The sequence below is a fragment of the Adhaeribacter radiodurans genome (assembly GCF_014075995.1).
Lineage (GTDB): Bacteria > Bacteroidota > Bacteroidia > Cytophagales > Hymenobacteraceae > Adhaeribacter > Adhaeribacter radiodurans.
Genome location: NZ_CP055153.1, coordinates 5,882,489 through 5,940,159, shown reverse-complemented (window position 1 = coordinate 5,940,159; position 57,671 = coordinate 5,882,489). Strand labels below are relative to the sequence as shown.

The window sequence follows — 57,671 nt, the reverse complement described above, 5'->3', positions numbered from 1 at the left end:
GAAATGCGCGCCCGCGATTTGTTCTACGCTCTCTGGATTCCGGATTTGTTTATGAAGCGCGTAGAAAGCAACGGCGACTGGAGCTTGTTCTGCCCGAACGAAGCCCCTGGCCTGCCTGATTGCTACGGCAAAGACTTTGAGCGTTTGTACGAAAAATACGAGAAAGAAGGCCGTGCCCGCAAAACCATTAAAGCACAGGAACTGTGGTTTGCTATTCTGGAAAGCCAAACCGAAACCGGTACGCCGTACATGTTGTTTAAAGACCACGCGAACAGCAAATCGAACCAGCAGAACTTAGGTACTATTAAGTCAAGTAACTTATGTACCGAGATTATTGAGTATACTGCGCCCGACGAAATTGCCGTGTGTAACCTGGCATCTTTAGCCTTGCCGCGCTACGTAAAAGACGAGAACGGCCACAAGGTATTTGACCACCAGAAATTATACGAGGTAACCTACCACGTTACTAAAAACCTGAACAAGGTAATTGATATTAACTATTACCCGGTTCCGGAAGCGGAAAAATCGAACATGCGCCACCGGCCAATTGGCTTGGGTATTCAGGGCTTAGCCGATACGTTTATTGCCTTGCGCATGCCGTTTGAAAGCGAAGAAGCCGCCCAGTTGAACAAAGACATTTTTGAAACCATTTACTTTGCAGCCATGACGGCTTCGAAAGATTTGGCGAAAAAAGATGGTCCGTACTCTACTTTTGAAGGTTCGCCTATTTCCCGCGGTATCTTCCAGTTTGATATGTGGGGCGTTACGCCGGAGTCGAAGCGTTGGGATTGGGAATCTTTACGTAACGAAGTAGTAGAACACGGTGTGCGTAACTCGTTACTGGTAGCGCCAATGCCAACTGCCTCTACCGCGCAGATATTAGGTAATAACGAAAGCTTTGAGCCGTATACTTCTAATATTTACGTACGCCGCGTACTCAGCGGCGAGTTTATGGTGGTGAACAAGCACTTACTGAAAGATTTAATTGGCTTGGGTATCTGGAACGACAGCATGAAGAACCAAATTATCTCGGCCAACGGTTCTATTCAAAATATCCCGAACATTCCGCAGAACATTAAAGACCTGTACAAAACCGTTTGGGAAATTAAGCAGAAAACCATTATTGATTTGAGCGCCGACCGTGGAGCATACATCTGCCAAAGCCAGAGCTTGAACCTGCACGTACAAAACCCGAACTTCGGTAAACTGACTTCGATGCACTTTCACGCCTGGAAACGCGGCCTGAAAACCGGTATGTATTACCTGCGCACCAAAGCCGCCGCCGACGCGATTAAGTTCACGGTAGAAAAACAAGCCGCCGAAACCCTGGAACCGATGAACGTCGCCAACCAGAATCAAAGCGACATGGCCTGCTCCCTGGATAATCCAGACGCATGCGAGGCATGTGGTAGCTAAATAGTAAAATTTAAAATTGATTCTAATTTTAAGAGGTCACTAATTTATAGTGACCTCTTTTTTTAACCTATTGCTATGTATTTAGATATTCCAATAAACAGCCAATCTGTACTATTTAAACAGCATTTAGATAATTTTAGAAATGAGAGAATCATCTTTTCTGGAATTTTTGGTATAGGAAAAAGTTATTTTTTAGAAAAATATTTTGATGCTGAGAGAGAAGATTATGTAGCTATTAATTTAAAACCTATCAATTATTCTATTTCAAATAATGAAGATATTTTCAGATTGATAAAATACGACATTTTATATGAGTTAATATTTACTCACGATTTACAGTTAGTTGTTGAAAGTGTTGATAGAAGTACTGCTTATGGAGTTTTACTTGAAGATAAAGCCCCAGATTTGCTGGAATCTTTTCTTCCATTGATTCCTCTTTTAAATAAAGAAGCACCAGATTTATCCCCACTTTCAGTATTTATCAAGAAACTGTTGCCAAATTTTAGTGAAATCGAAAAAATACGGAAAGACGTAAACTTAAATTTTAGATTAGAAGAATTTGTAAAAGAAATTGATAAGAATTTCTTATTTGAATCAGATTTTATCACTTCATTTATTGAGAAAAGCTTAGATACCCTATCTAATAAAGATAATAAAAAATCTAAACTTAAGGTTTTAATAATTGATGATTTAGATAGGATTGACCCAGAGCATACATTTAGACTATTTAATATATTTAGTGCTCATTTAGATTATCATAAGTCTACGGTAAATAAGTTTGGATTTGATAAGGTAATTTTTGTTTGTGATATTGACAATATTAGAAACTTATTTACTACTCGTTATGGTGCTAATGTTGACTTTACAGGTTATATAGATAAGTTTTTTAGTACAGAAATTTACTATTTTAATAATGATGAAGAAATTGCTACAGCTACAAATAGAATTTTAGAGAGCATAGATTTCGGGAAGTATAAAGAGTTTTTTAAAGAGCACTTATTTAAATATGATGACGATGATAGTCTGCTATTTTTTTTATTAAAAGAGTGTATACTAAGTGGTTCGCTTAATATTCGAAGAATAAAGTCAGCTTATGGTAATAAGTTTAATTTTTCTGAAAAAGAGTTGAAATTAAGAAATCCTAAACATATATATAACATCCATGTGCCAGTCACTATTGCTTTCGAAATTTTAGTTTGGCTATTTGGAAGTATTGAATCATTAGATAAGGCATTACAAAGATTAATTCGTTTTGGTAAAAGTAGAAATGTAAATTATTCAGGCTCAGAAGTTTCTGAAGAAACCTTAGCAGGTCATTTTATAACTTTATTAGATCATCAAAATCATAAATTCATAATACATACTAATATAAATGTTGAATCACCAACTTTACAATATAAATTAGCATTTAATGCTCATGAAGTTATAAAATATAACCTTATAAAGTATGGCGATAGAAGGAATCAATACTATGCAACGATAATTTCAGATAATGAAGAAAGTAGAATAGATCCTAATATTTATTTGTATGAAATTATCTATCAATCTTTTCAATTATTAAGAGAAATTAATTATTTAAAATGATATCACCATGGCGCGAGCGTCCTCGCTCGTGTCTAACTATTTGGTAGGCCTCTGGCCGGGCTAACCGATCGACCTTTCCTAAAAGCAAATCAGCAACAAATTTCTACCGGCCAGAGGCCGGACGATGGGCATCACGAGCGTAGACGCTCGCGATATTTTTAAAATTTAAAATTTTTTGTTTTTAGCTATCTAATACTTGCCAGTAAAATATACCATCAGGTGTGTTAAGCCCGTATAAGTCGGGATATGTCGCGGGCTTATAAAACGTACGAAGGCGGGTTGTTTTTTGTAACGCTTACCGTAGTGGGCTGGATAGATGTGTTTACCCGAAGCGAGTACTGCGATACGTTGGTGCAGAATTTAAAATACTGTCAGGAAAAGAAAGGCTTGCAGCTCTATGCTTATTGCATCATGAGCAGCCATGTGCATTTAATCGCTGCTGCCGAAACGGGTACGCTTAGTGATATTCTGCAGGATTTTAAAAGTTATACCGCTAAACAATTGCTCCAGCAAATCCAAGATAATCCGCAGGAAAGCCGCAAAGATTGGCTGCTCTTTTTATTCCGGCATTTTGCCCGCAAAAACAACCACAACATCGAGTTTCAGTTTTGGCAACACCACAACCACCCAATAGATTTAGTAAATAATAAGCTGGTCGAGCAAAAAGTAAATTATATTCACCAGAATCCAGTAATAGCAGGATTGGTGAATGAACCACAAGCTTTTACTTTCAGCAGCGCTAATCCCTTAAGTCCATTAACAGTGCTTCCGGTGTAAAAAGCAATTAATAATAAAATAGTTTTACTCTATAATAGTAACTACAAGTTGCTGGTAATAGCATAATTGGTAGCTTATTTAACTTCTAAAGCAATAGACAAACTGTTATACTTTCCTGAATTGTAATCCAATCAGCACTTGCACTTGCTCAAGTAAAAGGTTTACGAAGATTTCTTATATTTAGAGTAAGCTTTTAACTGGGCTTCGAAATTGGTTTTAGCCGTTTTAAACAAATCCTGCTTTTCTTTTCTCGTTAAATCTTCTTCTAACAAAGGCCGGATCTGCCTTTCTATTACCAGCTTTAGTTTGTCTAAGTATGCTTGTTTTCCGTCAATTCCCTGCGTATAAATCAGCAGATAAGCTTTATTGGCTAAACTAAAGAACTCATAAATACTGTCGTCGGAGTAAGTGAGCTGTTGCATCTTATCCAAAACGGGGTTAACTAAAGTATTAGAACTCATAACGGAATAGTTTAAGCTAGAAGAAAATAAAACTTTTCTACGTACAATATACCACGCGCAGTGACTGGTTAAATATCGCTTAAATAAATATTTACTACTACTATATACGCTTATTTTTTAAGAATTATACAATATTTTACTCAGATAGCATCTAATTTAAACCAATTAGGAAATTATTTACTAAAAAGTAGAGATAATTGCCTTAAATGGTATAGTTTATTTACTTGCCTTGTAAATATAATTTAACAGAATTTTATCCGGAAAAAGTAGCAAAATTTACTCTGTCAGATATTAAATGAAAATTAAGCGGAAGGATTGAGCTTGGTACATAAAGCAAAAAGAAAAACGGTTTAGCAAAAGTATTTAGTTTTACTCTCACGAAACCGTTTTGTATACTAATGTCTTACGTGAATTTACCGGACTTTCTGCTTAAAAGGTAAACTCCATTTAGTACGGATTTTAGCCCCTAAATCTTTAACGAACCCCTTACTTTTTGCCATTTATTTCGGACCGGTTCAGTTGTACCATTTACCGGAATAATCTTTTTAGTGCTTTTACTTTTTACTTTAGGAATAGTAATTTTTAATAATCCGCTCGTGCATTTTGCCCAAATGCTGTCGGTATCTGCATCATCGGGTAGTACATAGGTCTTATAAAAGTGAGTGCTTCGGTAAGTAGTTTTTTTAGTAAACCACCCGCTATTTGTTTTATGTTTTTTCTTGCCCCGAATGGTAAGTACCTGGTTCTCTACTTCTAATTTAAGTTGTTTTCGACTCATGCCCGGAACCGCAACTTCCAGAATATAGCTATCTGGGGTTTGCCGAAAATTATTATCGGGTAAATAAGGGCTACTTCCCGGTAAGTTTTCTATTGGTCGGTCAATTAAATAATCCAGCGGATCGGAAATCCAGGGCAGCGTTATTTGATTATTAAACAAAGTCGGCTTCATGGCAATACCTTTATTTATTTTGTTACCAATTAAAACTTAAGCATTTTATAAAACAAAAAAAGGCGGAAAGCCCGCCTTCTTAATTAGTGAATTTCAATTTGTTTAGCCGGTTTCACCTTGGCTTCATCTGTTTTAGGAACAGAAATATGCAAGATACCATCCTGATATCTGGCTGAAATTTCTTCGCCTTTCACTAGTCTTTCGGGCAAGTTGAAAGAGCGGGAGAAAGATTGATAATTAAATTCGCGACGAGCAAAGTTGCCTTTTTCGTCTTGTTCTTCGTAGTTATTTCCTTTCTGCGCCGAAACCACCAGCAAGTTGTTATCTAACTCTACTTTAAAATCTTGCTTGTTCATGCCAGGGGCAGCTACTTCCAGCTCAAAAGAATCGTTGGTTTCTTTTACGTTAACAGCCGGAACAGACCAGTTATTAGAATGTTGGCTTACCGGCCAGTTAAACCAATCCCTTGTTAGCATGTCATCAAAAAAAGAAGGGATGGCTGGAAATAAACTTCGATCATTTTTCATTAAAGCTCCCATTTTTAATTCCTCCTTTAATCTTATAATTAAACCTGATTTTTAATGTTAACATATTAAAAGCAAGCTACTTGCCAAGTAAAAATTCTGAAAAGTTGACAGGTTTTCTGACCAATTTTCCAGCAGAATTCCTGAAAAAATTTCAGCCTTACACCTGTTCCGGAAAATAACCGAAGGCAGATTTGTCAGGTTTATTTACGTAAAAGCATTGTCTTTTAAAATAAGTTAGATTAGTAAGTATAATTATTTTTGAATATTTGAACTATAGAATATATATGCTGGTTGAGGCTTTTATATAAAGACTTAAAGCCATTCATGAAAAAAGAATTACTGTTTTTATTTTGCTTCTTTCTATTTCAAATTACCGGCTTTTCTCAAAAGTTATACATAAAAGCGGGTGCCGGCTATAACTTTAACCCTGGAAAAAATATTGTTAGTACCAATGTAACGGTTCAAGGTACCAATACTCTATCCGAAAATGTAGAAGGTTCTTACGGTGCTGGTGTTACCAAAGCCATAAGCGTGGGTTACATGTTTACCCCTAATTTTGGAATTGAAGTGGGTGGCTCGCATGGGGTAAGCAATAAGTATGATTTCTTTTATGCTGAAAATAATTACCAGAAAGTTCGGGAAGACTCAAAAACGTATGCGCGTTCTACCACCTTTAACGCTGCTTTGGTATTAACAACAAATCTTGCTCCTATTAAGCCCTATTTAAAAGCCGGAATAGTAGCTGGTAAGCCTAAAATGTTTGTGGATAGCAAATTAATGACGAATGATCATAAGTTTGAATTTGCCTACGAATCAAGTGGTAAGACTACGTATGGCTTTGGGAGTGGAGTAGGGTTTACTTATCCCTTTTCTTCTAAATGGATGCTCTTCACCGAAGGTACTTTTACCTCGCTTTCTTTTTCTCCTGATAAAAGCGAAATGACCAAATATTACCAGGACGGAATTAACTTTTTAGGGCGGGTGCCCTTATATAACAGAGAAACAGTTTATAAAAACGCTGTTGCAATTGATACCGACCCCTATGCCGATAAACAAAGTAAACCAAGAGAGCAATTAAGAAGCTATTCTCCTTTCAACGCTATTGGGGTGCAATTGGGCTTACAGTTTAATCTGTATTAAGTAAGGTTAACCAAGGTAATTTTACTTTTTCACAATTTGGCTGCAAGGACCCTCGTAGCGGATAAATATATTAATCCATACCGCGCGAGATAACCGGAACATGATGGGCAACAAACCTATCACAATAACGCCAATCGTAACCATTACCATTCCTAAGGTTACTTCTTTTACCAGTAAGCTTAACACAAACAAAACAACTAAAAATATGCCGGTGCTAAAGCCGAAACTCACGTACATGGCACCGTAGTAATAGCCGGGTTCTGGCTCAAAGCTTTGGCCGCAACACGGGCATTGCGGGTACATATCTGCAAAGCGCTTACTATACAAAGTACCCGGCGGAAACATACTGGCTTCCCGGCAGCGGGGGCATTTAGCTGTAATGACACTGTATAACCACGATGGCTTCTGATTCTTCATGTTGGTAACCTCCAAAAAACGTATACTTACTTTTTGCGCAAAAGTGTTCGGCAATAATCGCGTTTTAACCGGACAAAAGTAAAGTATTTAAATAAGTAACTCACCTACATAAAACAGTTTTAATAGGTCAATACCGGTCAGCAAATAGGCGGTTTATTCTTCTGTTATTTCTACTACCCGCCCAATCTGTCCATCTTCGAGCCTAACTTTTATGCCCCGCGAGTGGAAAGCAGAACTGGTAAGAATATCTTTTACAATACCTTGGGTGCGTTTGCCACTACGTTGATCTTTCTTGAGAATTATAGCTACTTCCAGACCTGGGTAAATATCGGCTCGATTGGTTCCGTTCATAATTAAAATACAGGTAAAAGAAAAAGTAAACTGCTAAATTAAGTAATTATACTGGTTGTACTAGCGCAAAGTAAATAGAAGAAGAGATACTATGTTGGACGCAGACTTTTAATTAAGCGTATGTATTTAATGGACTAAAAGCTGACTGCTTTATAATGCCTTGAGTGTTACCCGCTTTTTTGTCGCATTAGCAAACCTCCGTGGCCATCGATTTGTATCCTGATATAATTACTTAAAGATTAGATATAAATTTATTATACAATTATTTTATAACTAATGCCTTATTTATCAAATAATTGTAATTTTACAGCTAATAATTAAAAAATATTATATAGATTAAAGTTAATGTTTTGCAAATTCGGCCGGATTTTTGGTAAGTTGCAGAATGTTGGGAAGAATTTGGATATAGTATATAGATCTAAACTCAGAGTCAATAAAACTATTTCAACAGTAGAATGCTCCTTTAAGGCGCTTTTTAGTAATATTTTAAAATAAATACTTTATAATATCCTACTTCATTAATCATTTAAGCTAAGTACACGTATATAGATTTTATTTATCTGATAGCTGGTATTAGTTAATAATTTGGTGAGATATTAAAGAATTTAGGAATATAATTAGAGAGAATGATAAAAATCAGTTTTAAGTGGAAGAGAAATTCCTAATTTCGTACATATAAATTATAATATATTAGTCTATGGCATATAATTGCTTGACCGATCTGAAGTTTGCATTGTAATGAAAATTAAATTATACCAGCCATATCTTATTTATGCTTTTGGAATATTAGCAGGATTTCTTACTTCCTGTTCTAAGCCAAAGCAGGAATTAAGAGAAATTAAATTAGCGATAAAGCACCTGATTGAAGATGTAGAAGATCTATCGCAAGTGCATTTAGCAAGTGCCGTAACCGAGGAAGTTCGATTTGATAGAATAGAATTACCTAATACAAAAGATCATCATACCAGTGTTACAGTAGGTCCGGACGGGAAATTATACGCGAGTACTATAGACGGACGCATTAAACGATTTACTATAAAGCCAGATGGTACACTAAGTAATCCTCAAATTATTTATTCTTTACAGGATGTAAGTGGTAAACGCACTCCCCGCATAACCATAGGTTTAACCTTCGATCCAACTTCTACTTCTACTAATTTAATTGCTTGGGTAACGCACAGTACTTTTATGTTTATGGATGGCCCGGACTGGGACGGTAAATTAACCCGTTTATCTGGTCCTAACCTGGAGAAAGTGCAGGATGTATTAGTAAACCTACCGCGGTCGGCGAAAGACCATTTAACTAACAGCATTGCTTTTGGTCCGGATAAAGCCCTTTATTTCTGTCAGGGTAGCAATACGGCTATGGGCGGGCCCGATAGTACCTGGGCAAATCGCCGGGAACATTTACTTTCTGCTGCTATTTTACGACTGGATTTAAATAAAATACAAGAAGCAGTACTGCCTATAGATGTAAAAACCGATGATGGTGGCAGTTATAACCCCTATGCTCCTGATGCTCCCTTAACTCTGTATGCCACGGGTATTCGTAACGCATACGATTTGTTATGGCACAGCAACGGAGAATTATACGTAACTACCAATGGATCGGGGGCGGGTGGTAATACTCCTGCTTCTGTTCCGGGTGCTCGTCGGCCAGATGGTAGTTTTTACTCGGGACCTAAAGTGCCTGCCATTACCAACGTAACAGACGATCAGAAAGATTACTTATTACGTGTAGAAAAAGGAGGATATTATGGGCATCCTAATCCGAGCCGTGGTGAGTATATTATGAATGGAGGTAATCCTACCGCTGAAATAGATCCAGCCCAATTTAACCAATACCCGGTGGGTATTCAGCCTGATCCTAATTACCGCGGGTTTGCCTATGAGTTTCCGGTGCATAACTCACCTAATGGTATAATAGAATACAAGGGCAGCGCTTTCAAAGAACAATTAAAAGGAAAAATTTTGATAGTAAGATTAATGGGCAACCGCGATATTATAGTGTTAGCACCTAACGGTCGTCATAAGAATATTAGCCGTGAAACTCCTGGTAGAGCTATTCCTGGATTTGCCGATTTTATGTTGCCCCTTGACTTAACCGAAGATATTAATACGGGAAACATTTACGTGTCGGAGTACGGCGGAGATGGCCAGATTACCCTTCTGAAACCTATACTTAAAGAACCGACCTCTATGATCACCTTTAGCAGCTTCTTTAATTAGCTGACTACTGTTTTCCCCTATTTAATTTTGTTTGCAGTTGTTCTTACCTTTATAGCTAAAGTTTTTCGCTAAGAAAGTAAGATTTATGAGTAGCAAAATAAAAAGTAAATATGGTAGAGTCTAAAGGATCATTAGCTTTCTGGATATAATAAGAGATTGGCCCGGGCAAACTGTTTTAGAAGATAAACAGTTTGCCCGGGCCAATCTCTTATTAGTCAAATTCTATAACTCATATTTCGTTATTTTCACGGGCTGCTCGCTGGCCTCTTTCCCGCAAGTGATCCGGAACTAAATCTGATTCGTTTTCAAAACCACGCGTGTTGGTTTCATTACCATTTTCGTCGGGCAATATTTTATTCGTTAAACTTAATGCATCTGAAGTTAACTCAGGCAGTACCTGGTTGGCTAATGCCAGGATTTTAGCGGGTACATTGGTTAATACTTCGGCTTCGCCGTAGCGACAGGCATCTATAATTTTACGCGCCGTTTTTTCTACACTCGACGAAATTAACAAACTGGCTCCAGCGCTGGTAAACCAAGCATATTCTTTTTCAGATTGCCCTTTCACCTTGATGTTTAAGTTGCTGCCCGTACGAGTTAATCCTGGATTTACCGTTGTTACTAAAATTCCATCTTTTTTTAATTCTTGGCGAAATCCATTCGATAATCCAACCAAGGCAAACTTGCTGGCGCTGTAAGGTACTAAGTGCGGAATACTTACCTTGCCACCCACCGAAGCAATGTTTACAATGCGGCCTTGGCTACGTTCTTTCATATGCGGCACAGTAGTCCACATGGTATAAAGCGGTGCCCAGAAGTGGGTATTTAGAGCTTCTTCAAAATCAGTTAAGGTCATATCCGTCAGCGGACCAGCCTGAATAACACCTGCATTATTTATGAGCACATCAATGCGCCCGTAGTATTTTATTACTTTCTGGATAAATTGCTCTACCTGCACACGGTTGGTTACATCGCAGGGCAAAGCCAGCACTTCGGCTCCTTTTTGCGTTAACTCTTGCTCTGCTCTTTTTAGTTGATCTTCGGTGCGGGAGCAAATGGCTAAGCGGGCACCTTCGGCCGCTAACTGCCGGGCCAGCACCAAACCAAGTCCGCGTGATCCGCCGGTAATAACTACTACCTTACCTTGAAAAGAATATTTGTTTTGTTCCCGGGCCAAAGCCCGGATGGCCACAATTGCGCCAATGCCCGCAGTAGCCCAAAGCCATGATTTATTACTTGTTGTCATATATTTAGAATTAATAGCTATTCCCTATTTATCTAGTTAAACAAGGTTTCCGTTCTACGCGAACTACAATTAGAAAGATGACTTTTTCGCCAACTATTCTCTTTACATCAGGTAGTCCTTTCGTGTTAATAATTTAAAATTTCACTTGTGCTATGCTTTACCTGGTTAAAGAATGCTGGATGTAATTGTACCATTCTATTTTAAAAGCACATTACTGCTTGCTTTAAACCATTAGACTGGAATAAAAGTAAATTTTTAAAATTTTTTAAAATTTAACGCTCAAACTTGCTCATTACTGAACCATTTGTATTTATTATCGAATCTGGCGACTTAATCTAAATTTTACCTTTCAACTTTTAAGTTTTTGCATACCTTTGCGCAATTTATACTTACAGCACATGCCCCGAGATACCAGCATTAAATCCGTTTTGATTATTGGTAGCGGCCCCATAATAATTGGCCAGGCCGCCGAATTTGATTACTCCGGTACCCAGGCCGCCCGCTCCTTACGCGAAGAAGGCATTGAAGTAACACTCATTAATTCTAATCCGGCTACGATTATGACGGATAGTGTTACCGCCGACAATATTTACCTGAAGCCACTGGAAAAAAAGTACATTATCGAAATCCTGCAAAAGCACAAGATAGACGCCGTGCTACCTACCATGGGTGGTCAAACGGCTCTAAACTTAGCGATTGACTGCGAAAATGCCGGTATTTGGAAAAAATACGGTGTACGTATAATCGGGGTGGATATTAAAGCCATTGAAACTACCGAAGACCGGGAAAAATTTCGGTTAAAGATGTTAGAACTGGGCGTAAACGTTTGCAAAGGCAATACTGCTACCTCCTTCTTGGAAGGTAAAGAAATTGCCCAGGAAATTGGCTTCCCGTTGGTTATCCGGCCTTCGTTTACCTTAGGCGGTACCGGGGGTGGCTTTGTGAATACTCCGGCTGATTTCGATAAAGCTTTGAACCGCGGGTTGCACGCCTCGCCCATCCACGAAGTGTTGGTAGAGCAAAGTATTTTGGGCTGGAAAGAATATGAATTGGAGTTGCTCCGCGATAATAACCAGAACATTATTATTATCTGCTCCATCGAAAACTTCGACCCGATGGGTATTCATACCGGCGACTCGATTACCGTAGCGCCCGCCATGACTTTACCCGACACCGTTTATCAGCGAATGCGCAATTTAGCCATTAAAATGATGAATGGGATTGGTCAGTTTGCCGGAGGTTGTAACGTGCAGTTTGCCGTAAACCCCGAGAACGACGATATTATTGCTATTGAAATTAACCCGCGCGTAAGCCGCTCTTCGGCGCTGGCTTCTAAAGCCACTGGTTACCCAATCGCCAAAATTGCCGCCAAACTAGCCATTGGCTACAACCTCGACGAGTTAAAGAACGCCATCACCAAAACCACTTCGGCTTTCTTTGAGCCGGCTCTGGATTACGTAATTGTAAAGATACCGCGCTGGAATTTTGATAAATTTAAAGGCGCCAACAAGCAATTAGGCTTGCAAATGAAATCGGTGGGTGAAGTAATGGGCATTGGCCGTACTTTCCAGGAAGCTTTACAGAAAGCGTGTCAGAGTTTAGAAATTAAGCGGAACGGTATTGGCGCCGATGGCAAAGAATTAACCAACTACGACCAGCTGATTGAAAGTTTAACTTACCCAAGCTGGAACCGCTTGTTCAGCGTGAAAGACGCCATGCGGTTTGGTATTCCAACTTCTACTATCCAAAAAATAACCAAAATAGATCCGTGGTTTTTGCACCAGATAGAAGAGCTGGATTACGTAGAAAAACAACTCCGTAAATACACCCTGGATACTTTGCCGGTGGACTTATTCCGGAAAGCGAAACAACAAGGCTACGCCGACCGCCAGATTGCGTATCTGCTTAACTGCCTGGAAAGCGAAGTGCACGCGAAACGGACGGAGTTAGGCATTAACCGCGTATTTAAATTAGTAGATACCTGCGCCGCTGAATTTGAAGCAAAAACCCCATATTACTATTCTACTTTCGAAGGCGAAAACGAAAGCGTAGTAAGCGATAAAAAGAAAATAGTTGTACTGGGTTCCGGACCTAACCGCATCGGGCAAGGTATCGAGTTTGATTATTCGTGCGTGCATGGCGTATTAGCGGCTAAAGAATGTGGTTACGAAACCATCATGATTAACTGCAACCCCGAAACGGTTTCCACAGATTTTGATATTTCGGATAAACTCTACTTTGAGCCGGTTTTCTGGGAACACATTTACGATATTATCCTGCACGAAAAGCCCGTTGGCGTGATTGTGCAGTTAGGTGGCCAGACTGCCTTAAAGCTGGCCGAAAAGTTAGACCGCTACGGCATTAAAATTTTAGGTACTTCCTTCGAAGCCTTGGATTTAGCCGAGGACCGTGGCGCTTTCTCTACCTTACTAAAAGAAAATAACATTCCGTATCCGCCGTTTGCTTCGGTACAAAGTGCGGATGAGGCCTTAGTAGTTTGCAAAGATTTAAAATTCCCGCTGTTGGTTCGGCCAAGTTACGTGTTGGGTGGCCAAAGCATGAAAATTGTAATTAACGAGAAAGAACTCGAAGCCCAGGTAGTAGATATTGTAAAAGATAATCCGGGTAATAAAGTTCTGCTCGACCACTTCCTCGATCGGGCTATCGAAGCCGAAGCGGATGCCATTTGCGACGGCGAAGACGTGTATATCATCGGGATAATGGAGCACATAGAACCGGCGGGTATTCACTCCGGCGATTCTTACGCGGTGTTGCCACCCTTCGATTTAAGCGAAAACGTTATTCGCCAGATAGAAGAGCATACTAAGAAAATTGCTTTAGCTTTACGTACGGTTGGTTTGATTAATATTCAATTTGCGATTAAAAACGAAACGGTTTATATAATTGAAGCGAACCCCCGGGCTAGCCGCACCGTGCCGTTTATTGCGAAAGCTTACCAAGAACCTTACGTAAATTACGCTACCAAAGTAATGCTGGGCGAAAAGAAAGTAAAAGACTTTGACTTTAAGCCGGTAAAAAAAGGTTATGCCATTAAAGTACCCGTATTCTCGCACAGTAAATTCCCGGAAGTAAACAAAGAACTCGGCCCCGAAATGAAATCTACCGGCGAAGCCATCTACTTTATTGATGATTTGCAGGATGATTATTTTATTAACGTCTACTCCGAGCGCAATTTGTATCTGAGTAAATAAAATTTAAGGATTAGGTAATTTAAAAGCAGGGCTTACGATCCGTAAGTTCTGCTTTTTTTATTATCTTTTGGTGTGAAACAGGTGCGTAAAAGTACGGGCAAAGCAGACTTGAATTGTTTTTTCTAAAATGAAAAAATCCTTTACTTCTTTTCTTTGGTTAAAAATATGCGCCAGTTTACTACTGGGTTTATTTATTGCCACGCTGGGCCGCGACGAAAACTTATTTTATCTTTTATCGCAGTTGTGGTACATGCAAGATTTACTTTTTGCTTCTTTCGCTACCTTCCTTCTCATTCAATACCTCGCGGTTATTACTAATTATAGTTTCCGGCACCAGGAATTAAAGGCATCGGCGGTGTTACAGCAAACAGTGTTAGGATTGTTGGTTCCGGTAATTCTGATTAGCGGTATGGTGCAGTTGTACTATAAACTGGCTTATTCGCCGGAGGAGTTTAACCAAAATTATTACCGGTATGAATTTCCGGTTATTGTGTTTATTCTGGTGTTGCTCAATTTAGTTTTTTCTTACTTAAAGCTGCAACCGCGCGTTCAGGTAATCACTACCCCCGGATCGCCTACTACTCCCAATACTAATATAACCGTACCCGAACCTAAACCTGCCCCACCGGCCATACCTTCTTCCACGGCCAATCTGGAACCGGTAAAAACCGTAATAGTAGAGCACGGTTTTAAAAACATTCCCATCCCTGTTCAGGATATTGCTTTTATTTATAAAGAAGAAGAATTCCTAGGTTTGAAAACTTTTGCCGGTAATACCTACCGGGTATCTCAAAGCTTAGACGGATTTTACCAGCAATTACCGCCGTATTTATTTTTCCGGGTTAATCGCCAATTTATTATTAACCGCAGGGCCTGCAAAGCCTTTGTCCCGGAGCAATTTGGGAAGCTGTCGGTAGAGCTTTTACCCGCTTACAAAGCACCCGTAACTATTTCCCAGAAAAAAGCGGCAATTTTTAAAAACTGGATAGCCGAACATCAAAATTAATTCTTTCTACTTCGGATGTAAGTTCACCTACTTCGCAGGCAGCTTTTCATACTTCGCGTATTTCTTAAAAATTTAGCCTGGCTTGGCGCTATACCTTTGCATAAAAAAACAAAAAAGCCATGCGCTATTTATTTATTGGATTACTGGTGTTATGCAGCTACCGGGGCGTTTGCCAGGATAAAGCTCCTGAACTTACCCCGAAAAAAGTATTAGGCGTTTCGTACGGGTATTGGCACCAAAGCCGGCAAGACCAACTGTTTTCTAACCGTATTTACAAGGGTTCGGCTATACCTAATCTTGGGGTACATTATCAAGTCAGAAAAAAGAAACATAAGCATCAGGTAGAATTTGGCGGTCAGGTTTACGCTTTAAGTAATAACCAACCTCCTTATAGTTTCACGGATGGTTCCGACTCGCAGGTGTACCAGACCGAACCGAGCACAGCTTTTACGGTGAACTTAAATTACCAGTATGCTACCCGTATTGTCGCGTTTAAGAAGAACCAATTGTGGTTGGGGTTATCGGCGGAAAACCGGATAAACGCCGCTTTTATGAACTACGGCCTTTCTACCGCTTTTCTGTATACTACTTTGTCGTCGCTGGGGCCCAATATTCAGGTTGAGCGACTGCTATCAAATAAAAATTTACTAAATTTTCAAGTGCAGATTCCCTTGGTGTATTGGGCCAGCCGCTCGCCTTACGCCCTTAACGACGATGAGTTTATTCAAAATCAGCAATCGCATCAAACTTTAGCTACTTTGGTAAATTTACTGGGAGATGGTAAGGTGCAAACCATTAGCGCCATTCAAAAAGTAAATTTCAGAGCTAATCTGCAACACCAACTTACGCCAAAATACGCGGTAACCGGTGCTTACCAAATAGAACTTTTAAGGTTAGACCAGCCGAGCAGCCTACGATCCGTAACCAATGCCTTTCTTATCGGACTAAATATCACTTTATAAATCATGCGAAAAATTTGTTTTATTTTTGGACTGCTGGTAGCGTTCGGAATAACATCTTGTGAAAAAGAATACTTTGAACCCCAAGGAAATGACTCGGCCGAAGCCGTACTGGAGCAGGTAAACACCATCTTTCTGGAGTATTATCCTTCGTTTACTATTCGTAATGTAAACTGGTCGGCTCAATATAACCAAGCCAAGCAAAACCTGAATAGTAGCAACGATAAAGAAGTACTGCACCAAACCTTACTACAATTACTAACGCCTTTAAAAGACGGCCACGTAGCGTTACTGTCCGAAAACCGGCCAGCCTTTCACGGCAACGACAAACCCGATGATGGGAAATTTCAGCCGGAATTAATTCAAAACCAATACATTCAGCAAGAACTCTTTGTATCAAAAGATAAGGATACAGAATATTTTTACGGTTTATTAGCCAATGATATTGCTTACATTCATTTTAAAACGGTTTACGGCGAATGGTCGGTGTTAAAAGATTTACTAACCCAAAAACTACCCCAGAACAAAGGTTTAATTATTGATTTACGGCGCAACGAAGGTGGTGATTTTACCTATGGTTTATCGGGGTTAGAATATTTAACCGACCAGAAAACCTATGTTTTCCGGTCTAAGACGAAAAATGGTGCTGGTCCGGAAGCGTTTACTCCCTGGTTTAAGTGGTACGTACAAGGCAAAAGAGCCTATACCAACAAAATAGTGTTAATAACCGACTCATATACCTTTAGTGCCGGCGAACGCCTAACCATGGCTATCCGATCTTTACCAAATGTGGTCCATATTGGCGAAGCAACCAGTGGCTCCACGGCTTCGATTATGTTTAAAGAGTTAAACAACGGCTGGTTTATCGGGCTGCCCACCCAAATAGTAGAAGATAACCTTGGCATAAACCACGAAGGCAAAGGCATTCCGCCCACCATTAAAGTTATTAACTCCGACGCCGGTAAAGATTTAGTACTGGAAACCGCTCTTAATCAATTCTAAATTCTTTATTTTAATTTTTTAAATTTTCTCTAACCCCTTACTGGTTACTTCTTCCGGAATTTGGAAGAAGTAACCAGTAAGGGGTTAAATTTTCTTTTTACCTTTGCCCGCGTGAAAGCAATTCGCAAGTTATTAGTAAAACTGCTCGGTTTTGAGAGCTATATCCGGCTGGTAAGTAAAATTTACCTGCAGTTAGTAGGTGCAGGATGGTTGGCTAAAAAGTACCCGGAATTATTTTTTTTAAAAAAAATAATTCGTCCGGGCTTTTATTGCCTCGATATTGGCGCTAACCTGGGCTACTACTCTACTTTTTTATCGAAAATGGCGGGACCGCAGGGCAAAGTATTGGCCGTTGAACCAGTACCTATGTTCCAGCAAATTTGGCGCGACAACGTAAAAGCGAGTGGCGTGCCAAATTTAGAATTATTACCCTACGCTTTGGGCGGCGAAAATACCCGCATTCAGATGGGAACGCCCGAGCGCGACGGCTTGCTGCACCACGGCATGACCAAAGTTACTTCTTCGGCTGACGAAAAATACGCCCGCCTTTACGAGGTAGAAATGAAAGTGCCCGACGAGTTGTTCCGCAACTTAAACCGGCTCGATTTTGTTAAATGCGACGTAGAAGGATTTGAATATCAGGTTTTCAGCCACCTGCAAGAAACTTTGCAAAAGTTTAAGCCATTAATACAAACAGAGTTAAATGGTACCGAAAACCGCACCGGAGTAATAACTTTATTGCAGAATTTAGGCTATCAACCGTATATTTTATCTGCCACGCAAACGTTAGTCCACTGTGGTGATGCGCAAAAGCTGGCGCACCATCCAGGTGATTTTTATTTTAAACATTCTTTAGCACCATGAAATTTTTCATAATCTTAATTATAACATTTTTTTTAATGCGGCTTTTAATGCCCTACATTATCCGATGGGTATTACAAGTTTTTGTGAAGCGCACCATCCGCAAAGGTGGTTTTACCGGTACTTTCGGCCAACCTCCTTTTCAACAGGGGCCATTTCAACAGCAAAATCAAGCTCAGGAAGGTAAAATAAATATTGACTACGTACCCAACGAAAACAAAGCCAAACCAAGTGGGGGAGAATTTAAAGGGGGCGAATACGTAGACTATGAAGAAGTAAAATAATTGCCTACCTTTCTTTTTGAATAAAACTTTAGTTGGGTGTTGAGCCTGCAAACCAGTAATCTTAATGAAAAATCCAGCCGTTTCGAGTAACGCCAAGCAACCCCTAGTTACAAGCCCCATTAATCCGCGGCAGCCATTTAATTTTAAAAAAAATGTATTGCCGCATGTGCTGGCGGTGCTATTATTCCTGGCTTTAACGGCTGCTTATGTGGCGCCTATTTTATTCGAAAATAAAAGTTTGGTGCAGAACGATATTCTGCAATCTAAAGGCGGCTCTAAAGAAATTCAGGATTACCGCGACAAACACAACGGCCAGGAACCGCTCTGGACAAATTCCATGTTCAGCGGCATGCCGGCTTACCTGATTACCGCCCGTTTCCCCGGCGATCTTTCTTATATTTTTCATAATGCCTTTACCCTGGGCATGCCAGCGGTGGCGGCTAATATTTTTTTAACGCTGGTTTGCGCCTACATTTTATTTGTGGTAATGGGTATGAGTACATGGCTCGCCATTGCCGGGTCGTTTGCCATGACTTTTACTTCGTATAACCTGGTTATTCTGGCGGCAGGGCACAATACCAAATCGTTGGCCATTGCTTACATTCCGCTGGCGCTGGCCGGTTTGCTTTACGCTTTCCGGAAAGGTAACCGGCGTTTGTGGTTGGGTGCAGCTTTGTTCACTTTTGGTTTAGCCATGCACATCCGCTCGAACCACATGCAGATAACCTATTATTTGCTGTTGCTGGTACTGATTTTTGGAATTGTTTATTTAATTGATGCGGTAAAAAATGGTTGGCTGCCCGATTTTCTGAAGCGAGTAGTAGTTCTGGGAATATGTGCAATTATTGCGGCCGGAGTTAGTTTTGGTCGCTTGTACACCACCGCCGAGTACACCAAATATTCCATCCGCGGTAAATCTGAACTAAAAGCACCAAACAGCGGCACTGGACAATCAACGGGTCTGGACCGGGATTACGCTTTTAACTGGAGCTACGGAGTTGGCGAAACCATGACTTTACTGGTACCTAATTTCTACGGCGGGGCCAGTGTAGGATCGTTAAGTAAAAACTCCGAAACTGCTAAGGCCATGATTCAGAATGGTATTCCGGAAGTACAAGTAGAAGAATATTTAAAAAGTTTTCCGTTGTATTGGGGCGACCAGCCGGGCACGAGTGGTCCGGTTTACGTGGGTGCCATTGTGTGCTTTCTATTTGTGTTAGGATTATTTGTCGTAGAAAAACGCATGCGTTACTGGTTATTAGCAGGTACTATTTTATCTATTCTGCTATCCTGGGGCAAAAACTTTCCGGCGTTTAATTATTTTATGTTCGATTACTTCCCAGCTTATAATAAGTTCCGGGCGGTATCCATGACCTTGGTAATTGCCCAGATTACCATGCCGCTATTGGGCATTTTTGCGCTGTATCGCTTTTTATACAAAGGCGATGTTAAAGAACCCCAGAAAAAGTTATTGTACGCAGCGGCTATTACAGGTGGTATTTGCTTGCTGGTGTTTTTGTTTGCCGGAATGGGCAGTTTTTCAAACCCCAATGACGAACGCTCCTTGCAACAAGCCTGGCTCATTAACGCCGTACGCGCTGACCGGGCGGGTATGATGCGCGGCGATGCAATTCGGTCGCTAATTTTTATTGCCTTAGCTGCAGGAGCCTTGTACTTTTATTTACGGAATAAATTAGCTGTCACCTCAGCGGTTATACTAATCGCATTTTTAATTTTAATCGACCTCTGGACCGTAGATAAACGTTATTTAAATAACGATAACTTTCAAACGAATTTAACGGAAACGCATTTTGAACCAACTCCGGCCGATCAATCAATTTTGCAGGATAAAGATTTAAGTTATCGGGTGCTTAACCTCGGCGATCCGTTTAACGAAGCGCGTACCTCATACTTCCATAAATCCATTGGGGGTTACCACGGGGCTAAAATGCGCCGCTACGCCGATATTATCGAGCAGCATATTGCCCAAAACAACATCAAGGTTTTAAATATGCTCAATACCCGGTACTTTATTACCGGCGACCAGCAGCAACCTGTGCAGCGAAATCCACAAGCCTTAGGCAATGCCTGGTTTGTGCAGAAAATTACCAAAGTAAACAGCCCCGACGAAGAATTAGCGGCCTTAAAAGCTTTTGATCCGGCCACGGAAGCAGTGGTAGATGTTTCTAAGTTCCCTGTAAAACAAACGCAGTATAGTGCAACTGGTTCTACGGTAAAACTCACCAGCTACGAACCCAACGATTTAAAATATGACGTTTCGGCCGCACAAGAAGGTTTAATCGTTTTCTCAGAGATTTATTACCCCGAAGGATGGCAAGCGTACCTCGACGGCAAACCAGTAGAACACATCCGGGCCAATTACGTGTTGCGGGCCATGCCGGTACCAGCCGGTAAGCACACCATAGAATTTAAGTTTGAACCTGCCTCGTACAGTTTGGGCAATACCGGTTCGCTTATTTCTTCTATTTTAATGATTTTAATTATAATTGGCGGTATTGTTTACGCCGTAAAATCAGAGAAAGAAGAATTAAAAGAATCCGCCAGATAGTTTTATAAAAATCTTTTTGTTTGTCCTTCAGCGAGAAGCTATTTAGCCAGATAGTTTCTCGCTGAAGGACATTATTTTTAAATTTTTTCTTTTTTGTATTTAGAAAAGTAGGTTTGAAACTGCCCGCCGCTGCCCCCCTCCAACTTATTTCGGAAACGCTCTTGCAGGAGAAGCAGATTACCTTGTACCTGAAGCGGGAAGATTTGCTGCATTCAGCTATTTCGGGAAATAAGTGGCGGAAACTCAAGTACAACTTAATTGAGGCCAAAAAACAACAGAAAAACACATTACTTACTTTTGGCGGCGCTTACTCTAACCACATTGCGGCCGTAGCTGCTGCCGGACAGGAATACAATTTTAAAACCATCGGCTTTATTCGCGGCGAACCGCACGAACCGCTTAATCCAACCTTACAGCTTGCCCAAAATTGTGGCATGCAATTGCATTACCTCGACCGAACCACGTACCGTCAAAAACAAGATCCAGCTTTTCAGGAAAATTTAGAAATTCAGTACCCAGACGCTTATTTTTTACCCGAAGGAGGCACCAACTTGCTAGCGGTAAAAGGCTGTACCGAAGTTATAGCGGATATTCCTATTCAGTTTAATTACATCTGTTGCGCGGCGGGTACCGGGGGCACATTGGCAGGAATTATTGCTAGCTTGAACGGGCACGCGCAAGTTTTAGGTTTTCCGGCGCTAAAAGGAGGAGAATTTTTGACAAACGATGTAGCTGCATTCATTAAACAATACAACGGCCAAGAGTACCACAACTGGCAATTACAAACCAATTATCATTTTGGTGGGTATGCCAAAGTAAAACCCGGGTTAATTGCTTTCATGCAAGCTTTTAAAGCAACGCACCACATCTCATTAGAACCTGTTTATACCGGTAAAATGCTGTACGGTATTTACGATTTAATACAACAAGATTTTTTTAAACCCGGCTCTACCATCGTTGCCATTCACACCGGCGGCTTGCAAGGCTTAGCTGGCTTTGCGCAGCGTTTAGGGATAGTTTTTTAGAAGTAAGCATAGCATAAGAAGCTTATTGAAGTTGGCAAGTAAAATTGCTTTAAACAATTATGGCTTTATTGCATTAGTAATTTTAAGAAAGTAAATTCTGGAGCGTATTAAAAATACTGCCGGATTTAAAATGCTGTTATTCTTGTTTTGTTCGTTTAAATCAAAAACTTTAGTTAATAAATATAATTCTTAATGCTCCGTTACATTATTAGACGGTTAATTCCGTGGATATTAATAGCAATAATCGGCTTTTTCGTCTGGCGAAAATTGGGATCGTCTTTTTCTACAGATAAAGCAACCGTAAAAATAACCCACAATACCATTCTGGAAAAGATTGATGATTTGGGTAATCTGGAACTGGTGCGCTATAATTTTAAAGATGTAGTGGAGTACGAGAAAGAAGTTTCGCAGTGGCTGCCAAATTCTAAAAGCGTGTTAATTGTAGCCGGCGAAGCTGTGGGTTGTATCGATTTGCGGCAGGTTACCGCTCAGGATATTACATTCACTAACGATTCGGTGATTACCGTAAAATTACCCGAGCCCCAAATCTGCTATTTTAAAGTAGATCATAATAAATCTAAAGTTTTTGCGATGCAGAATACCTACTTTCAGGATGCTGAATTAGTTGACGAAGGTTATAAATTTGCTGAAAAACACATCCGTCAATCAGCTTTAAACTCAGGTATTTTACAGCAAACCGCCGTAAATGCCGATAAAATTCTGAAGCCTTTACTGGAAAGCTTAACCGGTAAACAAATTATTTTAGAGCACAAACATACTACCAAAGCACCGCCCGTTTTACCAAAACGCTAAGACAAAGGTTGAATTAAACTAATACAAATAGATGGGGATTGCTGATGTAAATCTTTCTGAATGTTTAATAATCTTCTGAATTACCTCTTCAAGGGTTATTACAGATACTAAACCTACAAAAAGTAAAATGTCAAATATTTTAGTAACCGGCGGGACCGGAACTCTGGGAAAAAGGGTAGTAGAGTATCTTTTAAACAATGAAGATTTGCAAATTTATGTTTTAACATCTAAGGAAAATCCAGGTTTACCGGCGCAATGCCAAACAATTACTGGTAATTTAGCAGCTAATACTAATCTAAAGACGGCGTTAAATGATATTGAAATTGTAATTCATTGTGCGAGCAATCCCAGAAATCCGCAGAAAGTAGATGTGGAAGGTACTAATAACCTTCTGAATGCCCTTAATAGAAGTAAGATAAATCACTTTATTTTTATCTCTATTGTTGGAGTAGATAAAACCGATTACTCCTATTATCAGGCAAAATTTAAAGTAGAAAAAATGATTAAAGAAAGCGGCGTTCCGTTTTCAATTCTCCGGACTACTCAATTCCATAACTTGGTTTTAAATATTATTCACTCGCTGGAGCAAAGCCAAAGCCACATTGTTGTTCCTTCGGGTTTGCAGTTTCAATCGGTAGCTGTTCAGGAAGTTGCCGATCGTTTAGGAGCTTTGGTTAAAGAAAATCCAGCTGGTTTGTTGCCAGATATGGTTGGTCCGGAAGTGCTGACTTTTGAAGAGATGGTTAAAATTTACTTAAACAATCAAGGACAAAATAAGGAAGTAAAGCTTCTTCCTTTAGAAGGGGAGCGAATTAATTTATTTCGCTCTGAGGTAAATATATCTTCTTCCGAAATTAAAGGAACTATCAGGTGGAAGCAATTTCTTCAAGAAATTAAAATAAAAGCTTAAAATAGTAAACTAAGCTAGATATATGAATTAAAATCTAGCGCAAAATTTCCTGCAACGCATCCCGAATCAAATCGTTTTCGTAGCCTTTACCAAGTAAAAACTGCGTGAGTTTGTGTTTGCGAAGGGCAGCATTCCCTTCTTTCTCCGTACGATTTTTCTTCTCGGTCAGGTATAATAAATTCTGCCAATAAGTATCTGGGTCAATTTCTTTCATGCCCTGGCGAATGCAGTAATCAGAAATGTGGTGTGCTTTTAGACCGAGCATAATTTTACGACGGCCCCAACGCTTTAAACTATATTTCCCGCGCACATACGCTTTAGCAAAACGCTCCTCGTCGATGAGTTTTTCGGCGCACAACCGGATAATGGTTTCTTCTACCTCTTCAAACTCCAGACCATATGAGTATAGTTTATTGCGGACTTCCTGCTGGGTGCGTTCCTGATAAGCGCAATAAGCGGCCGCTTTTAGTAAGGCTTCTTTTACCGTATAAGTTTTCTTTTTCCGGGGTTCCTGCAAGGTAATTTGTGTTAGTTTTAAATTTTAAAGCTTCGTACAATCAGAAAAAATAGTGCTAAGCTTCTATCGAAATAAAGCCAAAATTAAAGCAATTTGGCTCTCCCCTTTAACAGATTTTATTAATAAACAGTTTAGCAGAAGAACTTTAAAACTGGACGGTATAGGAACTATTAAAAAATAAGTTAAATTTTAAAAATATAATTAGTTAGATATAATAAAATAGCAGTAACTAAACGCAATAGACATCAGTTTAGCTAGTGAGGACCTTTTAGCGTTCCGGTGCTGCGCAGCAGCATGGCGCAGCGGAGCGAGCCAAGGTTCGCTAAACCGTCCGAACTGGCTAAACGAGGCCCGCCGGCCATGGGCAAACTCAGCCAGTTCAAGTTAGGTAGCACTGCAGTCTGGAGACGGGAACCGGCTTCAAGTAAAATAGTGGCAAGTCAACCACCCCCAACCCTTCCTTATCCAAGGTGGGGAGCCAAAAACTAAAAAAAACTATTTTAAGTTTAACTGCTAATTGTTATTTCTCCGGAATATTGGTTTCGTTAATAATGTACAACGGGCGGTTACGCACATTCTCACTCAAGCGACTGATGTATTCCCCAATGATGCCAATGGCAATGAGCTGCACACCCCCCAGAAATAAAATACTAATCATCAACGACGACCAGCCTGGTACGTAATCGCGAATGATAAAGCGGGAATACAGCGTGTATAACATCACCAGAAAAGCAATACCCGATACCACAAAGCCACTAACCGTAGCCATTTTTAAAGGCAAATTAGAGTACGAGGTTATGCCATCCAGCGCCAACCGGATCATTTTGGAATACGAGTAACCACTCTGACCTTGGTGGCGCTCCGGGCGATCGTATTCCAGAAAGGTTTGCGGAAAACCAATCCAGGCAATCTGGCCACGGATAAATTTTTGCTGCTCCGGCATTTGCTTGAGTGTATCTACCACTTTGCGGCTAATAATCCGGAAATCGCCTACATCTACGGGCAGGGGGGTACGGGTAAGGCGGGTTAGCAAACGGTAAAAAAAGCGCGCAGTCGATTTTTTTAAAAAACTTTCGCCGGCCCTGGTTTTGCGGCGGGCATAAACCACATCGTGGCCTTTCTGCCATTGCGCGTACAAAGCCGATATCAATTCCGGGGGATCCTGTAAATCGCCGTCCAGAATAACCACAGCCTGACCCCGTACTTTATCCAAACCAGCGCTAATGGCAATTTGCTGCCCGAAGTTGCGACTAAAATCCAGGTAGCGTACCTGCGCGTCTTGTTGCGCCAGTTGTTTAATTAAGGCTAAAGATTGGTCGGTGCTGCCATCGTTTACAAACACCAACTCGTAGGCAATCGCCATAGGCCGAATGGCCTGCTGTAAGCGTTGGTAAAGCACTAATATATTAGCGGCTTCGTTGTAAACTGGTATAACAACCGATAACTCCACAGCGATTTTTAAGTTTAAGCTAAAGATACAGTAAATGCGACCAGGCTCTTGGGCGGGGTAAAGGTAATTGGTATTGCCTACGAAACAAAAACAGAGCGAGGCAACGCTATTCTTTTAAAATCCATCTACGGTATACATTTACCGGTTTCCAGTTTTTAAGGCATGCCACTACGACTATTACTTTTTTTAAATTTTTTCTTTTTTATAAGCCCGTTAGTAGAAGCTGGTTTATTTAAAGGTCGGGTTACCGATGCGCAAGGGGACGGGCTGGCATACGCAAACGTGTACGTTAAAAATTCGACCATTGGCACCGCTACCAACGAACAAGGCTATTACCAGTTAACGCTGGCGCCGGGTACCTACCAGATGGTTTACCAATACGTGGGCTACAAAGCGCAAGTAGATACCATAGAAATTACCACGGAACCAGTGGAACATAATGTTACCTTACAACCTGATGTATACAACTTAAACGAAGTAGTGGTGCGGGCCAGTGACAAAGACCCGGCATACGCCATTATGCAGGCTGCCATTGCCCGCCGCAAATACCACCAAAACGAAGTGGCCGCTTATAGTTGCCGGGTGTATACCAAGGGCCTGGGCCGCTTATTAAAAGTACCGAACCGGGTGATGGGGTTTAAGGTAGACGATGTAAAACCTGGCATTGTGTATTTATCCGAAACCGTATCGGAAGTAAATTTCCGGCAACCCAACAAAACCCACGAACGCATGCTATCGAGTAAGGTAAGCGGCGATACCAAAGGCTTTTCGTTTAATCGGGCCTCACGGGTAAATTTTAATTTTTACGACAACTTGCTGCGGATTCCGGGGCTGAGCGAACGGGCTTTTGTTTCACCGTTGGCCAATAATGCTTTTTTGTTTTACCGGTACAAACTGATCGGTACATCCGTCGAAAACGGCCAAACCATTAACAAAATTAAAGTAACGCCTATTCGAGGCAACGATCCGGCATTTAACGGTTTTATTTACATCCTGGAAGATAGTTACCGCCTGTACAGCACCAGTTTAAAACTCACCCAAAAATCGCAGATAGAATACGCCGACACGTTACGCATCGATCAAGTTTTTGGGCCGGTAAAAGATGGTATCTGGATGTTGTTTTCGCAAAAACTAACCGTGCAGTTTGACTCGTTCGGGTTTAAAGGCAACGGCTTTTTTACCACCGTCTATTCTAAATACAACGTAGTACCGGCTTACAGCAAACCCGTAGCGATAGCTCCCCCCGCCACCACGGCAAATGCTCCGGCTCCGGTTGAACCGGAACCGCCCATCATCAAAAAAAGTAAATTAAAAAAATTAGCGAAGCAAAAGTTGGCCAATTTAGATTCTACCACCACCTTTATTCAGCCTAAAAATGAATTAATGCGCGTGGAGCCCAACGCCAACAAACGCGACACTGCTTATTGGGACGATATCCGGCCCATTCCGCTCACTTTAGAAGAACAAAAAGATTACGTGAGCAAAGACAGTTTGCAACAAATTCAGGAATCTAAGCCGTACCGCGATTCAGTGGATAAGCGAGGCAATCAGTTTGAGGTAGGCAACATTTTTCTGTCGGGTTACCGCTACCGCAATTCTTTTAAGCATTATAGCATTTCCGTTGATCCGTTACTGGCTGTACTCAATACCAACTCTATTTTGCAATACAATACCGTAGAAGGCACGGTTTTAAACCTGGGCGTGCGTTACCGGAAAGGCGAAGAAGAAACCAACAAAGGCTTAACCATTGCCCCTACCCTGCGTTACGGTTTCGCGAGTAAAAAACTGTACGGCAGGTTGCTGACCAACTATTACTACAATCCGCACCGCTTTGCCCAGATTACTGCCGAAGCAGGGCACTTTGTCGCGCAATACAACAGCAACGATGCCATTTCGCCGTTCTGGAATGCTTTGTACACTTTACTCTACGAACAGAATTTTTTAAAAATTTACCAGAAAACCAACCTGCTCCTTAGACACAACCTCGAAATACGGAATGGAATTTACTTAACTACCAGCCTGGAGTACGCCGACCGGCAACAATTGCAGAATGCTTCTGATTTTACTTTCAAGGATTACACTAATAAGCAGTTTACCTCCAACATACCCGTAAATGCGGAATTACCGGATGCTTCTTTTGCCCGCAACCAAGCTTTGGTGGGTAGCGTTACCTTGCAACTGCGCCCTGGCCAAAAATACATTAACCGCCCCGATGAAAAATGGATTCTGGGTTCGAAGTACCCTACCTTCCGGATAAATTATACCAAAGGATTTTCCAGAATTCTGGGCAGTGATGTAGATTTCGACCGGGTATCGCTGAACGTGAGCGACGAATTAAATTTAGGTTTGGTGGGTGCTACCAGTTATTCTTTTCAGGCAGGTACTTTTTTAAATAACAAGCGCTTGTATTTTACGGATTATAAACATTTTGCCGGTAACCGCATTCTTTACGCCGGCGCTTTCGGAGGATTTCAGCTATTAGATTATTACCGCTACAGCACCCGCAACCGCTACCTCGAAGGCCACTTTACCCACGATTTTAATGGTTTTATTTTCAACAAAATTCCTTTATTCCGGAAATTGAAGTGGCAGGAAGTATTTAGCGCGAATTACTTACACACTCAAAGAGCCGGTCATTATATAGAATTAGGCGTGGGCGTAGAGCATATTTTTAAGATTCTGCGCGTCGACTTCTTTACCGGTTTCCAAAGCCGCGAAAAGGTAGGGTCTGGTATCCGGTTAGGTTTTGGTATTTAGTAGTAGATCGATTTTTTAAATTTTTACCACTACCAAATTGGGTTGTTCATTTGTAAAAGCAACTTAGAATACACCAGCAATCATTACATTTATTAATCCCTAGTTCGCGCTCGTACTCTCGTACTTTTACTTTACGTTTTTTCAGGATTGTCCTGGCAGAAAAATTTAAACAAGCAGATTGATTAGAAAGGCCTGAGTAAACTAAAATAATGGCAAAAAAATCGAGCTCAACTTTTTAGTAGTTTACCTCGTTTACTCAGTGCAAACCATTGGTCAGAATAAAACTATGAAAATGTCTTTTTTATCTAATACCCGGAAAAGTTTGTTAGTAGCCAGCGCTTTTGCCTTTTTGGTAAGCTGCTCTTCCGATAAAAAAAATCCCCGGGAAGATTATCCGGCAGGTGAAGATGGAACTGCCGAAGCTATTGTGGGCGATTCGTCGAATTTGAATGAACCACGGCCGGCTCCCATTGGCGATACCGCCGAGAATGCCAGCCAGGCTAATCAACTCGGTGAACCTAACGTCGAAAACGTAGATTCTGCTGCGCGGGGCCTGAAGTAATTCAGGCTTTTTTATTTTATTTGGCTGTTACTATAATATTGGCGTGTTGCTCTCCTTGAGCGGGGCAACTGGTGCAAGGGTAGGGTAAAACACTTGTTAAAATTACCTGGTATTGGGTATTGGCTACCGTTACCAAAGTAGTATCTGCTGAGCGAAGGCGTAGTTTACGGGTATCAGTAGGTAAAGCTTCGCCAATTACTAATGCTGCTGTGTCGGAACGCTCTTGGTCTTTTTCTAACCATAAACGAATAATTGCATTGCCGTAACGAATACAATTTACATTCTTAGGACAGCGGCTTTCGTTTATTTCAGCTAAGTGTACCCGTACTTTATCAGTGTCTGTGTTGTTATCGCTGGTTGTCGTTAATTCCAGAGTTTCGTTCAGAGCAATTTCTACTTCCTGGTTTAGTTTTCCGCTTTTTGCGGCAGGTAGTTCTTCTTTATCGCAACGGGTAAATATAAAAATTGCCAGTAAAGGTGCCAGAAAGGTTCTCATAGTATTTCAGGTTAAAGAAGGTACTTTTCTTACTTAAAAGAGTCTGATTCGCCCGAAAAGGTTGCAGGATAAAGGTTGTTTTTAATAATCGGTTATCTGTTTTAAATAATTTTCTAAATGCCTAAGGTAATCTTCTGTTAAAAAGCTTATCGTAACTGTGGTACCGTCCTTACCCAGGCTTTCTTTTTCTAAATTTTTGTTAGTAATCTGATTAAATACATGCGGCGCCATGTGCCGGTTATAGCTTTTCTAAAATACAATCAGAATACCTCTGTTCTCTTTTTGGTATGCCTGAATGTTCACCCATTCGTCTTGGTGGTAAAAAATGGAGGGTGTGTCTTCTATTGGTGCACGAACAAAACGCTGGTGATTATTTGCCGCTAATTCAATTAAATGTCCTAGAATTTCTTGCCGCGACCATTTATCGGGCTGTGGCCGGGTTTGAAAATCTGCTACCGAAATCTGCCTAAACTTACCTGGTAGTAAATCGCATAAATAATAGATTCTATCAGCTATTTGTTTCTGCAAATTTACTTTTTTACTACCTGTTATTTAGCCTGATAGAGTTATTTTCCTGCATGAGTGGCTAATTTTGTAGTCGGTATTTTTTTTCGGACGGGCAGGTTATAGATTATTATCGATAAAAATATTAATCCGTAAGCAATAGCTTTTTCGGAACTGGTTTTTTCCTGAAAGTACAAGAAAGCAATCAGAAAGTTAATAATCGGGTTAATGTACATTAAAATGCCTATCGTACCTGATTTTAATTCTTTCAGAGCGTACATGTTCAGGAACAAAGGCAAAATGGTAAACAAAAAACTTAACACGAATATTGCCCCGTAAAACGAAAGGTTAAGTTCAGGGCTAGCTTCTGTTCCTTTAAAAAACGAGTAAAACGGACCCATGCAGGCAAATACAATAATCAGTTGCAAGGTGAGCAATACCAGTTTATCGTACTGCTTTAAAACTCGTTGGGTAATTAAAAAGAATGCGTAACTCAGGGCTACGAGTAAAGAATAAAATAAATTGGTGAGCTCTCCTGTACCAATCAGAGAGCAACTAATAATACTGATGCCAATGGCCAGCCATTGGTTGGAGCGTAGTTCTTCTTTTAAAAGCAGATAGCCCAAAAGCGCGGTTAAAATAGGACAAAGCAGGTACGAAAAAGAACCCGTCTGAATATCGATATGGTTGATAACGTAGATAAAAACCAGCCAGTTTACCATTAGCAGCAAGCCACCCAGCACCGTAAAAAGTATTAGCCGGCGTTTATTGCGCAAGGTTTCGGACTGGTAAGCGAGCCACGTTTGCTTTAAGCTGTCGCGCCGGAATAAAAAGGTAATGGTTGCTAAACCCAGCATGGCAAATAACACCCGGAAATACAAAATCTGCCCACTCGGAAAATTTGCTACCGCTCGAAGCGGGAAAACAATAAACCCCCATATGGTAAAAGCAAGTATGGCAGCAGAATAGTACTTGTTTGGTTTCACTACAACATCATGTAAATCCAAGGCAAAAGTAGCGGTTTTTGATGGTACCTGAACAAAAAAAGTAAAAATGATTTGCATGTTTTGTAATAATAAAGCTAAATAGCTTAATTATTTTCAAAGAAGTTGTTCTTGTGTTTCTAATTTTTTATAAAATACTGGGTGTTGATCAACCGATTCAGCTAATTTTACTTTGGGATAATGCTATCTGGGTGCATTTATAAATAAAAAAGTAACCATGCACTTTGATTTTTAGTTAGCCTGTATTCTACCAGCTAAAGTCTATTTGGTAATAGCCTGGTAAAAGTAAAATAAGTTAGTTGTAATGGAAAAAAGTGCCGTTAAACACGATCCGTATGCGGTTTTAAGAATACCAGAGTTTCGGTTGTTTGTTTTGGGTCGGTTATGTTTAACCTTGGCTTTGCAAATTCAGGCCGTTGTAGTTGGTTGGCAAATTTATGATCTCACGCAAGATCCGTTGGCTTTAGGATTAATTGGTTTAGCCGAGGCTATTCCGTCTATTATAGTGGCGCTATACGCGGGACACGTAGCCGATAGCACCAGCCGGAAAAAAATAATTATAAGTTGTATTTTGGTGCTGCTCTTCTGTTCTACGGGTTTGCTGCTATACTCCTTTAACATTCACAAGAGCATGGCCGTTTTCGGAACGGTTCCTATTTATTCGATTATCTTTTTAAGCGGAATTGCCCGAGGTTTTTTCGGGCCGGCTACTTTCTCGTTTATGCCACAATTGCTACCCGATAAAAATTTTTACATAAATGCGGTTAGCTGGTCGAGCACTACCTGGCAGGGAGCTTCGGTAGCAGGACCGGCCATTGGCGGCTTACTTTACGGCTTCTTTGGAGTTCAGGCTTCGTACGCGGCCGACGTGAGTTTAACGTTGCTGGGTTTTTTATTTTTCTTTTTAATTGGTTCCAAGCCTTTGCCCGCAACTACCGAACGTTTGCCTATTAAAGAAAGCCTGCTTTCCGGAATCCGGTTTGTATTTAATAACCAGATAATTCTAAGTGCTATTTCCTTGGATTTATTCGCGGTTTTATTTGGCGGTGCAGTAGCTTTGTTACCAATTTTTGCTTCCGAGATTCTACACACGGGGCCACAAGGTTTAGGATTTTTGCGGGCGGCTCCGGCTTTGGGTTCCGTTGCCATGGCCGTTTACATTACTCATAATCCCATAAAGATAGATGCCGGCAAGAAAATGTTGTTTTGTGTAGCAGGTTTCGGCGTGTGTATGATTTTGTTCGGTTTATCTACTAATTTTTACTTTTCGCTGCTTTTGCTGGGGCTAAGCGGAGCATTTGATTCGGTTAGTGTTATTATCCGATCTACGCTCATGCAAACCTTAACTCCCGAACACATGAAAGGCCGGGTATCGTCGGTAAATAATATATTCGTAGGTTCATCCAACGAAATTGGTTCTTTCGAATCTGGTTCGGTGGCTAAGCTGGTGGGGGTAGTTCCTTCGGTAGTTTTTGGCGGCTTTATGACCTTGCTGGTAGTAGCCATTACAACTTTTAAAGCGCATAAACTTCGAAAACTGAATCTCTGAATCGCGGATTAAACGGATACCACGGATTATGCGGATTCTTTTCTTAACGTAATTTTAACTATTAAGAAGAAAAGTAAATTTGAAGATAAAGAGTGTTTAAGGGTTCAGAACAATGAAGTTCCCAAACCTCCCCTCCTAAATTTAGGAGGGGTAGGGGAAGAGTTTTTTTAGTGCGAAATCACTTTAAGTAGCATAAATCTACACTGCATACATCTACGCTGCGCATAAATAATCCGCGAAATCCGGGTAATCAGCGAAAATCTGTGATTCTATTTAATAATATCCTTTACTTTTTCTACTATTTTGCCTACAATGCCCGTTTCTTTCTTAGACGCGTTGTCCTTTTTTGCTTTATGCGGGCGGCTGTTGCCGTAACTTCCTTTAGTAATTTTTCCTTTTTTTGATTTTATATCACCTTTTCCCATAATGGTAGTTTATTTTAGATTGTGAACGAAATAAAACTTACGATAAAAGTAAAGGGTAGTTGCAAAACCACTTGAACCAAAAATAATAAAATAGGTACTTCTTACCAAGACATATTGCCTGAAACCACTTGTAAGAATAATCAGGTGATACTTCTTATTCCGGTTGCGTATTAGTAATTTTGCGGATTAAAGCCAGGCAATTTTTTGTGGCTTTCTTTTGTTTCTTCTATAGCTGTACGTACAAGTACCGGCTTTAACTATTCTATGACAACAGAAACTATCAATCAAATAGATATAGATACCCTCGACCCTAAAGAATTTATTATAATTAAAGGAGCACGGGTGCATAATCTAAAAAACTTAAGCGTAGCCCTGCCTCGTAACCAGTTTATCGTAGTAACTGGGTTATCCGGTTCGGGTAAATCTTCGCTCGCCTTCGATACGCTGTACGCCGAAGGGCAGCGGATGTACGTGGAAAGTTTGAGTTCTTACGCCCGGCAGTTCTTGGGCCGCATGGATAAACCCGACGTAGACTACATTCGGGGTATTAGTCCGGCCATTGCCATTGAGCAAAAAGTAAGTATTAAAAATAACCGGTCTACGGTAGGTACCAGCACCGAAATTTACGACTACCTCAAATTATTATATGCCCGCATCGGAAAAACGTTTTCGCCTGTTTCCGGAAATCAGGTCCGGAAAGACAACGTGGCCGATGTGGTAGATTTTATTTTTAATTTAGAAGACGGAAGCCGGATAGTAATTATGGCGCCTTTGCAGGTGCAAGCCGATAGAAAACTGACCAAAGAGCTAGATTTGCTTCTGCAAAAGGGCTATTCCCGAATTTACAATAACGACCAGGTGTTATTTATTGAAGACGTTATCAGCGCCGATGCTGCTGATATTACCGGCGACGTGTATATTTTGGTAGACCGGGCCGTGCTGCGCAAAGACGACGAAGATTTACAATTCCGGATTTCCGATTCCGTTCAAACCGCTTTTTTTGAAGGCCACGGCGCATGCCACGTTTTATTCGGCGACCAGAAACGCGTTTTTTCCGATAAATTCGAACTTGATGGAATGACCTTCGAAGAGCCATCGGTTAACTTTTTCTCTTTTAATAACCCTTACGGGGCCTGTCAGCGCTGCGAAGGTTTTGGTAATGTATTAGGTATCGACGAAGATTTAGTAATTCCAGATAAATCTTTGAGCGTATACGAAGGCGCCATTGCGCCTTGGCGCACCGAGAAAATGAGTGAATGGCAGCATCCTCTTATTAAAAATGGCATCCGCTTCGATTTTCCGATTCACCGGCCTTTTAACGAACTTACCGAGGAACAACAACGGCTTCTCTGGACGGGCAATCAATACTTTGATGGATTGGATGCTTTTTTTGCGCACATCCAGGCGCAAACGCATAAAATACAATACCGGGTAATGCTAAGCCGCTACCGGGGCCGCACTACCTGCCCCGATTGCCGGGGCACGCGTCTGCGAAAAGATGCCAGCTACGTAAAAATAAACGGTACCAGCATAACCGATTTACTTTTAAAACCCGTTACTGGCGTACTGGAGTTTTTCCAAAACATCCAGTTAACTGAACATGACTTGCAGGTAGCCGACCGCTTAGTAATTGAAATTACAAACCGGTTAAGCTATTTGGTGCGGGTAGGTTTAGGTTATCTTACTTTAAATCGTTTATCTTCTACTTTATCGGGGGGCGAATCGCAGCGTATTAATCTGGCTACGTCATTAGGTAGTGCTCTGGTAGGTTCAATGTATATTCTGGATGAGCCTAGTATTGGCTTGCACCCACGCGATGCTGAGCAGTTAATCGGGGTTTTGCGCTCGTTGCAGAAAATAGGCAATACCGTAATTGTGGTAGAGCACGAAGAAAAAATGATGGAAATAGCCGACCAGATTATTGATATTGGTCCGGAGGCCGGTTCAGGGGGTGGTAATCTAATGTTTCAGGGTACATATCCCGAAATTCTAAAATCCACTGAAACGTATACGGCTCAGTATTTAAGTGGTAAGCGCCAGGTAGAGGTGCCGGTAAAACGTCGCCAGTGGCGTAATGCTATTGAAATTGTGGGTGCCCGCGAGAATAATCTTAAAAATATTACCGTCAAATTTCCATTAGATGTAATGACGGTAATAACCGGGGTGAGTGGTTCGGGCAAGTCTACGCTTATTAAACGTATTCTGCATCCGGCCCTGGCTAAAGTACTGGGAGGCCATTCCGATGCAACGGGTAAGTTCGATAAAATTCAGGGGAGCTATAGTAAAATATCCCACGTAGAATTTGTAGACCAGAACCCGATTGGTAAATCTTCGCGTTCTAACCCGGTAACTTACGTTAAAGCTTACGACGCGATCCGTACTTTATTTGCCGACCAGCAGTTAGCTAAAGCGCGAGGTTTAAAGCCATCGCATTTCTCGTTTAATATTGAGGGTGGCCGCTGCGAAGTGTGCCAGGGCGAAGGTCAGGTAAAAATTGAAATGCAATTTATGGCTGATATTTACCTTACCTGCGAAGCTTGTCACGGTCAAAAATTTAAGCAAGACATTCTCGAAATTAAGTACCACGATAAAAATATAGCCGAGGTACTCGACATGACGATTGCCGACAGCATCGAGTTTTTTAAGGAGCAGCCGAAAATTATCGAAAAATTAAAACCACTCGACGATGTAGGTCTGGGATATATCCGGTTGGGTCAATCTTCTAATACGCTTTCCGGGGGCGAAGCGCAGCGGGTAAAACTGGCTTCGTTTCTAACCAAAGGTGCTACTACTCATTCCGAAGGTATTTTGTTTATTTTCGACGAACCCTCTACCGGGCTGCACTTTCACGATATTAACAAGCTGCTTACCGCCATTAACGCGCTTATTGACAAAGGTAATTCGGTAGTAATTATTGAGCACAACATGGATATTATTAAATGCGCCGATTGGATTATCGATATGGGTCCGGAAGGTGGCACTAATGGTGGGCATTTACTATTTGAAGGTACCCCGGAAGAAATGATAAAATTAGAAGGCAACGCCACCGCCGATTACCTGCGAGAGAAGCTGGTTTAAACCTTAATAATTTAAATTTCAGGAGAGTTGGGGAAGCAATTTAGTTTTCTCAACTCTTTTGCATTTTAAGTGAGTCTAAATGTACAAGTTAAGTGTTTTCTCTTTTAACTTATTTCATAAATTAAGTGGCACAATTAGTAACTCTAAATACTCTGTAACTTACCCTTATGAAAAAAATATTTTACCTAATCTGTCTTACTCTTCTTTTGATTTCTCAATTAGTATCAGCTCAGGAAAAGAAGAATATTGGTCTGCAATTCCGGGTTTCCCCTTTAAGCTTACTGGACCCGCGAGCAGCAACAGTACAATTAGGAATACAGGCAAATGTTAAAAACCGGTTTGGGTTTTCTGTAGATTATGGCTTACCTTTCAAAAAGCTTACTGAACAAATTTATACGAACCCTGACCTGCAATTCGAGCAACATAAGTATCATAGAATTAGGGCCGAAATAAAATATTTTATGCCGCCTTCCTGGATTAAAGCCGGCGAAAAATCCAGGCCTTATTTTAGCGGCGAAGGTTTCTTTGGTCCCGAAAAATACCGCAAAAAAGACGACTGGCTCTTAAGAGACAACGAAGCGTATCATTACGAATATTCGGATATTACCCGTAAAATGCGGGGAGCTTGCTTAAAAGTTGGATTAGAGTATGCAATCGGGCGAAGAGTATTGTTGGATGTTTTTATAGGTCCGGGATTACGCCAGATTAAAATTGACCACCATACCTTCGGCGAAGAATTGCGCGAGTACGACGCACCCGTTGATTTTTACATTGAGCCGGTAGATAAACGGGAAGGAACCTTTACCCGCATTCACCTGGGTTTAGGTTTTAAAATCGGGTTTGTAATAATCTGATTTTACTTAAATACGTGATTTTAATAGTCTTTTAGATAATCGCGCGACAAGTTTTAGGCATTTCCCCGCAAAATCCGTAATCTTACGCGTTAATCGAACAAGGAATAACGAGCAACGAATAACAAAAATAAGCCATGAGAAAAAAAATAGTAGCCGGTAACTGGAAAATGAACAAAACCTACGACGAAGGTCTGGCGCTGGTCTCCGAAATCACCAACATGGTGCAGGACGAAGTAAACAACGAGGCAATAGTAATAGTTTGCCCTCCGTTTCCGTTTCTGGCTGGTATTGGTAAAGCTTTAACCGGGAACGAAAAAGTAAAATTAGGTGCTCAAAACTGTCACCAAAACGAAAGTGGTGCTTATACCGGCGAAGTTTCGGCGGTAATGCTGAAATCAGTGGGAGTGGAGTACGTTATTTTGGGTCATAGCGAGCGTCGTCAGTATTTTCTGGAAGATAACCAGTTGCTCGAGGCCAAAGTAAAGGCAGTTCTAAAACAAGGCCTTAAACCTATTTTCTGCGTGGGCGAAACACTGGACCAGCGTGAGCAGGACCTGACTTTTGAAATTATCGAAACGCAATTGAAAGAAGGCCTTTTTCATTTGAGCAACGAAGAATTTGAGAATGTGGTAATTGCCTACGAGCCGGTTTGGGCTATTGGTACCGGAAAAACGGCTACCAGCGCGCAGGCGCAGGAAGTACATGCCTTTATCCGGGAGCAGATTGCCCGCCACTACGATGCGCAAGCTGCTTTAGATACTACTATTTTGTACGGAGGTAGTGCCAACCCAAGTAACGCTCAGGAATTATTCTCTCAGCCCGATGTAGATGGCGGTTTAATTGGAGGAGCTTCTTTAAAATCCCGCGATTTTACGGATATTGTAAAATCCTTTTGATATAAATAGTACAATTGGTATATTTTTGGTAATACAGGAGCCCGGGCGTGAACGTCCGGGCATTTTTTTTGGTTTAAAGGGTACTTATTTTTAATTTAGAGCTATGTTGGTAAGCTTACTGTTGTCAATTTTCTCCTTGCTGCTATCTCCTTCAGCGGCGGTTTCATCCAGATATATTACTAAAGAAACAATTACTAAAATAAACCGGGAACCAGATTTTTGCCGCATTTACGGCTCTGTGTTTCTTACTTCTGATCCTAAGTATAAAAGAATGGCTCGTTATGTTGTTTACCTGGAAACAGAAGAAGCTTTTGCCAATTTAATGGTATTTAAAGAAGAAAATAAGCTGTTTGCCGATAAACCTGGTTTGTGGTATCCCGCTCCGGCGCACGATTTTGCTGATTATGTTTTATTTGTAACTACTAACCGCGCCTTTGCTGATTTCTCGGTTTACTACACCAAGTCACGTTCTTTTGCCGGCTGCCGGCAATAAAAATAAACCAAAGAACATCCTGATTTGCTTAAAATAATCGTTTTAAGATTTTAGTATTAATTATCTAAATCTTATTTTCCTTAACTTAAAATATTGCACCTAACCCTCTCCTCATGGATTTTATACAAGTTTCCATTACGGCTCCGTCCGAATTAGTAGATATCCTCACCGCCGAATTAAGTCAGTATGGGTACGATACCTTCATGGAAACCGATAATGGACTCGATGCTTATACAACCGAAGATATTTTTTCAGAAGCTGATGTAGTTGCCGTATTCGCGCGCTATAACCAAAATGGACGTATTACCTACAATATCCAGAAAATTGAAAAACAGAACTGGAACGAAGAGTGGGAGAAAAACTTTGAGCCTCTCCTAATTGGTAATGTTTGTTCGGTACGGGCATCGTTTCATCCTAAGCCGGAGCAGGTTCAGTACGATATTATTATTAACCCAAAAATGTCGTTTGGTACCGGCCACCACGAAACCACCACGCTCATGATTGAAAATCAGCTTACCATCAATCATCAAAACAAAAGAGTATTGGATATGGGTTGTGGTACCGGCATTCTGGCTATTATGGCCTGTAAATTGGGGGCAACCAGTATTGTAGCCGTTGACATTGAAGACTGGACCGTAGAAAACGCACGCGAGAATGCTGCTATCAATGATTGCGCTTCTATTGAAGTTCGCCTTGGCGATGTGCAGCAGATTGCCGCTGATACTCTATACGAGATTGTATTAGCAAATATAAACCGGAACGTTTTGCTCGATGATATTCCTGCTTATGCAGCTAAAATTTTGCCGGGCGGAGCTTTAGTGGTAAGTGGGTTTTACACCGAAGACCTGGATTTAATTAAAGATAAAGCTTTAAGCTCTGGTTTAACTTTTATTTCTGTTCGCTCTAAAAATAACTGGGTATCGTCGGTATTTACCAAACAGCCCTGAACTACTTATTGATTGTATGAAGCATTTATTACTATTTTTCTTTTTGCTGCTGCTTGTTGCCGGTGGGCCAATACTGGCCCAAACGCAGGCAGTTAAAACTTTCCAGGACCCGGCACAATTTATACCGCAGGTAAAAGCATTAACGGCTCCCACGCGCAATGAAAACGCCATTAAAGTTGCGGCTCAACTGGAGCAGGTATGGTCGACTAATGCGCTTACCAGTGCTCAGCAAACCAAGGTAATGGATATTGCCCAGAAAATGCAACTAAAAAAAATGAAAGCTAGGCCTTACTTTGAAAACTTTTTTGGGGCTTTGGTAAGTGGGATAAATGCTCAAAAACTAAGTGGCAGTAAACTCGACGAGTTTCTGAATGTAACCGGCGAATCGCTGGAGAAAGATGATGTTAAAGGCTTTGAGAATTTTCTGGTTACCGCTTATTCCTTTTTGAATAACAAGTTTATTTATAAAGCAAATTATAGTAAACTACTGGCCCAAAATGGCTCTTTTTCGTTTGAGTACCGGCCGGGAGCACAATTATCTCAGAAGGAAATTCAGGCCGCTTTACCGGAGATTACGCCCGTTACCAGTGTACCAGTAGTGAATGATTTACCACCAGCACCAGTTCAGGAAGCAACTCCATCTGCTAATTTTCCGATTTCTACTTCCGCCGAAGATGATTTTTGGAGCAAAGCTTCTAAGCCTAAAAAAGCACCGGTAAAAAAAGCAACTACGACTAAAACACCGGTAAAAAAAGAAACAATAATTAAAAAAACAGAACCGGCTAAATTAAAACCTGTTGAACCGGAGGTTGCTTATACTGTTCCGGCTACCGGGGCAGTATTGGTGCTGCAAAACGTTGATTTACTTTTTTCTACCCCCCACGATTCATTATTACTCAAAGACGTAAGTGGAGCAGTACTGCTTACCCGCCAGACTTTAGTAGCTACCAAAGGCCGTTATGAATGGAGCGAAGGAGGTAATACGGCCTCCGCTACGTTTCAAGGCTTTCATTTTGATATAACTAAACCCGGCCTCAAAGCCGAAAAAGTAACCCTTACCCACCCGGCCGTACTCGAAAAACAGGTACAAGGCGTATGGGAATACCGCAGCGTAAAAGCGGCCAAGGGGGGAGATTCGGGTTATCCTAAATTTATTTCTTACACCAACGATGCCCGCTTAAAAAGTATTGGGCAAGGTATTACCTACGTGGGTGGTCTTACTATGGCGGGTAAAAAAATAATGACGGGGGCTCTGGATAAAAGTTTATCTAATATAATAGTAGAGCACGAAGGTAAAGTACGTTTCAAAGCTGCGGCAGCTAGTTATGCGCTTTCCGATTCCCTGATTTCAGCGCAGATAGCTTCGGTGGTGTTATATCGGGGTAAAGATTCCATTACGCATCCGGCTATGCGCCTTAAGTATGTTAAGCCTAAGCACTTATTAACCTTAATCAGTGAGGAAGGTGCTTTTAAAAAATCTTTGTTTTTTGATTCGTACCACCAGATGGAAATATCAGCGGAAATGCTGACCTGGAACATAACTACTCCCCAGATTAACTTTTCCATTATTAACGCTAAAAACCAGGTGCCTGCCCGTTTCGATTCTAAAGAGTATTTTACTTTAGACAGATGGCTGGCTATCCAGGGTACCGCCGATTTTCACCCGTTAAAAGTAGCCGTAAGTTTTGCCGCGCGTCAAAAAACAAATCAGTTTTATACTTCCGATTTGGCCCGCGATGTGCAAATGAAAGAACCTATTATCCGGGGGGCCATGAGTACGCTGCAAAAACAAGGATTTATTAATTTTAACGGCGCTACCGGTCTGGTTACCATTAAGCCGAAAGCCTGGCATTATGTAAGCTCTTCACGCGAAAAGAAAGATTACGATTTTATTACTTTAAGTTCGCTGGCACCCAGTGGTAAAAATGCCACCATTGATTTAAGTAAAAATGAATTGCTGGTACGGGGTGTAGAAAAATTTTATTTTACCGGCGATTCGGGAGCCGTATACGCTAAGCCAGATAGTAACCAGGTGCGGATTTTACAAAACCGCGATATTTTATTTAATGGTAAAGTATATGCCTCTTACTTCCGGTTTGTGGGTAAACAATTTACTTTTAATTACAAAGATTTTCTGGTGGATATGGCCAAGATTGATACCATTGCTTTTGCTACCCGTGGCAAAGTAAAGGGCATGAAAGGCGACGAAAAAGTAAGGGAACAATACCTGGCTAACCATTCTAATAAATCAAGCGGTAAACTGTATCTGAACCGACCGGATAATAAATCAGGTAAAAAGAAAACGCCCGGTTATCCTACCTTCGATGCCTTATCGCCGTCGTATGTTTATTTTGATAAGCCGGATATTTTGGGAGGAGCTTACGATACTACCGTTTATTTTGCTATTCCACCTTTTAAAATGGATAGTTTAAGCAGTTCTAAACCCAATACCATTGCTTTTAAAGGACGCTTTCATTCCGGAGGAATCTTTCCGGATTTTAACACCACTCTCGGTATTATGCCCGATCAATCGCTGGGGTTTGAATACCAGGTGCCTAAAGATGGCTTTGCAGCCTATGGGGGTAAAGGTAAATTTTATAATAAGCTAACCATGAGCTTTAAAGGCTTGCAGGGAAGTGGCGAGTTAAAATACTTAACCACTACTTTGCAATCGAATGCCTTTACTTTTTACCTCGATAAAACCTTAACTCTGGGTACAAAGGCCACCGTAGCAGAAGGAAATATCGGGGATGCTTATTTCATGCAGGCCGATTTTAAACAATACGCTTTGGAATGGTTACCGAAGCGCGATACCATGAATATCAGTACCACTACGGATGCTATATCCATGTATGAAAACAAGTTTAAGTATCGGGGCATTGTAATTGTTACCCCTAAGGGTTTTGCCGGCGATGGTGAACTACAAAGTACAGATGCTATAATCAGCTCTCCGGTTTTGAATTTTAGTAAAACTAGTTTTACTGGTAAAAATGCTACTTTCGAAGCAAAATCTAAAACTCCGAACAAACCCGTAGTGCGAGCTACGGATGTAAAACTAGAGTTTAATTTAAAAGACGATATTGCTACCTTCTCGCCGGAAAAAGCTGGTTTTGCCAGTACAGCCTTCCCGTTTGCTCAGTTTAAAACATCGTTGAGCGGGGGTAAATATGATTTCAAGAAAAAAGTTGTAACCCTGAACCAACCTAAAGGAGCTGCTTCGGATAAGGCTTACTTTTTATCCACGAATCCTGATCACGGAAATCTTAAATTTAATGCTTCTTCGGGTATATACGATATTGCCAAACAAACCCTGGAAATTGGCGGCGTGCCGTACATTGCTTCGGCTGACGCGCATATTGTGCCGGACAGCGGGCAGGTATTTGTTAACGAAAAATCTGATCTGAGACCTTTTAAACAGGCAACGGTTATTGATACGGTTAATAAGTTCCACAAATTATACCAGGGAGAAATTGATGTTATTTCGCGCACGGAGTACCGCGGAAAAGCATTGTATGATTACGAGAATGCTGATAACCAAACCTTTAAGCTGCAGTTTGGCAAGTTTGCCATGCACAATATGAAGGCCGAAGAAGTAAAGCCGGAAGTGAAGCCCAAAAAATATTCTGCCTCTGAATTAATTGCTGCCGCTGATTCCATTGAAAATCCTCGCAAGCCTGTATCAGTTGCTAAAAAAGGATTTTTACAAAAAGTAGGTTTGGGTAAAACCACAAAAGCTGCCGGAGCGCCTGTTGCTGCTAAACCGGTTCAACAAGATTCATTGGCTACAGACCCTATTGCGACTGACCCAATTAAAGAAGCAGAACCTATTGCTAAAGCAACCTCTAAAAAATCACGTAAGAAAGCAAAAGCAGAGAAGCAGGTTCAGGAGGCAGGTTCGAAAGCTGCAGCAGACAGCATCACCAGCAACTTGCTAGCCAGTGCCGAACCTATGCGGATAACAGGCAGAAAACGCCGGAAAGCGCCAACCTTCGATACCAGTCCGTACACTTCGTCAGTAGCAACTATTGAAGAGAAGGATAATTTCTTTATTGCCCCGAATGTACAATTTAAGGGCAATGCCACCATGAACTCGAACAAAGAGCACCTGGATTTTAATGGTTTTATTAAACTGGGATTTGCGAAAGAATCGGGTGCTTCTGAATGGATGCCGTATATTGCCTCAGACGTAAATCCGAAAGAAGTTAAAATAAATATTGAAAGCAGTAAAGGCGACGAAGAAGGAGCTACTATTACTGGTTTGCACATTTCCAGCACTTCCGGTAAACTGTACCCAACTTTTGGCTCCAAAAAAGTAGACGAAGCCGATTTGGATGTATTTACCATAGATGGAGTATTATCTTTTGATAAGGCTAACCATCAGTATAAATTAGGTAAAGCTAAACAAGCCAACGCTGAAGCTTATGAAGGCAACCTGATGACTTTTAACGATGCTACTTCTGAAGCTCGTTATGAGGGTAAAGTTAATTTAATTCAATCTACTAAAACGCTGGGCTTAACTACTTCCGGAAATATCAAGGCCAAAACAAATCAGAACAAGTACCATTTTGATGCTTTTATGGCGTTTGATGTAGCGATGCCCGAGTCGGCGTTAGCCGCAATGGCTATAGCTATCACTGATAATAACGGTGGTGCTCCGGAAGCTGTAGATGCCGGTAGTGCCAATTTACATTATAAATTAGCAGAGTTTATTGGCAACAAAGGCGTACAGGATTACATTGCTAAAACAGCTTCCGGGCACGTGCCATTACCGGCCATTTCGACAAAACTGGTGCATAGTCTGGTTTTCAATAATGTACAATTACACTGGTCCGATACTACTCAAGCCTGGTATAGTAAAGGTAAACTAGCTTTATCCAACATCCTTAAAAAGGATATTAACGCGCAAATACCAGGTTATATTGAAATTAAGCGTGGACCAGAAAGCGACATTGTAACCATTTACCTGGAGCCGATTCCATCGTTGTGGTATTACATTAGTTACGCTGATGATGTAATAACCGTAGCTTCCGCTGATGATAAAGTAAATGGCATTATTGCTTCCAAAAGTTCGGGCAGTTTAGCTGCAGGCGAGTCAATGGAGAAAACCGAATTTGTGAACTACTTCCGGAAAAACTATCTGGGATTGCCACCAATTGCTGCCGATGAAATAGCTCCGGGAAATGCCCCGGCTGATGATTTTATGGAACAAGGCGAGGCAGCTCCTAAAAAAGGCCGCAAAGATAAAAAAGCAACCGCTGATAAGCAGGATGAATCAAACACCGATATAGAAGCCGCTCCAGCTGAAGAGAAACCAGTTAAAAAGAATACTAAAGAAAAAGAGAAGGTAGCACCGGCGAAAGAAGAATCGGATTTACCAGGCGAAGCTCCGCAAGAGAAACCTAAGAAAAAGAAAAAAGCGAAAAATGAAGAAAATGATGCTTTGCCGGATATTGAATAAGTAAATAATTGCTAAGTTTTAGAATAAAAAAGGCAGTAAGTTTACTGCCTTTTTTATTTGGTTTTTACTTAACAGGCTATTCTATTATCTTGAGGCGGTAAACCCTAACTGATTGTTAAAAATGACCGGGTTATTTAAAAATTAGTAATCCCAGTTTTTAGGTTTTGCATGAGGTTATTAGCTTTAGAATGGTAAAGTTAAATAGGATTATTACGGATTTAACTTTAAAATTTTAAAGGAAATGCTATTGCCTTTTGTACTTTTATAATCTTACCGAAACCAGTTGCCGTAAAAGGAATAAACGGCTTCTTTAATAATACTATGAATATACTTTGGATAATCGGGCTGTTGCTCGCCGCTTACTTAATTGGTTCTATTGCCACTGCTGTTTGGGTAAGTAAACGATTTTACGGAATGGATGTACGCGAGTACGGTAGTAAAAATGGGGGAGCAACCAATACTTTTCGGGTGCTGGGTAAAAAGCCAGGCACATTTGTGCTACTGTTCGACGTATTAAAAGGCTGGATCGCTACTTCATTAGCCCACATATTGGTACAGGTGCAGGCTATATCACCAGAAAATTTAATTTATTATCAATTAGCATTTGGTATATTAGCTGTAATTGGGCACGTATTTCCGATATATGTAGGCTTTAAAGGTGGCAAAGGCGTGGCTACTTTGTTGGGTATGGTATTGGCCATCCAGCCGCAGGCCGCGCTTATTTGCATCGGTATTTTTATTGTGGTGCTGTTGCTTTTTAAATACGTGTCGTTGGGTTCTATGATTGGAGCTCTGGCTTTTCCGTTATTGTTGCTATTAATTCCAGAATTTCATCCGGATAAACCGGTGCTTACTATTTTTGCCTTCTTACTGGCCGGGTTGGTCGTTTATACTCATCGTAAAAACATTAACCGATTAGTAAATGGCGTTGAAAGTAAAGTACCTATTACGCTTTTCGGCAAACGTTCTTAATTTTTTAAAGCTGCATTTAGTAAATTTAAATTTTTGATTCAGGTATAACTGCTAGTAGTAACTATTTTCTGATAAGAGCGAATTAAATAGTCTCGCCTGTAAAGCGGCTAGAGAGCATTTAAATTATTTTAAAGTTACTTAGTTGCAAGAAATCAGTTGCTTTATTCTCTTTGCTGCCTTAAAATGAAGGATTAATAGTTAAGGTAATAGTAAGTGTTTTTTTTATCTGATTCTACTAATATTTAATCTCTATTAAAACCTAATACTTAAAACGCTCCACTCTATAATTTATGGATTATACTTCTTATATCGAAGCCAACAAAAATCGGTTTATTTCGGAATTGTTTGATTTGCTCCGGATTCCTTCGGTAAGCGCCGATCCGGCTTTTCATGGGGATGTATTGCGGGCAGCCGATTTTCTGTCGCAAAAGCTGCGCGAAGCTGGTGCCGATAAAGTTGAAATTTGCCCAACGGCCGGTTATCCCATTGTTTACGGGGAAAAGATTATTGATTCCAGTTTGCCTACGGTTCTCATGTACGGACATTACGACGTACAACCCGCCGACCCCTACGAACTTTGGCATTCACCGCCCTTTGAGCCAGTAATAAAAGACGATAAAATCTACGCACGTGGCGCCTGCGACGATAAAGGTCAGTTATACATGCACATCAAAGCTTTCGAGATGATGATGCAGCAAAACCAACTGCCTTGCAACGTTAAATTTATGATTGAAGGAGAGGAAGAAGTAGGCTCCAATAACCTGAATACCTTTGTGCAGCAAAACAAAGAGCGACTGCAGGCCGATGTTATTATTATTTCGGATACCGGAATTATTGCTAATGATATTCCATCTATTACATCGGGCTTACGGGGATTAAGTTACGTGGAAGTAGAAGTTACCGGACCTAACCGGGATTTACATTCGGGTTTGTATGGCGGTGCCGTAGCAAACCCGATAAATATTTTATGTAAAATGATTGCCTCTCTGCACGACGAAAACAACCACATAACTATTCCCGGTTTTTACGATAATGTGCAGGAATTAACCGCCGAAGAACGGGCGGAGATGGCCCAAGCTCCATTTAACGTGGAAGAATATAAAGCAGCGTTAAATTTAGGTGATATCCATGGCGAGGAGGGTTACTCTACCATGGAGCGTAATTCTATTCGGCCAACCTTGGATGTAAATGGCATTTGGGGCGGTTATACTGGCGAAGGTGCTAAAACAGTAATTGCATCTAAAGCTTCGGCCAAAATTTCGATGCGCCTGGTACCGAATCAAACTTCAGAAGAAATAACCGAGAAGTTTCATAAACATTTTACTTCTATTGCTCCTAAAAGTGTGAAAGTAATTGTAAAACCGCATCACGGCGGCGAACCGGTAGTAACGCCTACTGATTCGGTGGCCTACCAGGCAGCCAGCAAAGCTTTCGAACAAACTTTCGGTAAAAAGCCCGTTCCAGTCCGAAGCGGTGGCAGTATTCCTATTGTAGCCATGTTTAAATCAGAATTAGGCTTAGATACCGTATTAATGGGTTTTGGCCTCGACTCTGATGCAATTCATTCGCCCAACGAACATTACGGTGTTTTTAATTTTTTGAAAGGCATTGAAACCATTCCGTATTTTTATAAATACTATGCCGAGATGAGCAAAGGTTAAATTATAGGTTGTAAGTAATCTGATTAAGTAATTTAATTTTAACTCCCTTATAATTAAAATATTTCATTTAGTAATTTTCTTGAAATGCATATAAAAAAGAAGGCCAGTAATTATTACTGGCCTTCTTTTTTATTCTTGTTTTTGCACTTACTTACTTACCAGTTGGTAATCTAAAGCCCACAGTGGCTTGGTATAAAGAATTACGGGCATTGGCTAATTCATCGCCATTATCATTTTTAGCTAAATGGCTGATACTGCCATTGTAACGTAGTCCAATGGTAATACCCATTGGCGCCTGAAAACCTAAACCAGCAGCGTATCCAATTTCTAACTCAGCTAAATTATCTTTGTCAATTTTCTTATAGCTTTCAAAATCAACACCGTTAATGGTTTTTTCAGTATTGTCCTGAATGCCTAATAAATAAGATAATTGCGGACCAGCTTCAAAGAAAATTGGACCAGCATTTACTTTTAGTAAGATAGGTAAATCTAAATAGCTGTAATTTACTTTTCCTTCGTAAGTAACTTGGTTACTTTGGCTAGTTATCGGATCAATTTCATTTACAGTAATATCTGCGTACTTGTAACCTTTCATAGAGTATAATAACTCTGGTTGTAAGGAGATAAAGTTATCGCCGGATAAAGGAATGTTATAGCTAATTCCGCCTACAAAGCCTATCTTATTTTTATTTAAATCTTCGTGTTTTAAATCGCCGGCTAAGTTAGATAAATTCGCACCCAGTTTAATTCCAATTTGGGCATGCGAAGCAAAAGAAATAGTAAAGGCAGTAAATAGTAAAAAAGCAATCTTTTTCATAGTAATAAAATTTAAGTTAATCGGTTAATTGGTGTTAGTCTTAATTGAATATTGTATTAAACTTATATTGTGTATTATGGTAGGTATACGTACATAAAATAAAATGTTGCGTTTTAGACCAAATAAATGTTATTTTTATTTAAATTGAGAATAAGTGGAAGTTAGCTAATTTGCACTTAAGTAATTTATACTTAAGAGACAATAGACATTTGTACCACTTGCTTTACCAGCAAGCGTAAGAAACAGAAAGGATATTTTTACTAATTTGAAGCTAATTTTATGCCAATAATCAAAAATGATCAGAAACTGCCTAATACTTAGGTTGTGGTTTATTGTATTAGGATGTTTTAGCTGCCTACTGGCTTTTGCTCAGGAGAAGATTCCAATTAGTATCGGTGCATCTTATTTGCAAGGCTCCGTGCTGGTACATAGCCCTAAAATAAGGCACTTACAAGGAGTAAATCCTGTTGGAGCCGAGATAAATCTGCAATACCAAACTACCGGCACTAAATTTTGGCATCAATTATATAAGTACCCACGCATTGGTATTTCACTTATTGCTTTCGATTACCAAAAACCTATTTTAGGGAAGTCCCTGGCAGCCAGTATTTACCTGAATAAATATGTTTATCATCGGGCTCAGGATCAAATAAGTATACGGGTAGGCACCGGATTGGCCTATTTTAGCAATCACTTCGACTGGCGGTTAAATGCTACCAATAATGTAATTAGTGCTCCTTTAAATGCTGTTATTCAATTTAGAGCAGAGTACGAACGAATACTTAGTCCGAAGTTCTCACTTTTGCTGGCTGCCGGAATTAATCATTATTCAAACGGTGGTAATGCCAAGCCTAATTTGGGAATTAATATAGGTACCCTTAGTCTGGGTTTAAACTACTATAGCCAACGTTCGTTTGAACCGCTGGTACAAGCATGGCCTCCCCCCGGAAATAAGCTTTCTTTTACTATTAGTGGTAGTGCCGGTATAAAGCAGCGTGACGATTTTGATACAATTACTTACACGGTTAAGTCGGTTGCGCTTTCGGCCATGCGGCAGTTAAACCCAAAAAGCACTCTACTAATTGGTTTGGAAGGGTTTTATGATCCTTCGCTCATTCCGCGACGCAACTGGGATCCGCGGGTAGAACCAGGTACTTCGCCGGATATTCGGAGAGTAGCATTGAATTTTGGTCATGAATTAGCCATTGGTAAATTAGGATTTGGCACGTATGTGGGCTGGTATGCCTACCGGCCGTATAAATCAGATGCTGCGTTTTACCAGCGGCTGGAGACCCGCTATCCGCTTACCCGCAATATTTACTTGGCTGCCGGTTTAAAATTACACGACCTGATTAAAGCCGATGTTATTGAATATCGGTTAGGATTTCGCTTTTGGAGGAAGAAAAACAGTCCACGGTCCACAGTCGATAGTCCATAGACCACAGCTCACTATTGATTAAAATTTATAGTCTATCGTCTATCGACTATCGACTGTGGACCGTGGACTATGAACTAATAAACTATCCAGCCCAACCTTCGCGGTCGAGGCTCCGGTACTGGATGGCTTCAGCTAAATGTTCTATACGGATATCTGGAGAATCAGCTAAATCAGCAATAGTACGGCTTACTTTTAAAATACGGTCGTAAGCGCGCGCCGATAAACCTAAGCGTTCCATAGCGGTTTTAAGTAAAGCTTTGCCGCCCGCGTTTATCTCACAAACTTCTTTCACCATTTGCGAAGGCATCATGGCATTGGAGTGAATATTCGGAAATTCTTTAAAGCGTTCTTCCTGAATTTTACGCGCTTTTATTACCCGCTCCCGAATGGCTTCGCTGCTTTCAGCTTTGCGCGATTCTGTCATTTGGTCGAAGGTTACCGGCGTTACTTCTACGTGCAAATCAATCCGGTCCAGCAAAGGCCCGCTCACTTTATTTAAATAACGCTGCACCACCCCTGGACCACACACGCAATCTTTATCCGGATGATTGTAGTAACCACACGGACACGGATTCATGCTGGCGATGAGCATAAAGTTAGCCGGAAAATCAATGGTCATTTTAGCCCGGGAAATAGATACTCTTCTTTCTTCAAGCGGCTGACGCATTACTTCCAGTACCGTGCGTTTAAATTCCGGCAATTCATCCATAAAAAGAACCCCGTTGTGCGATAAAGAAATTTCGCCGGGTTGCGGTACCCCGCCGCCACCTACTAAGGCAACATCTGAAATAGTATGGTGCGGTGCCCGAAAAGGCCGCGTGGAAAGCAAAGAAGCTGATTCGCCAAGCTTACCGGCCACCGAATGAATTTTAGTGGTTTCCAAAGCCTCGTGCATGGTAAGTGGAGGTAAAATAGAAGGCAAGCGTTTTGCTAACATGGTTTTACCAGCGCCTGGAGGTCCGATCATGATGGCGTTATGACCACCGGCGGCCGCAATTTCCAGGGCTCGCTTAATATTTTCCTGGCCTTGTACGTGCGCAAAATCGGCTTCGTATTGGTTAACCGTAGATTGAAAAATATCGCGGGTATCTATTACTAAGGGCGTAATATCTATTTTGCCATCAAAAAAATCAATGGCTTGTTTTATATTTTCAACCCCAATAATGTCTAAATTATTTACTATTGCTGCTTCGCGGGCATTTTGTACGGGCAATACAAATCCTTTAAAACCTTCTTTGCGAGCCTGAATGGCAATAGGCAGCACTCCTTTTACCGGACCTAAAGTGCCGTCGAGCGATAGCTCACCCATAATAACATACTCACCTAAACGTTCGCCGCGCATTTGGTCGGAGGCGGCCAGTATACCTAAAGCAATAGGTAAGTCGTAAGCGGAACCTTCTTTTCGAATACCCGCCGGAGCCATATTAATAACCACTTTCTGACGGGGCATGCGGTAGCCATTGTACTTCAGCGCGGATTCAATGCGTTGCTCACTTTCTTTAATCGCATTATCGGGTAAGCCAACCATATAATACTTGGTGCCGGGAGTAACATTTACTTCCATGGTAATGGTGTAGGCATTTACGCCTTGCACAGCGCTACCAAATGTTTTTACGAGCATGAAATCGCGTATAAGTTAGAATATAGGGAATTAGGTATGATTGGAAGCGGAACAGGAAATAAGGTAAATAAATTCCAGAAATTTAATTTCCGGGAAAGTATTTAATCAGATATAATTAAAGCTAAGTTTTACTTAAATCTATCCACAGCCTTTACCACTTGGATACTTTAAAAAGCAAAAGCACAAGCTTATTGCGGAGCCTGTGCCAAAAGATAAATATGTGCCACCGCAGCTTGTTTGGTAATAAATCTAAAATTTGCAATATGGTTACAAAGCTTATTTGCCTACTACACTTTGCTCGATTAGTAAAATCAGAATATGAATAACTTTAATGTGAATTTCCTGAATGCGATCGGCGTAGCTAAAATGAGGAACCCTGATTTCCACGTCGCTCAGGGAGGCGAGTTTACCACCATCTTTACCCGTAAGGCTAACTACTTTTAAACCTTTTTCGCGGGCAGTTTCGGCAGCTTTTAAAACGTTACCGGAATTGCCGCTGGTACTAATAGCCAGTAAAACATCTCCGGGATTTCCTAAGGCTTCGAGGTAGCGCGAAAAAACAGAATCGTAACCGTAATCATTACTTACGCAGCTCAGGTGGCTAGAATCAGAAATGGAAATAGCGGGCAAAGCCTGCCGGTCGTGGCGGTAACGGCCAGACAATTCTTCGGCAAAGTGCATCGCATCGCACATAGAACCTCCGTTGCCGCAAGATAAAATTTTGCCTTTGTTTTTAATGGCGTGGCTCATGAGCTGAGCCGCAGCCTCAATGCGTGCCGTTGTTTCCGGCTGGGCGATAAAAGAATTTAGTAAATTTTGGGCCTCTTTTAATTCGGCCAGAATAGTATTAGAAAAAGTAGACATGCAATTAAATAGGGTCAGAGTTTTTAGGCGATGACCGGTTGGGGTCCTGACCTGTTGAAAAACCAGGTTTTACAATTATTGTATTGCGATCGTAAACAGGAGTAGACGAATTCAAAGGGGCCGCACCAGTACTGCTATCGGTAGTTCGGCTGCTTTTATACTGTAGCATCTCTTGTTTCTGGTCGTAGAGTAAAGCTTTTAGTTCGTTTATTTTGTGTTGCGTATGAACCTGATCGCGTTTCAGGGTGGCAATATACAGATTTTCTACGAGGAGTTCGAGTAGCAAAATAACTCCGCCTACAATATAAAAAGTAGTATTAAAGTTAGGGTTAGCATCCTGGCCTACTTTCAATACATCCAGATAAATCAGGGTGGCAGCTATTAGGTATATAATTACAAGTACGTTTACAAATTTCTTTATCGCTTCCATAAGGATTTTTCTTTATGAGTGATGCTTTAGTTATAATACGTAAATGCTTTGCTTCGGGTAATAGTTATTTATTTAAGGATTATAATTTTATCCTGATGTAAGTATTTATAGGTGACTGTTAATCAAGAAAAAAGACAAAACTAAATAGGGTTGGAAAAATAAAGATAATAAGTTTTAAAACGCTGATTTGTACTTTAAGAAATTACGCTGTTGGTAATTTGCATTTGATTGAGCCGGGCGTATAAACCATTTTCGCGTAACAATTCTTCGTGCGTGCCGCGCTCCCGGATTTTACCTTTTTGCAGCACAATAATCTCATCGGCGTGCTGAATAGTACTCAGCCGGTGCGCAATTACCAGCGAAGTCCTGTTTTTCATCAGGTTAATTAAAGCTTCTTGTACCAGTTTCTCCGACTCAGTATCCAAGGCCGAAGTAGCTTCGTCCATAATTAAAATAGGCGGATTCTTTAAAATTGCCCGGGCAATACTAATCCGTTGCCGCTGTCCACCCGATAATTTACCGCCTCTATCCCCAATGATTGTCTGGTATCCGTCAGGGGTTTGTAAAATAAAGTCGTGGGCATTGGCAATTTTAGCGGCGGCAATTACTTCGGCTTCGGTAGCACCCGTTTTATTAAAAGCAATGTTGTTAAAAATGGTGTCGTTAAACAAGATAGATTCCTGGGTAACTACGCCCATTTGGTCGCGTAGGGAGTGCAGGGTACAAGTTTTAATATCTACGCCATCAATAGTAATAACTCCGGAGGCGGGGTCGTAAAAGCGCGGTAGTAAATCAGCCAACGTAGATTTGCCGCCTCCCGAAGGACCTACCAAAGCAATGGTTTTCCCTTTCGGAATAGTAAGGTCAATATGCTGCAATATCGGTTCGGTGCCGTAAGCAAAAGAAACATCGTGAAAAGTAATCGAATCACTGAAAGTGGGTAATGTTTTAGCGGTAGGTAAATCTCTGATTTGCGGCTGGGTATCAATAATGGCCAATATCTTATCGCCCGAAACTAAACCGCGCTGAATGTTGCTGAAAGCCGTGGAAATAGATTTGGCGGGCACCAGTACCTGCGAGAAAAGCACAATGTAGGTAATAAACTCACTCGCCGATAAATCGGATTGTTGATTGAGAACCAGCGTACCACCGTAAAACAAAATGCCCGCTACGGCGGCTACCCCCATAAATTCTGAAATAGGAGAAGCTAAGCTGCGTTTATTGGTAATGGACGTAATTATGCGGGCGTACCGGTTATTATGTTGACTGAACTTATCAATAACATATTCCTGGGCGTTAAAGGCTTTAATCACACGCATACCGCCTAAGGTTTCATCGATTATACTCAGAATAGTACCCAAAGACTCGTGCCCTTCTACAGCTCGTTGTTTTAATTTTTTAGAAATAGCTGAAATAATGTATCCTGAAACCGGCATTACCAATACCGTAAATAAGGTAAGTTTAACCGACATGGTGAATAGCATGGCAAATAAACCCACAATAGTAAGCGGTTCACGTGATACTACGTTTAAAGTACTGATAACGGAATTTTCAATTTCCTGCACGTCGGTAGTCAGGCGGGTCATTATATCGCCCCGGCGTTCGTTGGAGAAAAAGCCCAATTGCAATTGCGTAAGGCGTTCGTAAACGGTTAAACGTAAGTTGCGCACTACTTTGGCCCGGATAGCTCCATCTAAGCGCAAACTCAGGTATCGGAATAAATTGGCGAGTAAGTTTGATACCAGAATTAAAATACAAACAAATTGAAGAGCTCCGCTTTTTCCACCCTCCTGAATTATCTTCCCGAAATAGTAATTAAAATATTCTTTAGCGAAATCAAGACTGATGGAAAACTCCGGTTTTTGAAGAATAACTTGAGCTTTTGAAGTATCTACGGTTCCAAAAAGAACTTCGAGCAGAGGTATAAGTAAGGCAAAGTTAAATAAGCCAAAAACGATTCCGAGAAAAGTAAATATAAAATACTGCGGTACAAACCCACTAAATGGTCGGGCAAACTGCAGAATTCGCCAATAGGTTTTCATGCCGGCAAAGGTAATATAATTAGTCCATAGTCAATAGTAGATGGTTCACAGATGACAGACCATAGTGTTTTAGAACGCTAAGACTTAAACTAAGTGTAATTATTTTCTGAACGGACAATTATATGGCTTATCAGAGCATATAGCGGTAATATCAAAAAAGTGTACTTTAGTTAATCCTAATGGTAAGTTGATTTAAAGATGACGAATTGATAAACTAAAATTGATTAATAATCAAATAAATACGGCTATGGCTATCGTCAATGGACTGCGGGCTAAAAACCAGATTAAAACTCATGCAATCGTTGGGGAATATTCCAGCGGAAAGCCACAGTAGTATAAGCCGTATTGGTAGAGCGTATAGCCAGTTGACTATCTACTTTCCGGAAGATTTGTTTTATATCCAGAAACATGTTGTGCCGTAATTGCCACGAAGCCGTTAAGTCTATGTGCAATTGATTGGTAGTAATTCCCTGCCCAACTTTATTATTGTATTCCTGCGCCCGGGAGTTGTAGGATAGTAACACGTTATTCCCATAATTTATGGTATCGGTATCAGCTCCGTAGTGGGTGTAAATAGCTTTAGCGGTTAAGTTTAAACGTCCTACAGGCTGGTAGCGTACAATGCCAATCCATTCGTACAGGTTAGCGCCCATCGGGTGGGCGAGGGGTTGTTGATAATGTTGGTAATTAGTAAATTTATTTTCGTGCTGATACGTATAGGGGCGAATAAAATTAAATTCGGCTTGGGCATCCAGATTATCTACTCCAGCCACATCCAGGTATTTGGCACCTAATTGAAAAGCTTGCTTGTTACCCCACCAGCCGTTCCTGGCCCGCACGTTCGTTAGCGAAAATTCATCGAGCATTAACTGGCCGTATACCTGAGCCGTTTGCAACAAATTAGCTTTAAAATCGAAGCCTAACAGGGCATTGTCGTTACTGCCCAGCATAAGTTCTATACTCCGGTAAAAAATAATAGGATTCAGGTATTCTAACTCAAAATGACCTTTGTCGCGGGCGTAAACGACCGATTCAAAAACACCCACGTTAATATTGGGCGTAAAATTAATACCGAGGTGGTGGTAAGCGAAGTATTTCTTGGGTAGCAATTGATCCCTAAAATCGTAATCAGCATTCATTTCGGTGAACAAATTAGTATACTGTAACTTCCAGACGTTCACGTTAAATTTTAAGAAAAAATAAGCGGGTGCATAATCTGAAAGTACCAGGGAGCGGTAGCCATTACCAATAAAATTTTTGTCGTGGCCCAGTTGTACACTTACGTGTTTAGAAGCGGCGTAATTAAGGTAACCCCTGGCGGTAGTAAAATCATAACCTGCAGTTTTATCGTAACCGACTGATTTAAAAGGTTTGAAATAGCCTTCGTGTGGTAAAATGGTATCCCGCACAATCCGGTCATTTACGTATTCCGGAAACCGGGCCTGGTTATCGGTTACAAATGTGTAAAAACTTAATTTATCGTCGAGTTGGCCTTCTAACTGAATGCCGCGGGTATTAACGTAGCGCAAGCCTTCTACATCCGAGTCCAAGCCTCCTTCAAAATGAATAACTGGGTTAATGCGTAAAGTAAAATCGGGTATGTCTACGGAATATAAGTCGGCGGGCTGCCGGAAAAAATAACGCAAAAACGGTTTACCGAAGTTAGTTTGGTTTACCCGGTCGGTATAATTCCAGTTATCATTAAGTAAATAAGTAGCATTAAATTGGTCAGAGCGGGAGAGAGAGTCGCTTCGCCGGAAAGCTGCCTGTGCCAGGTCGGCAACTTCTTTCCGGAAGTATGGTTTAATACCTGTATGCAGGTTAGGAGCCTGCTTGCTGAATTTAATCTGAAAACGTTCTATTTTATGATACGTATCGGTGTCGAGTGGTACATAAGTGCTTTGAGCAAATGCTGCTGAAACAGAAAATAATAAGAAAAATAATGTAACTAGTAATCTCATAGAGAAGGAAAAAAGGTAACAACCAAAGTTTTACAATCCAAAATTTACTTTTCTGCCTTCTGTTTTTATGCTCGGCATAAAGTAAAATCTACAATATTAAAATAAGGATATACTATAAAATAGAACGCATAGTTTAATTCATTCCGGTATAAATTAGCGTACCATTCTTTAAGCCAATTAAATTTGGGTAGCGCAATTTCTGCACATTTCTTTTTATATCAAGACTTATTATATATGATGCCTTCAGATTCTGTTAATATTCTTACTCAAGAGCCATCAGTGGCCAGTCAATTTATTTCTGAACTGCGTAATGTGGAGGTGCAGCAAGATAGTATGCGGTTCCGGCGTAATCTGGAACGGCTAGGAGAGATAATGGCTTATAAAATTTCAACCCAATTAACTTACGCTCCGCAACAAATTCAAACCCCACTGGCTATCTGCGAACAACAATTACTGGTTGATTACCCCATTTTAGCTACAGTATTGCGGGCCGGATTGCCTTTTCACCAAGGGTTTTTAAATTATTTTGATAAATCGCCGAGTGCATTTGTAGCCGCTTACCGGATTGAAGCTACTTCCGAAATAGCCGTAAACGTGGAGTATTTAGTTGCGCCTTCGCTGGAGGGGCGCGTTTTACTGCTCGTAGATCCCATGCTGGCAACGGGCACGTCGCTGGCGCTTACCTATAAGGCTATGTTGCGGTTTGGTACACCTAGCCAGGTACATATTGCGGCCGCCATCGCCAGCCCCGAAGGAGTAAATCATATCCGGCAGCAACTTCCTCATGCCAGGCTCTGGTTGGGTGCCTTAGACGACCATCTGAATGACCGTTCTTACATTGTACCCGGGTTAGGCGATGCCGGTGATTTATCTTTTGGGTCAAAGATTTAAAAATAGTAATATTTTTATTTAACAAAAAGTCTGGTACTTTTCTTGTGTAACAATCCGCACTACAATTTTTACACGTACTTAGTACGTTATATAAGTTACAACTTAATAAATAAACTAGTGCAACATCTGGCTGCTGGAATAATGAAATATTTATCTGTTTACCTCCTGAGCATGGTTAAGTTTTTTGGCGGACCGCTGGCGGGGGTATCCATGGGCTTATCTTTCTGGATGACCTTATTGTTGAGC

At 40.8% G+C, this 57,671-nt stretch carries 47 protein-coding genes (2 of these 47 running past the window's edge); 29 read left to right on the top strand and 18 right to left on the bottom strand.

Translation table 11 applies throughout. From position 1 onward, the window contains the following. The 3 genes from HUW48_RS23585 to HUW48_RS23575 all read left to right on the top strand — a co-directional run. Positions 1 to 1,416, top strand: partial view of a ribonucleoside-diphosphate reductase subunit alpha gene (locus HUW48_RS23585; protein ID WP_182413271.1) — the 3' portion only. It extends 963 nt beyond the left edge of the window; 1,416 of the gene's 2,379 nt are visible here — the last part of the coding sequence; its start codon lies off the left edge, out of view; it ends in the stop codon at positions 1,414 to 1,416. 75 nt (positions 1,417 to 1,491) lie between these two features. Then, entirely contained in the window at positions 1,492 to 3,000 is a 1,509-nt protein-coding gene (locus HUW48_RS23580; RefSeq protein ID WP_182413270.1) for a P-loop NTPase fold protein, read from the top strand. A 246-nt stretch (positions 3,001 to 3,246) separates the two neighbouring features. Continuing rightward, entirely contained in the window at positions 3,247 to 3,777 is a 531-nt protein-coding gene (locus HUW48_RS23575) for an REP-associated tyrosine transposase (RefSeq protein ID WP_182413269.1), read from the top strand. A gap of 161 nt (positions 3,778 to 3,938) precedes the next feature. Here HUW48_RS23575 and HUW48_RS23570 read toward each other — a convergent pair whose 3' ends face one another. The 3 genes from HUW48_RS23570 to HUW48_RS23560 form a co-directional block, all read right to left on the bottom strand. Next, positions 3,939 to 4,238, bottom strand: coding sequence for a hypothetical protein (locus HUW48_RS23570; protein WP_182413268.1), 300 nt, complete (start codon positions 4,236 to 4,238; stop codon positions 3,939 to 3,941). Between the two features lie 466 nt (positions 4,239 to 4,704). Further along, the gene (locus tag HUW48_RS23565; RefSeq protein ID WP_182413267.1) at positions 4,705 to 5,187 is read right to left on the bottom strand and encodes an Hsp20/alpha crystallin family protein; all 483 of its coding nucleotides are present in this window, start codon (positions 5,185 to 5,187) and stop codon (positions 4,705 to 4,707) included. 83 nt (positions 5,188 to 5,270) lie between these two features. Next, positions 5,271 to 5,714 carry an Hsp20/alpha crystallin family protein gene (locus HUW48_RS23560; RefSeq protein WP_246343593.1) on the bottom strand — a complete coding sequence of 148 codons (444 nt, stop codon included), beginning with the start codon at positions 5,712 to 5,714 and terminating at the stop codon, positions 5,271 to 5,273. Between the two features lie 324 nt (positions 5,715 to 6,038). Here HUW48_RS23560 and HUW48_RS23555 point away from each other — a divergent pair, with 324 nt between their 5' ends. Then, positions 6,039 to 6,854, top strand: coding sequence for an outer membrane beta-barrel protein (locus tag HUW48_RS23555; protein WP_182413265.1), 816 nt, complete (start codon positions 6,039 to 6,041; stop codon positions 6,852 to 6,854). A 21-nt stretch (positions 6,855 to 6,875) separates the two neighbouring features. Here HUW48_RS23555 and HUW48_RS23550 read toward each other — a convergent pair whose 3' ends face one another. After that, entirely contained in the window at positions 6,876 to 7,271 is a 396-nt protein-coding gene (locus tag HUW48_RS23550) for a DUF983 domain-containing protein (protein ID WP_246343592.1), read from the bottom strand. 153 nt (positions 7,272 to 7,424) lie between these two features. Further along, positions 7,425 to 7,622, bottom strand: a complete 198-nt coding sequence (locus HUW48_RS23545) for a YwbE family protein (RefSeq protein WP_182413264.1) — start codon at positions 7,620 to 7,622, stop codon at positions 7,425 to 7,427. Between the two features lie 738 nt (positions 7,623 to 8,360). On the opposite strand from HUW48_RS23545, the gene HUW48_RS23540 reads away from it, so the two are divergent. Next, positions 8,361 to 9,851, top strand: a complete 1,491-nt coding sequence (locus tag HUW48_RS23540) for a PQQ-dependent sugar dehydrogenase (RefSeq protein WP_182413263.1) — start codon at positions 8,361 to 8,363, stop codon at positions 9,849 to 9,851. Between the two features lie 229 nt (positions 9,852 to 10,080). Here the strand turns inward: HUW48_RS23540 and HUW48_RS23535 are convergent, their stop codons facing one another. Further along, positions 10,081 to 11,097, bottom strand: coding sequence for an SDR family NAD(P)-dependent oxidoreductase (locus HUW48_RS23535; protein WP_182413262.1), 1,017 nt, complete (start codon positions 11,095 to 11,097; stop codon positions 10,081 to 10,083). Positions 11,098 to 11,495: 398 nt separating this feature from the next. Between HUW48_RS23535 and carB the strand changes: the two genes are divergently transcribed. The 10 genes from carB (at position 11,496) to HUW48_RS23485 (ending at position 23,738) form a co-directional block, all read left to right on the top strand. Beyond that, on the top strand, positions 11,496 to 14,309 hold the full coding sequence (gene carB, locus HUW48_RS23530) for a carbamoyl-phosphate synthase large subunit (protein ID WP_182413261.1): 2,814 nt from the start codon (positions 11,496 to 11,498) through the stop codon (positions 14,307 to 14,309). Positions 14,310 to 14,436: 127 nt separating this feature from the next. Then, on the top strand, positions 14,437 to 15,315 hold the full coding sequence (locus HUW48_RS23525; RefSeq protein ID WP_182413260.1) for a LytR/AlgR family response regulator transcription factor: 879 nt from the start codon (positions 14,437 to 14,439) through the stop codon (positions 15,313 to 15,315). Positions 15,316 to 15,434: 119 nt separating this feature from the next. Beyond that, entirely contained in the window at positions 15,435 to 16,277 is an 843-nt protein-coding gene (locus tag HUW48_RS23520) for a hypothetical protein (RefSeq protein WP_182413259.1), read from the top strand. 3 nt (positions 16,278 to 16,280) lie between these two features. After that, complete coding sequence (locus HUW48_RS23515) at positions 16,281 to 17,276, top strand: S41 family peptidase (RefSeq protein WP_182413258.1); 996 nt, start codon at positions 16,281 to 16,283, stop codon at positions 17,274 to 17,276. 111 nt (positions 17,277 to 17,387) lie between these two features. Further along, a complete protein-coding gene (locus HUW48_RS23510; RefSeq protein ID WP_182413257.1) occupies positions 17,388 to 18,140 on the top strand; it encodes an FkbM family methyltransferase in 753 nt (250 codons plus the stop codon). Further along, on the top strand, positions 18,137 to 18,421 hold the full coding sequence (locus HUW48_RS23505) for a DUF4834 family protein (RefSeq protein WP_182413256.1): 285 nt from the start codon (positions 18,137 to 18,139) through the stop codon (positions 18,419 to 18,421). Before HUW48_RS23510 ends, HUW48_RS23505 begins: the two co-directional genes overlap by 4 nt. A gap of 64 nt (positions 18,422 to 18,485) precedes the next feature. Further along, complete coding sequence (locus tag HUW48_RS23500; RefSeq protein WP_182413255.1) at positions 18,486 to 20,990, top strand: YfhO family protein; 2,505 nt, start codon at positions 18,486 to 18,488, stop codon at positions 20,988 to 20,990. A 113-nt stretch (positions 20,991 to 21,103) separates the two neighbouring features. Next, entirely contained in the window at positions 21,104 to 22,015 is a 912-nt protein-coding gene (locus tag HUW48_RS23495; protein ID WP_317173729.1) for a 1-aminocyclopropane-1-carboxylate deaminase/D-cysteine desulfhydrase, read from the top strand. 192 nt (positions 22,016 to 22,207) lie between these two features. Further along, positions 22,208 to 22,828: a DUF4230 domain-containing protein gene (locus HUW48_RS23490; protein ID WP_182413254.1), complete on the top strand. Its 621-nt coding sequence runs from the start codon at positions 22,208 to 22,210 to the stop codon at positions 22,826 to 22,828. 127 nt (positions 22,829 to 22,955) lie between these two features. Beyond that, positions 22,956 to 23,738, top strand: a complete 783-nt coding sequence (locus HUW48_RS23485) for an SDR family oxidoreductase (RefSeq protein ID WP_182413253.1) — start codon at positions 22,956 to 22,958, stop codon at positions 23,736 to 23,738. 34 nt (positions 23,739 to 23,772) lie between these two features. Here HUW48_RS23485 and HUW48_RS23480 read toward each other — a convergent pair whose 3' ends face one another. Both HUW48_RS23480 and HUW48_RS23475 read right to left on the bottom strand, forming a co-directional pair. Next, a complete protein-coding gene (locus tag HUW48_RS23480; protein ID WP_182413252.1) occupies positions 23,773 to 24,255 on the bottom strand; it encodes a regulatory protein RecX in 483 nt (160 codons plus the stop codon). A 520-nt stretch (positions 24,256 to 24,775) separates the two neighbouring features. After that, a complete protein-coding gene (locus tag HUW48_RS23475; protein ID WP_182413251.1) occupies positions 24,776 to 25,705 on the bottom strand; it encodes a glycosyltransferase family 2 protein in 930 nt (309 codons plus the stop codon). A gap of 162 nt (positions 25,706 to 25,867) precedes the next feature. Between HUW48_RS23475 and HUW48_RS23470 the strand changes: the two genes are divergently transcribed. Further along, positions 25,868 to 28,462 (top strand): DUF5686 and carboxypeptidase regulatory-like domain-containing protein, encoded by a 2,595-nt coding sequence (locus HUW48_RS23470; protein ID WP_182413250.1) that lies wholly within the window; start codon positions 25,868 to 25,870, stop codon positions 28,460 to 28,462. Positions 28,463 to 28,748: 286 nt separating this feature from the next. Beyond that, complete coding sequence (locus HUW48_RS23465) at positions 28,749 to 29,024, top strand: hypothetical protein (RefSeq protein WP_182413249.1); 276 nt, start codon at positions 28,749 to 28,751, stop codon at positions 29,022 to 29,024. Between the two features lie 16 nt (positions 29,025 to 29,040). On the opposite strand, the gene HUW48_RS23460 is transcribed toward HUW48_RS23465, so the two are convergent. The 3 genes from HUW48_RS23460 to HUW48_RS23450 form a co-directional block, all read right to left on the bottom strand. After that, the gene (locus HUW48_RS23460) at positions 29,041 to 29,520 is read right to left on the bottom strand and encodes a hypothetical protein (RefSeq protein WP_182413248.1); all 480 of its coding nucleotides are present in this window, start codon (positions 29,518 to 29,520) and stop codon (positions 29,041 to 29,043) included. Positions 29,521 to 29,769: 249 nt separating this feature from the next. Next, entirely contained in the window at positions 29,770 to 30,048 is a 279-nt protein-coding gene (locus tag HUW48_RS23455) for a hypothetical protein (RefSeq protein ID WP_182413247.1), read from the bottom strand. Between the two features lie 38 nt (positions 30,049 to 30,086). After that, positions 30,087 to 31,088, bottom strand: coding sequence for an EamA family transporter (locus tag HUW48_RS23450; protein ID WP_182413246.1), 1,002 nt, complete (start codon positions 31,086 to 31,088; stop codon positions 30,087 to 30,089). Positions 31,089 to 31,332: 244 nt separating this feature from the next. Between HUW48_RS23450 and HUW48_RS23445 the strand changes: the two genes are divergently transcribed. Continuing rightward, positions 31,333 to 32,577, top strand: a complete 1,245-nt coding sequence (locus tag HUW48_RS23445; RefSeq protein WP_182413245.1) for an MFS transporter — start codon at positions 31,333 to 31,335, stop codon at positions 32,575 to 32,577. Between the two features lie 269 nt (positions 32,578 to 32,846). On the opposite strand, the gene HUW48_RS23440 is transcribed toward HUW48_RS23445, so the two are convergent. Further along, positions 32,847 to 33,002, bottom strand: a complete 156-nt coding sequence (locus HUW48_RS23440; RefSeq protein ID WP_182413244.1) for a 30S ribosomal protein THX — start codon at positions 33,000 to 33,002, stop codon at positions 32,847 to 32,849. Between the two features lie 264 nt (positions 33,003 to 33,266). On the opposite strand from HUW48_RS23440, the gene uvrA reads away from it, so the two are divergent. From uvrA to HUW48_RS23400, 8 genes are all read left to right on the top strand, one after another. Next, positions 33,267 to 36,080: an excinuclease ABC subunit UvrA gene (gene uvrA / locus HUW48_RS23435; RefSeq protein WP_182413243.1), complete on the top strand. Its 2,814-nt coding sequence runs from the start codon at positions 33,267 to 33,269 to the stop codon at positions 36,078 to 36,080. A gap of 167 nt (positions 36,081 to 36,247) precedes the next feature. Then, entirely contained in the window at positions 36,248 to 36,934 is a 687-nt protein-coding gene (locus HUW48_RS23430) for a hypothetical protein (protein ID WP_182413242.1), read from the top strand. 134 nt (positions 36,935 to 37,068) lie between these two features. Beyond that, positions 37,069 to 37,830, top strand: a complete 762-nt coding sequence (tpiA, locus tag HUW48_RS23425) for a triose-phosphate isomerase (RefSeq protein WP_182413241.1) — start codon at positions 37,069 to 37,071, stop codon at positions 37,828 to 37,830. 103 nt (positions 37,831 to 37,933) lie between these two features. After that, entirely contained in the window at positions 37,934 to 38,323 is a 390-nt protein-coding gene (locus HUW48_RS23420; RefSeq protein ID WP_220463963.1) for a DUF6150 family protein, read from the top strand. 113 nt (positions 38,324 to 38,436) lie between these two features. Further along, positions 38,437 to 39,270: a 50S ribosomal protein L11 methyltransferase gene (gene prmA, locus HUW48_RS23415; RefSeq protein ID WP_182413240.1), complete on the top strand. Its 834-nt coding sequence runs from the start codon at positions 38,437 to 38,439 to the stop codon at positions 39,268 to 39,270. Positions 39,271 to 39,286: 16 nt separating this feature from the next. Beyond that, positions 39,287 to 44,728: a hypothetical protein gene (locus tag HUW48_RS23410; RefSeq protein WP_182413239.1), complete on the top strand. Its 5,442-nt coding sequence runs from the start codon at positions 39,287 to 39,289 to the stop codon at positions 44,726 to 44,728. Positions 44,729 to 45,049: 321 nt separating this feature from the next. Continuing rightward, a complete protein-coding gene (plsY, locus tag HUW48_RS23405; protein ID WP_182413238.1) occupies positions 45,050 to 45,700 on the top strand; it encodes a glycerol-3-phosphate 1-O-acyltransferase PlsY in 651 nt (216 codons plus the stop codon). Between the two features lie 290 nt (positions 45,701 to 45,990). Next, complete coding sequence (locus HUW48_RS23400) at positions 45,991 to 47,361, top strand: dipeptidase (protein WP_182413237.1); 1,371 nt, start codon at positions 45,991 to 45,993, stop codon at positions 47,359 to 47,361. A gap of 151 nt (positions 47,362 to 47,512) precedes the next feature. Here the strand turns inward: HUW48_RS23400 and HUW48_RS23395 are convergent, their stop codons facing one another. Beyond that, entirely contained in the window at positions 47,513 to 48,178 is a 666-nt protein-coding gene (locus HUW48_RS23395) for a porin family protein (protein WP_182413236.1), read from the bottom strand. A gap of 295 nt (positions 48,179 to 48,473) precedes the next feature. Between HUW48_RS23395 and HUW48_RS23390 the strand changes: the two genes are divergently transcribed. Further along, positions 48,474 to 49,616, top strand: a complete 1,143-nt coding sequence (locus tag HUW48_RS23390) for an acyloxyacyl hydrolase (protein WP_182413235.1) — start codon at positions 48,474 to 48,476, stop codon at positions 49,614 to 49,616. Between the two features lie 82 nt (positions 49,617 to 49,698). On the opposite strand, the gene HUW48_RS23385 is transcribed toward HUW48_RS23390, so the two are convergent. The 5 genes from HUW48_RS23385 to HUW48_RS23365 form a co-directional block, all read right to left on the bottom strand. Next, positions 49,699 to 51,237: a YifB family Mg chelatase-like AAA ATPase gene (locus tag HUW48_RS23385; protein WP_182413234.1), complete on the bottom strand. Its 1,539-nt coding sequence runs from the start codon at positions 51,235 to 51,237 to the stop codon at positions 49,699 to 49,701. 276 nt (positions 51,238 to 51,513) lie between these two features. Next, on the bottom strand, positions 51,514 to 52,101 hold the full coding sequence (lpcA, locus tag HUW48_RS23380) for a D-sedoheptulose 7-phosphate isomerase (protein WP_182413233.1): 588 nt from the start codon (positions 52,099 to 52,101) through the stop codon (positions 51,514 to 51,516). A 4-nt stretch (positions 52,102 to 52,105) separates the two neighbouring features. Next, positions 52,106 to 52,531, bottom strand: coding sequence for a hypothetical protein (locus HUW48_RS23375; protein WP_182413232.1), 426 nt, complete (start codon positions 52,529 to 52,531; stop codon positions 52,106 to 52,108). Between the two features lie 194 nt (positions 52,532 to 52,725). Next, positions 52,726 to 54,573: an ABC transporter ATP-binding protein gene (locus tag HUW48_RS23370; RefSeq protein ID WP_182413231.1), complete on the bottom strand. Its 1,848-nt coding sequence runs from the start codon at positions 54,571 to 54,573 to the stop codon at positions 52,726 to 52,728. A 284-nt stretch (positions 54,574 to 54,857) separates the two neighbouring features. Beyond that, entirely contained in the window at positions 54,858 to 56,534 is a 1,677-nt protein-coding gene (locus HUW48_RS23365) for a hypothetical protein (protein WP_182413230.1), read from the bottom strand. 234 nt (positions 56,535 to 56,768) lie between these two features. Here HUW48_RS23365 and upp point away from each other — a divergent pair, with 234 nt between their 5' ends. Next, on the top strand, positions 56,769 to 57,425 hold the full coding sequence (gene upp / locus HUW48_RS23360) for a uracil phosphoribosyltransferase (protein WP_182413229.1): 657 nt from the start codon (positions 56,769 to 56,771) through the stop codon (positions 57,423 to 57,425). A gap of 141 nt (positions 57,426 to 57,566) precedes the next feature. Further along, positions 57,567 to 57,671, top strand: partial view of a hypothetical protein gene (locus tag HUW48_RS23355; RefSeq protein ID WP_182413228.1) — the 5' portion only. 342 nt of this gene lie beyond the right edge of the window; the window shows 105 of its 447 coding nt (coding positions 1-105); it begins with the start codon at positions 57,567 to 57,569; the stop codon falls past the right edge of the window.

Coding starts and splice junctions, on each gene's coding strand:
- HUW48_RS23490 (WP_182413254.1), top strand. CDS start 22,208: ATGCTCCGTTACATTATTAGACGGTTAATTCCGTGGATATTAATAGCA.
- HUW48_RS23525 (WP_182413260.1), top strand. CDS start 14,437: ATGAAAAAATCCTTTACTTCTTTTCTTTGGTTAAAAATATGCGCCAGT.
- lpcA (WP_182413233.1), bottom strand. CDS start 52,101: ATGTCTACTTTTTCTAATACTATTCTGGCCGAATTAAAAGAGGCCCAA.
- HUW48_RS23375 (WP_182413232.1), bottom strand. CDS start 52,531: ATGGAAGCGATAAAGAAATTTGTAAACGTACTTGTAATTATATACCTA.
- upp (WP_182413229.1), top strand. CDS start 56,769: ATGATGCCTTCAGATTCTGTTAATATTCTTACTCAAGAGCCATCAGTG.
- HUW48_RS23470 (WP_182413250.1), top strand. CDS start 25,868: ATGCCACTACGACTATTACTTTTTTTAAATTTTTTCTTTTTTATAAGC.
- HUW48_RS23440 (WP_182413244.1), bottom strand. CDS start 33,002: ATGGGAAAAGGTGATATAAAATCAAAAAAAGGAAAAATTACTAAAGGA.
- carB (WP_182413261.1), top strand. CDS start 11,496: ATGCCCCGAGATACCAGCATTAAATCCGTTTTGATTATTGGTAGCGGC.
- HUW48_RS23505 (WP_182413256.1), top strand. CDS start 18,137: ATGAAATTTTTCATAATCTTAATTATAACATTTTTTTTAATGCGGCTT.
- HUW48_RS23430 (WP_182413242.1), top strand. CDS start 36,248: ATGAAAAAAATATTTTACCTAATCTGTCTTACTCTTCTTTTGATTTCT.
- HUW48_RS23545 (WP_182413264.1), bottom strand. CDS start 7,622: ATGAACGGAACCAATCGAGCCGATATTTACCCAGGTCTGGAAGTAGCT.
- HUW48_RS23565 (WP_182413267.1), bottom strand. CDS start 5,187: ATGAAGCCGACTTTGTTTAATAATCAAATAACGCTGCCCTGGATTTCC.
- HUW48_RS23420 (WP_220463963.1), top strand. CDS start 37,934: ATGTTGGTAAGCTTACTGTTGTCAATTTTCTCCTTGCTGCTATCTCCT.
- HUW48_RS23515 (WP_182413258.1), top strand. CDS start 16,281: ATGCGAAAAATTTGTTTTATTTTTGGACTGCTGGTAGCGTTCGGAATA.
- HUW48_RS23550 (WP_246343592.1), bottom strand. CDS start 7,271: ATGAAGAATCAGAAGCCATCGTGGTTATACAGTGTCATTACAGCTAAA.
- plsY (WP_182413238.1), top strand. CDS start 45,050: ATGAATATACTTTGGATAATCGGGCTGTTGCTCGCCGCTTACTTAATT.
- HUW48_RS23535 (WP_182413262.1), bottom strand. CDS start 11,097: ATGACAACAAGTAATAAATCATGGCTTTGGGCTACTGCGGGCATTGGC.
- HUW48_RS23520 (WP_182413259.1), top strand. CDS start 15,435: ATGCGCTATTTATTTATTGGATTACTGGTGTTATGCAGCTACCGGGGC.
- uvrA (WP_182413243.1), top strand. CDS start 33,267: ATGACAACAGAAACTATCAATCAAATAGATATAGATACCCTCGACCCT.
- tpiA (WP_182413241.1), top strand. CDS start 37,069: ATGAGAAAAAAAATAGTAGCCGGTAACTGGAAAATGAACAAAACCTAC.
- HUW48_RS23410 (WP_182413239.1), top strand. CDS start 39,287: ATGAAGCATTTATTACTATTTTTCTTTTTGCTGCTGCTTGTTGCCGGT.
- HUW48_RS23465 (WP_182413249.1), top strand. CDS start 28,749: ATGAAAATGTCTTTTTTATCTAATACCCGGAAAAGTTTGTTAGTAGCC.
- HUW48_RS23575 (WP_182413269.1), top strand. CDS start 3,247: ATGTCGCGGGCTTATAAAACGTACGAAGGCGGGTTGTTTTTTGTAACG.
- HUW48_RS23580 (WP_182413270.1), top strand. CDS start 1,492: ATGTATTTAGATATTCCAATAAACAGCCAATCTGTACTATTTAAACAG.
- HUW48_RS23570 (WP_182413268.1), bottom strand. CDS start 4,238: ATGAGTTCTAATACTTTAGTTAACCCCGTTTTGGATAAGATGCAACAG.
- HUW48_RS23500 (WP_182413255.1), top strand. CDS start 18,486: ATGAAAAATCCAGCCGTTTCGAGTAACGCCAAGCAACCCCTAGTTACA.
- HUW48_RS23365 (WP_182413230.1), bottom strand. CDS start 56,534: ATGAGATTACTAGTTACATTATTTTTCTTATTATTTTCTGTTTCAGCA.
- HUW48_RS23450 (WP_182413246.1), bottom strand. CDS start 31,088: ATGCAAATCATTTTTACTTTTTTTGTTCAGGTACCATCAAAAACCGCT.
- HUW48_RS23485 (WP_182413253.1), top strand. CDS start 22,956: ATGTCAAATATTTTAGTAACCGGCGGGACCGGAACTCTGGGAAAAAGG.
- HUW48_RS23385 (WP_182413234.1), bottom strand. CDS start 51,237: ATGCTCGTAAAAACATTTGGTAGCGCTGTGCAAGGCGTAAATGCCTAC.
- HUW48_RS23540 (WP_182413263.1), top strand. CDS start 8,361: ATGAAAATTAAATTATACCAGCCATATCTTATTTATGCTTTTGGAATA.
- HUW48_RS23370 (WP_182413231.1), bottom strand. CDS start 54,573: ATGAAAACCTATTGGCGAATTCTGCAGTTTGCCCGACCATTTAGTGGG.
- HUW48_RS23560 (WP_246343593.1), bottom strand. CDS start 5,714: ATGAAAAATGATCGAAGTTTATTTCCAGCCATCCCTTCTTTTTTTGAT.
- HUW48_RS23390 (WP_182413235.1), top strand. CDS start 48,474: ATGATCAGAAACTGCCTAATACTTAGGTTGTGGTTTATTGTATTAGGA.
- HUW48_RS23555 (WP_182413265.1), top strand. CDS start 6,039: ATGAAAAAAGAATTACTGTTTTTATTTTGCTTCTTTCTATTTCAAATT.
- HUW48_RS23395 (WP_182413236.1), bottom strand. CDS start 48,178: ATGAAAAAGATTGCTTTTTTACTATTTACTGCCTTTACTATTTCTTTT.
- HUW48_RS23460 (WP_182413248.1), bottom strand. CDS start 29,520: ATGAGAACCTTTCTGGCACCTTTACTGGCAATTTTTATATTTACCCGT.
- HUW48_RS23400 (WP_182413237.1), top strand. CDS start 45,991: ATGGATTATACTTCTTATATCGAAGCCAACAAAAATCGGTTTATTTCG.
- HUW48_RS23445 (WP_182413245.1), top strand. CDS start 31,333: ATGGAAAAAAGTGCCGTTAAACACGATCCGTATGCGGTTTTAAGAATA.
- prmA (WP_182413240.1), top strand. CDS start 38,437: ATGGATTTTATACAAGTTTCCATTACGGCTCCGTCCGAATTAGTAGAT.